A 40386-nucleotide genomic window follows, 5' to 3' on the forward strand; every position below is an offset into this window, starting at 1 on the left:
CCCGGCGCCGAGGCCCTGATCGACGACGAACGCGGCACCGCCTGGCGCGCGCCGTCGCCTTGTGTCGTGACGCTGGATCTCGGCAAGACCAGATCGCTGGCCGGCTTCATCCTGACGCCGGCCTGGGACCGAACGCAGGGCGCGGGCGCGCCGGCCGGCTATCGTGTGGTGACCAGCGCCGACGGCGCCGCCTGGACGCCGGCGGGCGAGGGCGAATTCGCCAACATCGCGGCCAGCCTGGCCCCTCAGCGGGTGGTGTTCGATCGCCGGGAGGGACGGTATCTGCGCCTGGAGGTGACGAGGACGGCGGGTGGCGAGGCGCAGGTCGCGTTCGCCGAACTGGACGTGATCACCGTCCGCGGCTGATCGTCGCTTCGTCCGATCCTGGACGACGTCAGAGCGCCCGGCCTGACTGCATCAGGCCGGGCGCTCCAGATCTTTGTTTTGATTTTTTTACGCGAACCGGTGTCCGCTTCGCTCGAAAACGCGAGCGTGAAAAGCGCAAGACCGCGCCGTCCAGGGACGGCGCGGTCCGCGCGGGTTAGAAGTTGTACTGCAGGCTGATGTTCACCGCCCGGCCCAGCGGGTCATAGAGGCCGGTATAGGTGTTGGGGTTGTTGCTGGTCCCGTCGACGAAGTTCGAGGGCACGACCGGCGGCGACTTGTCGAACAGGTTGGTGATCGCAATCCGCGCCGTCATGTCCTTGACCACCATCACCGAGCCGGCCAGGTCGAAGTAGTTGTAGGCCTTCATCTTGGTCAGGATCTTGTAGCCTTGGGGACCGCCGCCGCCGTTGATGGCGTTGTCGGTGCTGTTGGCCGTCAGGTCGGTCGAGCCGATATAGCGCCAGTTCAGCGAGATGTTGCTGTTGCGCCACGGCGTGCTCCAGGTGGCCCGGAAGTTGTGGGCCCATTTCGGCGCGGGGGCGTAGCAGGTCGGCTGGCCGTAGTAGCCCGCGCAGTCCGAAGCCGGCGTGGTCGGCGAGTCCTGGCCCATGCTGTTGATCATCAGCGTGCCGACCATGTTCAGGTCCATGCGGCCGTACTTGCCGATGTCGAAGTTGTAGCCGACCTGAACGTCGTTGGCCTTGTAGTTGAGGATGTTGGTGTTCTCGGTGCCGCCGGAGATGAAGCCGGTGGTCTGCGAGGTCCCGTCGAGGCGGCCGGTGGTCGGGTCGCGCTTGACGAAGCGGCAGTAGTACTGGAGGCCGGTGGTCAGGCAGTTGGACAGGGCCACGTTGGCGTCGATGTAGCCGATGAAGTCCTTGATCTTGATGTCGACGTGATCGATCGAGATCATCAGGCCGGGCACGAACGACGGCGTGTAGACCAGGCCCAGGGTCTGGGTGATGGCCTTCTCAGGCAAGAGGTTGAGGTTGCCGCCGCCCGCGTAGCGGCGACAGCCGTTCGGTCCGCAATCGGCGATGGACTTGTTGGCGTACTGCGCGGCCGTGACGCCGGTGTTGGCGCACTGGGCCGCCGTCGCCGCGCCGGGCAGGGCGAGCGAGGACGCCGAGCAGGGGTCGACGCCGTTGTAGCTGAAGTTCCGCGGCGAATAGAGCTCGGAGATGTTGGGCGCGCGAGCGGCGGAGTTGTAGCTGAACCGCACCAGCAGGTCGCTGACCGGGCGATAGAGGCCCTCGACCTTGGAGGTGTAGAGCTCCTTCTTCTGGTTGTCGTACTTGGACGCCCGGATGCCGGTGTTGAACACCAGGCTCTTGACGAAGGGCAGGTCGTTGGCGATCGGCAGCTGGGCCTCGCCGTACAGCTCCTTGACGCCGTAGTGGCCGCCGGTGGTGCTGAACCAGCCTTCGTAGTCGACGGTGGCCTGGTCGGCCTGGACCTTCAGGCTTTCGCGGCGGTACTCGGCGCCCAGGGCGACGGCGACGCCTTCCTTGGCCCACGGGCTCTTGATCCCGTATTGGCCCAGGTCGCCGGTGATGTTGGCCGTCACGTCCCGTTGCTCGACGACGTTCGTCCAGCGGTAGTTGTCGTAGACGTAGGGATAGACCTTGGGGTCGATCTTGTTGGCCTGGAAGATGTTGGCGGCGACGCAGTTGGTGTCGGTCTTGTCGACCACCGACTGGCAGGTCGGCGCGCCGTTGACATTGACGACGTTCACGCTGCGGGCGAAGCGGTCGGGGTTGATCTCGTTGCGGTCGGACAGCGTGTTCTCGACGCGTGAGGCGATGAAGTTGACGTCATAGTGCCAGCCGTCGAACAGGTCGCCCTTCAGGCCGCCGCTGAAGCGGTAGTCGGCGTTCACGATGCGGTTCTGGACGGGGATGCTGCCGGGGCCTTGCTGCAGCAGGTAGTAGTCGGCGCTGACTGTGCTGGCCGTGCCGGCCGAGGCGCCGCACAGGCTCTGGGCCTGGCTGGCGGACAGGAACGGGTTGTTGCAGTTGATGCTGAGGGTCTGGCCGTAGGCGCCGGACTGCTGCTCGATCGAGACGTCGCGCATCACCAGCAGGTTGGCGTAGGCCTCGAGCGCGTCGTTGAAGTGATAGTTGGCGAATAGGCCGCCGGTGAACCGCTTGTCGGAGCGGATGAAGTTCCAGTCCTTGCGGGTGTTGCTGGCGTAGTCGGCGGCGTTGGCCGTCGACACGAAGCTCTGGGTGCCGTCCTTGTTGATGAAGTAGCCGTTGCCGGCGTTGGGGCCGCTGCCAATGTCGAGGCGGCCGAACGGCGTGTAGCTGGTGTTGACCGAGCAGGTCAGCGCCGTGGTGCTGGCCACCACGCGGCAGGACGAATAGTCGCGCGCGCTCCACTTCACCGGCTTTTGGTCGCGATAGTCCGCGAAGACGCTGATGTTGCCGTTGTCGTCAGCGAAGTTCTTGCCCGCCGCGAAGTTGATGTCCCAGCGGCCGCCGTCGGTCACGTGCTTGGAGGGCAGCGGGAAGTTCGGATATTTCGAGATCAGCCCGCGCATGGCGGTGTCGTCGTTGGTGTGCTGGAAGAAGCTGTAGGACCCGTTGACCTGCACGCCGTCGAACTTCTTGTTCAGCACGAAGTTGACCACGCCCGCCACGGCGTCCGAGCCGTAGGTCGACGAGGCGCCGCCGGACAGGACGTCGACGCGCGAGATCAGGGCCACAGGCACGATGTTAAGGTCGATCGCCTGGACGGGCAGCAGGCGCTCGCCGTCCAACAGCACCAGGGTGCGCTGGTTGCCCAGCCGGCGCAGGTTCACCTTGGCCTGGCCGCCGTTGTCGAAGCCGGCGCCGAACTGGTTGTTGTCTGCGCGGACCTGCGGCAGGCGGTTGAGCGCGTCCTCGATGTTCAGCACGCCCTGGAACTGCAGTTCCTGCTTGTCCATGGTGACGATCGGCGCGGCGGACTGAACGTTCGGCCGGCGGATGCGCGTGCCGGTGACGATGATCGCGTCGACGGTGTCGCCCTTGTCCGCCTTGGTCTCGGCCTGCTGGGCCTGCGCGGCCTGTGAGAAGGCCAGGGCCGACACGGCGATGGTCGCCATGAGCCCCGCTTTGAACCGACCAGATCCGACCATCATCTTGATAAACCCCTATAGGCGCGGGTGAATTCCCGGCGTCCCCTAAGGGTCAAGACGGACGCCCGGCGAGGTTCCTTGGGCGCTTGACAAAAATATGTGACTTTCACGACAAATCGCCGAGCGCGGTCGTGACGAAGCGGGCCAAGGTGCATGCTTCAGGGCAGGGACGAGAAAAAGGGATGGCGATCGTGTTCTTGACTCGGCGCCGCTCCGGGCCGTCCCCTATCTGGCGCAGCTTGGCCAGAGTTCCCCGATGATTGACCAGATCGTGTCCAGATCCTCCGCATCGTCCGCTCGACCATTTCCCGACCGCTCGGGGCGTGACGCGCCATGAGGTCCGACCGGGAGCACATCGTCAGGTGGGTCGCCGAGGAGATCATGCCGCACGAGGCGGGCGTGCGCGCCTGGCTGCGGCGCGCGCGCACGCCGTCCGACGAGATCGACGACCTGATCCAGGAAGCCTACGCCAAGCTCGTGGGTCTGGGCAGCGTCGACCAAATCGAGAGCCCCGACGGCTATTTCTTCCAGATCGTCCGCAACCTGCTCACGGACAAGTTACGGCGCGCCAAGGTGGTTCGCATCGAAGCGGTTACGGAAATCGATCTGCTGTCCGTCTGTTCGGATGAGCCCTCGCCCGAGCAGGCCGCGGCTGCGTGTCGCGAACTGTCCAGGGTGCGGGCCCTGATCCAAGCTTTGCCGGAGCGTTGCCGGCGGGTGTTCGAACTGCGAAAGGTCCTGGGCGTGCCGCAGCGTGAAATCGCCCAGAGGCTGGGCATCAGCGAGAGCGCCGTCGAGAACGAGGCGGTCAAGGGCATGCGCCTGATCATGCGCGCGCTCGAGGAAGAGGGCGCCGAGGTGCGCGGCGACCGGATGAGAAAGACGAATGATCGATCGCGAAAAGGCTGAGGATATCGAGGCGGAAGCCGCCCGATGGGTCTGGCGACGGGATCGCGACGGCCGCACGCCCGAACTGGAAGCCCGCGTCGATGCCTGGCTGGCGGGGGACGTGCGCCGCCATGGCGCCTTGCTCAAGGCCGAGGCGACCTGGAGCCTCCTGGACCGGGCGCGGCACACGGCCCCGCGGCCCGCCGTCCGGCCGGTGCGATCGGCCTCGCGCCGCGCCTGGCTGGCCGGGACCGGGGGCGCGATCGCGGCGGCGATGGTCGGCGCCGGCGTCCTGGTCCTGCGCGAGGATCGGTTCCGGACCGGCGTCGGCGAGGTTCGCCGGGTGCCGCTGGAAGACGGCTCGGCCGTGGCGATCAACACCGCTTCCCAGGTCGAGGTGGCCTTCCGGCGCGAGCAGCGGACCGTCCGCCTGCGGACGGGCGAGGCCTGGTTCCAGGTCGCTCGCGACGTCCAGCGGCCGTTCGTGGTCGAGGCCGGGGCGGTGCGCGTGCGGGCGGTCGGCACCGCCTTTTCCGTCCGCCGACGGCTCGACGGCGCCGACGTGCTGGTCACCGAGGGCGTGGTCGAAGTCTGGGCGGAGGGCTCGACCCGGGCGCCCGCGCGGCTGAAAGCCGGGCAGGGCGCCTTCGTCGCCAACGGCGTCGGCCTCCGCGAGGCCACGCCGGCGGCGGTCGACCGCAAGCTGGAGTGGCGCTACGGCAAGATCGACCTGGCCGGCGAAACCCTGCGGGACGCGGTCGCCGACTTCAACCGCTATAACGATCGCAAGTTGGTCATCGCCGACCCGACGATCGCCGACGAACGCTTCTACGGCGTCTTCAACACCGGCGGCCCGGAGGCTTTCGCGACGGCGGTCGGCGCCAGCCTCGGGGTCGAGGTCGAGGTTCGCGGCGACGAGATCGTCCTGGGCGGGAGGCGCGCGTCGTAATCCTGGCGCCCCCTTCCAAGGCCTCCCCCGGCGCGGCCGGATCCTCGCCTTCGCCAGGGCCGGGGAAGCGGTCTTGGCGCGGACGTGGGTGCGGCGCCCTTCTGATGACGATGATGCTGGCCCTGACCCAGCCCGCCATGGCCGCCGTGAAGACCTTCAGGATCAAGGCCCAGGACGCCGGACCGGCCGTGGCCGAATTCGCCCGCCAGGCGGACATCCAGCTGCTGCTGTCCGCCGGCGCCGCACGGGGCCGGCGGACCAACGCCCTGGACGGGGCCTTCGATGTCGCCGACGGGTTGGAGCGGCTCCTGAAGGGCACGGGCCTGCGGGCGCGGCGAATCGCGCCCGGGATCTATGCGCTCACCCTGGAGTCCAAGCCGTCGCCGCCGCCTAGGGTCGTCGTGATGTCGCGGGCGGCGCCTCTGGAAGTCGCCGGGCCGGCCTCGCTGGACGCGCTGGTGGTGACGGGCACCCGCATCCGCCGGGCCAATACGACCGCCGCGGCGCCGGTCACGACGCTCTCCCGCGCGGACCTGCAGCTGGGCGGCGTCCTCAATCTGGAAGAGGCGATCAATCGCCTTCCCGAGGCGCGCGCCGACTCGACCCAGTTCACCAACGGATCGGACGCCGACGGACGGGCCCGGATCAACCTGCGTAATCTGGGTCAGCAGCGGACCCTGATCCTGCTGGGCGGCGAGCGCCTGGCGCCCGTCCAGGCGGTCGACCTCAACATCATTCCCGCCGCCCTGGTCCGGCGTGTCGACATCCTGACCGGCGGGGCCTCGACCACTTACGGCTCCGACGCGGTGGCCGGCGTGGTCAACCTCATGCTGGACCGCGACCTGGACGGCGTTCGGATCGACGGCGGCTACAGCGTCTACCAGCACACCAACGACAACCTCGCGACGCGCGGCGTGGCCTCGGGCTTTCCTAACGTGAAGACCCCGCCACGGCGGGTGATGGACGGCGCTCGCGAGGACCTGACCCTCGCCGCCGGAACGCGTTTCGCCGGCGGGCGTGGCGACATCCTGGTGTTCGGCGCCTATCGCAGCCAGGACCCGGTGCAATGGAAGGATCGCGACTTCTCCGCCTGCCGGGTCATCGCGACGGACGACAACAGCGCGCCGTCCTGCGCGGTCAGCACGCTGTACACGCACCACGGCCGGTTCCAGCCGATCACCGGCCCGTCGGCGGGACAGGTCTTCTACGCCACGGAAGGCGGCGCGTTCGCTCCCGGCGAGGACGGCGGCCTCTACGCCGCCAACACCCGCGAGACCTTCAACTTCATGCGATCGGACGAACGCCGCTCGGCCGGGATGTTCGTCAATTTCAAGGTGGCCGAGACGGCGGAACTGCGCGCCAGCCTGCTCTACATGAAGGACGCGACCTACAGTCAGTTCTACCCCTACATCAACACCGCGGACGTTCCGGCAGGCGGTTTCCGGGTCAATTGCAACAACCCGTTCCTGTCGACCAGCCAAGCCGCGCTGCTCTGCGGCTCGGCCGCCGGGACGGATCAGATGATCTCGACCCGGTACACCGGCATCATGAGCGGTCCCGGCGGCCGGCCGCTGCGCGCCGAGGCGATCAACCAGGACTACCGGATCAGCGTGGGCCTGCGCGGCGAGGCGCTGGACCATTGGCGCTACGATCTGACGGCGATCCGCTCGACGGTCTTCAGCTCGCTGTCCGACAGCAACGAGATCGACCCCGCCCGGTTGGCCAGGGCCCTGAACGTCGTGACGGTCGCCGGAACCCCGACCTGCGCGGCCGCCCTGAGCGGCGTCGACCCGGCCTGCGTACCGGCGAACGTCTTCAGGCCCGGCGCCCTGGATCCGCGCTTCTACGCCTACGCCTATCGCGACTACGTGTGGGCCAATCACTACGGCCAGACCGACCTGGTCGCTAACCTGTCGGGGGACCTGACCGGATATGGCGCGAAGAGCCCCTGGAGCGATCGCGGCCTCGCCGTGGCCCTCGGCGCGGAATACCGGGCCGACTCCCTGAAGCAGAAGATCGACGCCGAGGCGCTGGCGTTCGAGCAGTTGAGCCCGCCGCTGCGCGGGCGGCAATCGGTCTATGAGGTCTATGGCGAACTGCAGGCGCCGATCACCGAGGGGCGGCCCGGCGTCGAGCGGCTGGAGATCACCGCCGGCCTCCGTTATTCGAAGTACAACACCGGCGACGGCCTGCTGCCGACCTGGAAGTACGAGCTGCAGTATCAGCCCACGCGGGACTGGCTGGCCCGGGCCAGCTTCAACCGCGCCGCGCGGGCGCCCAACATCTCCGAGCTCTATACGGGGTCGACCTATGGCGTGATCGGCCTGTCGGATCCCTGCTCCGGCCCGTCCCCCGCCGCGACGCTCGCGGCGTGCCAGCACACCGGGGTGACCGCCGCGCAATATGGGCGAATTCCGGACTGCCCGGACCAGCTGTGCCAGACCTACGGCGGCAACGGGAACGCCGGCCTTCGCCCGGAGAACGCCAGGACCCGGACGATCGGCCTGGTCTATACGCCGCGCGCCCTGCCGGGGCTGAGCCTGTCGGCCGACTACTACCGCATCGCGGTGAAGGGCTATATCGGGCCGATCCTCGCCGACAGCGTGTTCCAGAACTGCCTGAGCACCGGCGAGGACTATTACTGCCGGTTCGTGCATCGCGCCGCCGACACCGGCGCCTTGTTCGGGAGCCAGGGCGCGGGCGGCTATATCGCGACCGGGGCCCAGAACACCTCGCGGCTGATCAACGAAGGCGTGGACGTCCAGGCCAGCTACGGGATGTCGCTGGGCGAGCTGGGCCGCCTCGGCCTGGACCTGTCGGGCGTGCGGCTGATCACGACCGGCGGCAAGAGCGCGCCGGACGATCCGCTACGCAACTGCGCCGGCTATTTCGGCCCGCCCCATTGTTATGCGCCGCAGCCGCTGTGGCGGCATAACCTCGGCGCGACCTGGCGACCGCCATGGCGCGAGGCGGTCGTGTCCCTGACCTGGCGCCACATCGGCCCGACGCGGCTGGCCGCCAACAGCGCCGATCCCGCGCTCAGCGAGGGCGCGACGCCCTACGCCTATCGGCCGTTCACCCGGATCCAGGCCTACGACTATTTCGATCTCGGGGCGTCGATGCGGCTGCGCCCGGGCCTGACGATCCGCCTGGTGGCCAACAACCTGTTCGACCTGACCCCGCCGGTCGTCCCGTCGACCTTCGTGGACGGCACGACCAACAATCCCAACACCTACACCGGGACCTACGACCCGCTGGGGCGCAACCTGCAGCTCGCCTTCAGTCTGGACTTCTAGCCGTCGTCGTCCCTCCCCGACCTGTTCAATCCCCTTTTCCGAGTGCTCACCGTGACGCGTCATCGATCCATGCTTTCCATCCTCGTCGCCGCGATCGGCCTTGCCGCGTCCATGGGCGTCGCCCAGGCAGGCGGCGCCGTTCCCGCCGGTTTCGCCGCGCCTCCGCTTCCCGCGCCCGGCGTCAACACCGTCGCCGAGGTCGAGCCGCGCGTGCCGCGGCCGCCGGGCGAGCCCTGCGTCGCGCCGCTGTTCGGTCCCAGGCAGTTCGAAGGCGTGGACCCGGTCGCCTTCGCCTATGCGCCGCCGGCGGCCTGCCGCGGCCCGTGGGCCAAGGTCGTGCTGGAGGCCGATTTCGACGTCACCGCCGGCCGGCAGTTCGACCGCACCGCCATCATCCACCTGGGCGGGGTGAACCTCTACTACGGCACCACGATGGAGCCGCGCCGGGCCATCGCGCCCACCTGGCACGTGGAGCGCGACGTCACCGACTACGCCGCCCTGCTGGCCCAGCCGGGCGCCGGCGAGGTGCTGATCGCCAATGTCGTCAACGAGACCTACACCGGGCGCCTGACGGCGCGCGCGCGCCTGCTGTTCTATCCCGCCTCGGCCTCGGCGCCCGCGCCGGCCGCGCCCCAGGTCGTACAGTCGATTTCCGACGGCCTGGCCAAGCTCACCAAGGATCAGGATCGCCTGACCAAGACCGTGGTGCTGCCGACCAATGTCGAGCGCCTGGCCCTGGACGTCGTCGCCCAAGGGCAGGCCGACGACGAGTTCTGGTACGACTGCGTGCCCGACGCCCTGGCCTCGGACAAGGAGGGCCGATGCGGGGGCGGGGCCTTCCGGCAGGTCGAGGTGTTCGTCGACGGCCAGCGCGCCGGCCTGGCCTCGCTGTTCCCCTGGATCTTCACGGGCGGGATCAATCCGTATCTGTGGTTCCCCGCGCCCGCGCCCGAGACCTTGAACTTCACGCCGTCCAGGATCGACCTGACGCCGTTCGCCGGCCTGGTGAACGACGGCCGGCCGCATCGCATCGAGGTCACAGTCCCCGGGGTGCGCAACTACTACCTGGTCACCGCCAGCCTGCTGGCCTGGCGCGACGCCGGGGCGAGTTCGACCTCGGGACGGCTGCTGCGCAACACCCTGGCGGCGCCGCGCGCGACGACGGATACGCGCCGGCTCCGAACCGACAAGCAGGGCCTGAACGGGCGGATCGACACGCGCCTCACCCAGGGCGGAGAGGTGGCGGGCGTCCTGCGGACCTCCCACGGCGAAGTCGCCACCACGGTGCGCTACGCCATGTCGTTCTCCAATCGCCAGGACTACGTCTCCGACGACAAGGTCCAGATCGGGCGCATGCGGCAGTCGACGCGCCTGCGGGTCGACACGCGGCGTAAAGACGCATCCGGGACCTCGACGCGCCGGGAAGTTTCGTCCTATCCGTTCAGCAGCGTCACCCAGGAGACGGTCACGGCCGACGGGACCGACCAGACCGCCGCCGTCGACCTGACCCTGGCCCGCACCGAGCGCGAGGTCGCTTCGGACGGCCGGGTCTGGACCCGCGCGCTCAGCCACCGCGTCGCGCCCACCGCGCGGGGGCAATTCAACCGCGCGGCCCGGCGCTTCCAGAACGCTTCGGGGGCGTCGGTGCAGCAGTACCGGCTCGAGGACAGCGCCATCGGCTGCTACGGCCGCACCGTCGTCGTGAAGGACAACGCCGTGGTCACGGCGCGGGACGGGTGCTGACCCGGTCGGACAAGGCGCCCACGTCCGACCCAAGGTCAGGGTGACGACCAGTCAAGGCGGTGCGTGGTCCTCGTCCTTCGACGGGCTCAGGACGAGGACCATTTACAGGTTTTCGGCCCCCCGCGGTCGGGCGGGGCGTCGCGATCCGGGATTCAATCCTGGCGTGCTCAAATATCTTATCTCTTAAAAGTGGTTTTCGAGCCTGTACGGGTTGATAAGTTCGTCGTCTACGGGATTTGAAAGTAAAGATGGTTAATTTCATCGTATAAACTATCTATGCCCCGTGCAGATAAATATGCAATATTTGTTACTAACCCCGGTGTATTTACTTAACGATCCATTAAGACCTTAAATGTCCTCCGAAGAGGCTCGACCTCTTCTTTCAATCTCGGTCGAAAAATGCGGCGCGGGGTAGATCTGGAGGAGAGATAGGTCAAATGAATATTCTGCATGACTTTATTCGTGAAGAAGAAGGCGCGGCCGCGGCCGAGTACGCCCTGATCCTGGCGATCATCGGCAGCGCCATCGCGGTGGCCGCCGTCCTGCTGGGCACCAACATTGGCGTGGCGATCACCGACGCGGCCAATTGCGTGGCCAATCCGTCGGCCGCCACCTGCTGACGGCCAGCCGTTGATCTTCGGCGGCGCGGCCCAAACCGCCGCGCCGCCGGTTCCGGACGACGGGCCGACACAGAGCTTGTCGCCTTCCTGGGGAGGGGTTGCCCCCAATGCAGACGAGAACCATCATTTCCCTGGCCGGCGCCGTGACGCTGGGCCTGGGTGCGGTGCTGGCCGCGCGAGTCTATATGGGCTCCGCGCAAGAGGTCGGACCAACCGTGCGCACAAGCGCCTCGGCGCCCGTCGTGGTCGCCGCCCAGCCGCTGACACGCGGCTTCAAGCTGCAGCCGGCCGTCCTGAAAGTGGTCCGCTATCCGGCCGACTCCGTGCCGCCGGGCGCCTTCGCCACCATCGAGGCCGCCGCGGCCGCCCAGGGCGGCGCGCGCATCGTGCTCAAGGACATCGCCGCCAACGAACCGATCCTGCCGGACCGGATCTCGGGTCCCGGCGGCCGGGCCAATCTTTCCGGCGCGCTGACCGAGGGCATGCGGGCGGTGTCGCTGCGCGCCAACGACGTGGCCGGTGTCGGCGGCTTCGTGCTGCCGGGCGACCGGGTCGACGTGCTGCTGACCCGCAGCCGGGACAACAATCAGCCCGAAAGCAGCCTGACCCAGGTGCTGGCCGAGAACGTCCGCGTCGTCGGCGTCGACCAGTCCGACAACCAGTCGGCGGACAAGCCGGTGGTGGTCAAGGCCATCACGGTGGAGGTCACCCCCGACCAGGCCCAGGCCATCACCCTGGCCCAGGCGGTCGGCGCGGTCTCGCTGGTGCTGCGGCAGATCTCCGACCAGGCGCCGCTGACCCGCCAGGTCACCACCCTGGCCGACCTGTCGCACGGCCGGGCGCTGGGCGTCGCGCCCGCCGCCCCTGTCCGCGCCAGCGTCCGGGCCAGAGCGTCCGTCGTTCGCGCCGCGGCGCCCGTCGCGCCGCGCACCACCGAGGTGCGGGTCACCCGCGGGGTCGTCACCACCGGTTACGAGGTGGGGCTATGACCCGGGTCCCGCTCGCGCCTTTCCCCTTCCGTCCGCGCCGGCCCGCGCCGCGCCCCATCGGACCCTCGTCGATGAACCGCAAGATCGTATTGCTGCGCGGGGCCGCCCTGGCCGTCGCCCTGCTGACCGCCGCCGCGGCGGCCCCGCCCTTGGCCCAGGCCCAACCCGCGGCCGTCTCCGCCTCCGCCCTGCGCAAGGTCGAGATCACCGTGCCGGTGGGCAAGGCCCAGGTGCTGGAGTTGCCCGCCCCCTATGTCGACCTGATGATCTCCAATCCGGAGACCGCCGACGTCCTGCCCCTGACCAGCACCTCGGTCTATGTGGTGGGCAAGAAGCTGGGCTCGGCCACGCTCACCGCCTACGGCCCGGGCCGCCAGCTGGTGGCGGCCGCCAACGTGGTGATCTCGGCCGACGTCGACAGCCTGCGCCAAAGGCTGCACGACACCATGCCCGACGAGGAGGGCCTGGTGGTCGGCGCCAGCAACCAGTCGGTCGTGCTGTCGGGACCCATCAGCAGCGGGGCCGCCGCCGGCCGCGCCGCGGCCCTGGCCGAAAGCTTCGCGCCCGGCCAGGTGGTCAACATGATGTCGGTGCAGGGCACCCAACAGGTCACCCTGTCGGTGCGCATCGTCGAGATGGAGCGGTCCACGGCCAAGGCCCTGCGGCTGAACGTCGCCACGGCTGACCCGGCCGCGCCCGGCTACCACAACTTCGAGATCGGCACCGGCGACACCGGCGTGGTCAGCAGCGTGCTCGACAGCTTCGGCCTGCTGAAGTTCCCGCTGCGCGCGGGCGACGTGGACCTGAACGTGCTGTTCGACGCCCTGGAGACCAAGGGCTTGGTCAAGACCCTGGCCGAGCCGAACCTGACGGCGATGTCGGGCGACACGGCCAGCTTCCTGGCCGGCGGCGAGTTCCCGGTCCCCGTGGCCCAGAACCAGAGCGGCGGCCTGACGACGATCACCGTCGAGTTCAAGCAGTTCGGCATCGGCCTGGCCTTCACCCCGACGGTGCTGCAGGACGGCATGATCAACCTCGTGGTCAATCCCGAGGTCTCCAGCATCGATCCCAACAGCTCGTTCGTCAGCAACGGCCTGCGCATCCCGGGCATCAAGGTCCGCCGCGCCAAGACCACGGTCGAGCTGCGCGACGCGGAGTCGTTCACGATCGCGGGCCTGATCCGCGACGACTACCAGAACCAGGTGCGTCAGTTCCCGATGCTGGGCGACCTGCCGGTGCTGGGCGCGCTGTTCCGCTCGACGAGCTACCAGCGCAACCAGACCGAGCTGGTGATCATCGTCACGCCGCATCTGGTCAAGCCGACCCGCGGACGGACGGCGACCCCGGCGGACGGCTTCACGCCGCCGTCCGACACCGAGCTTTTCCTGCTGGGCCGCGGCCAGTCGAGCCAGGGCGCCTTGTCGCCCGAGGATCGCGTGCTGCTGACCGGCGCCGCCGCTAAGGGAGGGGTCGATGGACCCTATGGCCATGTGCTGCACTAGGATGATCCCTCTGGCGGTCCTGGCCGCCGTCACCGCCCTGGCCGGCTGCGCCGACGCGCGGCGCGACCTCTCGCCCGGCTTCGGGGCGACCGTGCGGGCCAATCTCGCCGCCCAGATCGCCGATCCCGAGGCCCGTTACGATCGGGTCCGGGAACCCGGCGGCGACGGCGTCCGCGCCGTCCTGGCGGCCGGCCGCTACGGCAAGAACCAGGTCGTCCAGCCGGCCCAGGCGGCCACCTCCAGCATCGAGTCCAAGGGAGGGGCGAAGGGCCCAGGCTCCGCCAACTGACATGTCCCTCGCGCAACGTTTCCTTCATGACCAGTCCGGCGCGGTGGCGGCCCTCACGGGGGTCGCCCTGGTCGGCCTGGTGGCGATCGGCGGCCTGGCCTACGACGTCAGCCGCGCCTACGCCCTGCGGGCCGAGCTGGAGAGCGCGGTCGACGCGGCCGCCCTGGCCGGGGCCAGCCAGCTGGACGGAACCACCGGGGCCATGGGCCGCGCCCAGACCGCCGCCATGGGCAGCCTGGTCAGCAACCGCGAGGCCCTGGCCGACGCCTTCGAGGGCAATGTCGCGATCAGCGCCGGCGACATCGCCTTCCTCAGCGGCCACGATCCCGACGTCGCGGCGACCAGCGACGCCAACGCCAGCTTCATCCGCATCAGCCTGACGCCCCGCTCCCTGGGCCTGGTGTTCGGGGCGATGACCGGCGTCGGCGGGTTCAACGCCACGGCCCGCGCGGTGGCCGGCTACGGCACGGCCATCTGCAAGGTGCCGCCGCTGCTGCTGTGCAATCCCAACGAGGCCACCAGCCTGACGTTCGACGGCGACGCCTATGTCGGCAAGAGCGTCCTGCTGACCCCGCCGCCGGGCGGCAACGGGGCCTGGGGTCCCGGTAACTTCGGCTTCCTGTCGGTGGGTTCGGGCGCGGCCGACGTCAAGAACGCCATGGGGCGCAGCCCGCCGCTGACCGAATGCTTCGGCACGACCGCCCAGACCCAGACTGGCAACATCGCCTCGGCCGACGACTGGTTCAATGTCCGCTTCGACATCTACAAGTCGTCGGCGGCCGGCAACAAGAGCGACCCGCTGTTCCTGCCGGCCATGAACACCATGATCGGCTCCAAGACGGCGGCGGGAAACGGCGCCTGCACGCCCTCGGTGTCGGCCCCCAGCAATTCCTGCGCCAGCGCCGCTGCCCTCAGCGGCGGCATGGGCTTCCCGCTCGACTGCGACCAGACGAGCGTGCTGGGCAGCGGCGTCTGGAACGCGGCCCAGTACTTCGCCACCAACCATTCGGGGATCAATCCGACCACCTACACGCCCCAGGTCCCGGCCGGATCGACCGGGACCGGCTGGGCGGCCTACGGTCCCGCGCCCGCCGCCGGCGGGACCAGCCCGACCCGCTACCAGGTCTACAAGTGGGAGCTGGCGATGCTGGACGGCTCGATCGCCAAGCCGGCCGGCGCCTTCACGGACGGCCAGACGGCGAGCAGCGGGTCGCACGATTACGCCGCGCCCCAGTGCAACAAGACCGGCGCCCAGGTCGCGCCCGATCGCCGCACGATCTCGGCGGTGATCGCCAACTGCCACGCCGACAATGTCCATGGCAGCTCGACCGTGCACATCATCGCCTATGTCGACCTGTTCCTGACCGCCCCGGCCGTCAACAACTCGATCTATGGCGAGGTCATCGGGGCCACCACCGACGTCTCGGCGGTCGGCGCCGAGACCAAGCTCTATTCGGTGCGGCTCTATGACTAGGCCCCTGGCCCTTCAGTTCCGCCGGCTGCTGGCCGGCTGCGGCGGTTCTGCGGCGGTGGAGTTCGCGCTCATCCTGCCGTTCATGACGCTGCTGTGCTTTGCCTTCGTCGGCGCGGGACGATTGTTCTGGAACTATCACATCGCCGTCTCGGCCGTGCGCGACGCCGCCCGCTACGCCGCCCGCCTGCCGATGACCTGCGGGGGCCTGACCACCGCGGGCGACGCCGCCAAGGTCCAGAACCTGGCCCGCACCGGCACCAGCGACGGCAGCGGATCGCCCCTGATCGCCAACTGGACCAGCAACGCCAGCATCGTCGTCACCGTGTCCTGCGTCAGCAACGCCGGCGCCGCCTACAGCGGTCGCTACGAGGACATGACCGGCGTGCCGATCGTCCAGGTCAGCGCCTCGCCGCCCTATATCGACTCCTTCGGTCCCCTCACCGGGGTGTCGCTGACCGGGTTCACGGTCAGCGCCCAACAGGCGTGGACCGAATGACAATCCGGGTTCCCCTTTTGCGCCGACTGGCCCGCGAGGAGCGGGGCGCGGCGGCCGCCGAGTTCGGCCTGATCTGCCTGGTCTTCGTCTCGATGCTGCTGGCCGTCATCGACATGGGCCGCCTGGCCTGGACCATCAACTCGGCCAAGGCCGCCACCCGGGAGGGCGTGCGCCTGGCCGTCGTCAGCCCGATAGTCTCCAGCTACATGGCGGGCTACGACGGCCTGAGCCAGAACATGGCCGGCGGCAGCACCGTCCCTGACATGGCCTTCCGCTGCTCCGGGGCCAGCTCGACCTGCACTCAGATCGTCGGCAGCGGCGGAACCACCGGCTTCGACGCCGCGACCTTCGCGGCCGTGCTGGCCAAGATGCAGTCCTACGATCCCGACATCACCGCCGCCAACGTCGTGATCACCTATCGCCATGTCGGCCTGGGCAAGGTGGGAAACCCCTACGCCCCGGACATGGAGCCCCTGGTGACGGTCAGCCTCACCGGCATGACCTTCCAGAGCGCCGCGCTCCAGGTGGTGGGCGTGGCGCCGTTCACCCTGCCGAACATGGCCTCGACCCTCAGCGGAGAAAGCCTGACATGAGCCTGCTCCCCTTCAACCGGATCAAGCCCCCCGTGGCGGAGCCGGCCGCGCCGCAAAGGCCGTGCGCGTGGCGGGTGGGACTGTGCCTGCCGGGACTGGGCGCCGATCCGCCCGTGGCGATGCTGTCGGCCATGTTTCCGGCCGTCACCTTTCGCGGGCTGGACACGCCCTGGCCCGAGCGGGCCGCCCAGACCTTCGACCTGCTGATCGTCGGCCTGGATGCGGCCGATCCGGCCGGGATCGACCGCCTGACCGCGCGCCTGTCGACCTGCGTCGGCCGGATCGAGGTGCTGGTGGTGATGCGGGACGCCGACGTCGAGCTGACCCGGCGCCTGATCCATCAGGGCGCGGCCGACGTGCTGCCGGCCCCCGTCACCGACACGGCCCTGGCCATCGCCCTGGAGCGGATCTTCTGCCGCCTGGACACCGGTCGCGCCCAGCGCCGCAGCGGCGAGATCATCACCCTGCTCAAGGCCGGCGGCGGGGTCGGCGCCACCTCGCTGGCGGTGCAGACCGCCGTGCGCCTGGCCGCCAACCCGGGCTCGGGAGGGGTCTGCGTGGCGGACCTTGACCTGCAGATGGGAGCGGCGGCGCTCTATCTCGACATTCCCGACCCGGTCACCCTGGCCCAAGTCCTGGCGGCGGGCGGGGCGGTCGAGGAAATGTCCTTCGCCTCGGCCCTGAAGGCGCACCGCAGCGGGGTCAGCGTGCTGGCCGCGCCGAACGAGCTGATGCCGGTCGAGAGCCTGAACCCCGCGCTGGTCGACGGGCTGACGGCGGCCCTGCGCCGCGACTTCGAGATCACCCTGGTCGATCCGCCCACCGTCTGGACGGCCTGGACCAACCGCCTGCTGCGCCAGTCGCAGCGCATCCTGCTGGTCACCCGGCTGTCGGTGCCGCACGTGCACCTGGTTCGCCGGCAGCTGCACATGCTGTCGGCCCAGCGGCTGGACGACGTGCCGGTCACCCTGATCTGCAACCAGGTCGAGGCCGAAAGCGCCAGCGGCCTGTCGCTGAAGGCCGCCCAGCAGGCGATCGGCCGGCCCTTCGATCTAGTCATCCCCGAGGATCGCCGGCTGATGCACCAGGCCATCGACCAGGGCGTCTCGCTGGCCTCGGTGCGGCGCGGCAGCAAGATCGAGGCGGCGATCGGCCGCCTGGCGGAAATGTTGGCGCCGACGGGGGTCATGGCCGCCGTCGGAATGGAGAGATAGTCATGCTCTGGGGCGACGAAACCCGACACATCGAGGCCACGGCCGTGGCCGCCGCCTATCCGCAGGGCGCGCCGATCGACGACGCCCTGGGGCTGAAGGTCCGGCTGCACCAGCGGCTGATCGACCTGCTCAATCTGAGCCTGCTGGACCGCACGCCGCGCGACGCCCTGCGCCAGGACATCCGCGGCGCGGTCATCGGCCTGCTGATGGAGGAAAAGCGCCTGCTGACCCCCAGCCAGACCGACCAGCTGGTGGAGGAGATTCTCGACGAACTGCTGGGCCTGGGCCCGTTGGAACCGTTGCTCAAGGACGAAACCGTCACCGACATCCTGATCAACACCCACGAGGTGGTCTATGTGGAGCGGGCCGGCCGCCTGCAGCGCACCAATGTCCGCTTCCAGGACACCCGACACCTAGTGCGGATCATCAACAAGATCGTCGCCGCCGTGGGCCGCCGGGTCGACGAGAGCCAGCCGATGGTCGACGCCCGCCTGGCCGACGGCTCGCGGGTCAACGCCATCATCCCGCCGCTGGCGGTGGACGGGCCCCTGGTCTCGATCCGCAAGTTCGCCCGCACCCCGCTGGCCATGGACCGCCTGGTCGAGCTGGGCAGCATCTCGCGGGAGATGGCCCTGGTGCTCGAAGCCGTGGTCAAGGCCCGCCGCAACGTGCTGATCTCCGGCGGCACCGGCTCGGGCAAGACCACCTTGCTCAACGCCCTGTCGGCCTATGTCGACGACCACGAGCGGATCATCACCATCGAGGACTCCGCCGAGCTGCAGCTGCAGCAGTCGCATGTCGGCCGCCTGGAGACCCGCCCGGCCAACATCGAAGGGCAGGGCGAGGTGCAGCAGCGCGAGCTGGTCCGCAACGCCCTGCGCATGCGCCCCGACCGCATCATCGTCGGCGAAGTTCGCTCCGGCGAGGCCTTCGACATGCTGCAGGCGATGAACACTGGCCACGACGGCTCGATGACCACCGTCCACGCCAACACCCCCCGCGACGCCCTCTCGCGCGTCGAGCAGATGGTCGGCATGGCCGGGCTGGACATCCCCGCCCGCTCGATCCGCGGCCAGATCGCCTCGGCGATCCACGTCGTGATCCAGGCCGAGCGCATGGAGGACGGCACGCGCCGCATCGTGTCGGTGGCCGAGATCTCGGGCATGGAGGAGGACGTCATCTGCATGCAGGAGATCTTCCGCTTCCGGCGCGTAGGGCGCGGGAGCGACGGGCGGGTGCTGGGCCAGTACGAAGCCACCGGCGTGCGGCCCCGGTTCATGGAGGCGCTGGCCGCCCGCGGCATCAGCCTGTCCAGCGACCTGTTCGCCCTGGGCCGGGTCTCGGCGTGACGCGATGGACAGCTTCCTTTTCCCCATGGCGCTGGTCCTGGCCTTCGTGGCCGTGGCCATGGCCGGCCAGACCCTGATCGGCCTGTTCCTCGGCGCGCGCGACCAGACCCGCCGCGTCAATCGCCGCCTGACGCTGATGGCGGGCGGACTATCGCAGGAGCAGGTCTACCAGACCCTGGTGCGCAAGCCGCGCGACAGCTGGATCGGCCGCACGCCCTACGCCGCCCTGCACGCGCGGGCCACGCTCTATTGCCGCCAGGCCGGACTGTCGGCCGGGCCGGTGCAGGTGCTGGGCGTGGCCGCTGGCGCGGCGGCCACGCTCTGGCTGCTGGCGATGATCTTCCTGCGCGGCTCGCCGATCGCGTCGCCCTTTCCGCAGGTCCTGATGGCCGGCTTCGGCGCGACGGGCCTGTGCTTCGCGGTCACGGCGATGTGGATCGCGCGTCGCCGCGCCGCGCGCCTGGCCAAGCTGGAAGAGCAGCTGCCCCTGGCGCTGGACGTCATGATCCGCGCGCTGCGCGCCGGCCATCCGGTGATCTCGGCGGTCAATCTGGTGACCCAGGAGATGCCCGATCCGATCGGCAGCGAGTTCGGTCTGGTGATGGACGAGACCACCTATGGCGGCGAGTTCCGGGACGCCCTGCGCAACCTGGCCCGCCGCACGGGCTCTGCCGACATCGCGTTCTTCGCCGTCAGCATCGCCATACAGACCGAGACCGGCGGTAATCTGGCCGAGATCCTGGCCGGCCTGGCCGCCGTGATCCGGGGCCGGGCCTCGCTGAACAAGCGCATCCGCGCCTTGTCCAGCGAGGGGCGGATGTCGGCGCTGATCCTGTCCCTGCTGCCGCTGGTCTGCGTCTCGGCGGTCAGTCTGTTCCACCCGGAATTCTACACCAGCAAGTTTTCCGATCCGGCCTTCTGGCCGATCGTCGGGGGCATCGTGCTGCTCTACGGCGTCGGTCAGCTGATGATCCGCCGCATCGTCACCTTCAGATATTGAGGACGCCATGGACGACATGCTGAGCATCGGGCTGCAGGTCGGGGTCTTCCTGGCCGTCGTCATGGGCGCCCTGGCCGTGGTGTGGCGCGTCGAGCAGGACGCCCTGATCCGCCGCCGGATGAGGGACGGGCCGGCCGTGGCGCGGGGCGCGCCCGACGAGGCGCTGCTCAAGACCGCCCAGCCGGCCAATCCCCTGCTGTCCTGGGTGCAGAACCGTCTGCCGGCGCCCAAGAAGGATCAGCCGTCGCGGCTGGCCCGCACCCTGGCCGAGGCCGGCTTTCCCGCGCCGTCCGCGCCCGCCTGGTACGCCCTGATCCGCGTGGCCTCGGCCCTGGGTCTGCCGCTCCTGCTGCTCGTGTCGCAGAAGCTGTCCTCGGCGCCGATCACCGGGCTGCAGCTGATCGTCGCCGCCCTGGTGCTCTGCGGCCTAGGCCTGGTCGTGCCGGCGATCGCCGTGGACATGCGCGCCGTCGGCCGGCGAGAGCGGCTGGAGAACCAGTTTCCCGACGCCCTGGACCTGATGGTGGTCTGCATCGAGGCGGGTCTGGGCTTCGACGCGGCCTTCGTGCGGGTGGCGCAGGAAATCGCCGCCTCGCATCGCGACATCGCCTTCGAGTTCGGCCGCGTCTCGCAGGAGCTGCGCGCCGGGCGATCCCGCCCCGACGCCCTGCGGCGGATGAGCGACCGGGTCAATGTCGATGCGCTCCGCGCCTTCGCCGCCCTGATGATCCAGACCGACAGCCTGGGCGCCAGCGTCGGCCAGACCCTGCGCACCTATTCCGCCGAGATGCGCGAGCGCCGGTTCCTGCGCGGCGAGGAGAAGGCCATGCGCATCCCGGTGCTGCTGACCCTGCCGCTGGTGGCCTGCATCCTGCCGGTGATCGTCACCGCCCTGCTGCTGCCGGCCGGCCTGGACGTGGCCCACAACCTACTTCCCGCCCTCAAGAGGCACTGACCATGCGACCTTTGCTGCTGACGACCGTCTGTTGCGCGCTGCTTCCCGGCCTTTGCGGCTGCGTGGTCTGGCGCGGGGTGGCCAGCCTGGTCCGGCCGACTCCTCAGGTCGCCGAGGTCAGGCCCGCGCCGGCTCCCGGCCTGGTTCCGCCCGACCCGGCCGCGGTGGTCGACCGGCTGTACGCCCGCGCCGCCGACGCCATCCGCGCCCGCGACTACGCCCTGGCGCTGGAGGTGCTGCAGATCGCCGCGGCCCGCACGCCGGCCGACGCGCGGGTGCTCAACGCCCAGGCGGTGGTCTACGACAAGCTGGGACGGTTCGATCTCAGCGCCCGCTACTACGCCCGCGCCCTGGCGGCCGATCCCGGCTCGACGATCGTCGCGCACAACATGGCCTATTCGGCCCGGCTGAGCGGACGGGCGGGGCCTGACAATGGACCGCTGCTGGCGGGCGGCTCGCCCGCCGCCGCCACGCCGGCCGGCCGCGCGACCTCGGGGGGAACGCCGTGACGACCCGAGCCCTGTTCGCCGCCGCCGCCGGCTGCATCCTGCTGCTGGCCGCCACGCCCGGCGCCGCGGCCGGCGGCTGGGGGCGGGCCAAGCCCGCCGCCTTGCCCGCCGCCCCGCCCGTCGTCGATACGGCGACACGCGAGGCGACGGCGTCTGCGGTCGAGACCGCCCTGGCGGAGGGGCGCCTCGTCGACGCCTCCAGCCTGCTGGGCCGGGCCCTGGCCAGCGAAGGCCGGGACCCGCGCCTGCTGACCCTGCTGGGCGAGACGAGTCTGGCGCGGGGCGACGCCCCGGCCGCCTTGGCGACCTTCGCCCAAGTGGCCGCCGACGCTCCCTCGAGCCCTCGGGCGCGGCAGGGCGAGGGGCTGGCCTTGTCGGTCCTGGGGCGTTCGGACGGGGCGCTCCAGGCCTTGCGGACGGCCGTGGCGGGCGATCCCCGCCTCTGGCGCGCCTGGAACGGCCTGGGTCGGGAATATGACCGCCGTCACGATTGGGCGGCGGCCGAGGACGCCTATGCGCACGCCCTGGACGCCTCCGGTCGCGACGCCCTGGCGCTCAACAATCGCGGCTATTCCCAGCTCCTGCAGGGACGGCTGGCGGAGGCCTCGGTCGACCTGATCGCGGCGCTGGAGAAGAAGCCCGACCTGGCCGCCGCCCGCAACAATCTGCGGCTGGTCCTGGCGCTGAAGGGAGACTACGCCCGGGCTTCGGCGCGGGGAGCCGGCGGCGACGATCCCGCCGCCCTGCTCAACAACGCCGGCTTCGCCGCCTTGCTGCGGGGCGACTACGACGCGTCGGTCGCCCTGTTCGATCAGGCCAGCAAGGCGCGCGACACCTACTATTCCAAGGCGGGCGAGAACCGCCGCCTGGCGCTGAGCCTCAAGGCCCAGGACCAGCGTCAGGAGGCCAGCCATGGAAACTGACTATGGGCGCCTGCTCTGGGCGGGGGCCTATGCCGCCTTGCTGCTGGCCGCGGCCGGCAGCGACGTCTGGAGCCGCAGGATCCCGAACTGGTCCGTGCTGGCCATCGCCGGCCTGTTCCTGATCGGGCTGCCGTTCGGCTGGCCGGTCGCCTCCTGGGGCGCGTGCCTGGCCGCCACGGCCCTGGCGCTGGCGATCGGGTTTCCCCTGTTCGCCGTCCGGCGAATGGGGGCGGGCGACGTCAAGCTGCTGGCCGCCGCGGCCCTGTTCACCGGCCTGGACCACATGCTGCTGCTGCTGGTGGCGACCGCCGTGGCCGGCGGCGCCCTGGCGCTGGTGGCCCTGACGGCGCGTCCCTACGCCACGGCCCTGGCCGCGGCCGGCTGGCCGCAAACGCGTCCCGGCGTGCCCTACGGCGTGGCCATCGTGGTCGGCGCGCTTTATGCCGGCTGGAACGCGGGCCTGTTCACCGTCACCCAGCATCTGGTTCATATCGATCCCAGCCAAATGGACCTGGTCCAGTGAGATAAATATATTGTCTTTATCTGTGCGTATTGCTTCAGATGAATTTCTCCCGCAATACGCGATATTTCGCATCTGTATTACAATATTTAACTACCCAATCCGGGGTACGATTGCGGCGACGAAATAATATCAAATGCTGATAGGGAGCGATCAGGGCGTATCGGGCATTTATATACGAAAAGATGCAAACCTGTTTACACAACTAATGATTTGCATCTGGAAGTACTTGAGATGATCCGACGAGCCGTGAACGCGCATAACAGCGTGGGGTGCCGCAGATGGGATTGATCAAGATGATCGAGGTCGTGGATTCTGAAGTTGGACGCGGCGTCTTCGAGGCGCACGTGGCCAACGCCATCCTCAACCTGGTGAACTTCGGCGTCATCGTCGCCGACAGCGAAGGCTGCGTGTACGCCGCCAACGACCTAGCCTGGAGCTATGTCCAGCACGGCGACGGCTTGGGCGAGAAGGGCGGCCTGCTGAAAGCCGAGAACGACTTCGAGGCCGACGGGCTTCGCAGCCGGATCGCCGCGGCGGTCCGCCAGGGACGACCGGGCGCCATGCTGATCCACCGCTCGCGCAGCCAGAAGCCGCTGGTCCTACTGATCGAGCCCTTCACCACCGACGACAGCAATTTCCGCTGCGCCCTGATCACCGTGCGTGAGGTGGGGCGGTCTTCCGCCCACGCGGTCGAGCGGGCTCGGATGATGTTCAATTTCTCGCCCGCCGAGGCTGAGATCGTGTCCCGGGTCGCCCAGGGGCGTGAACCGGCCGAGATCGCCGCGGAGCGCGGCGTCAGCATCAATACTCTGCGCGTTCAAATGGCCTCGGCCATGGTCAAAGTCGGCGTCCATCGTCAAGCTGAGCTGGTGTCGGTGCTTTCATCGGCCGACGTGCTGGAGTGACGGGTAAATTTCTGTGATTATTTTCCAAAATAACCAAACTGTATTATTGGTCGCTGTTGAATAGATGCTAATATTACTATGTCGCCAGGCAAACCTCCCGGTGTAGTCTGAATGCGATATGACCGGCTCGTCGATGTGGTCCGCAACATCATCGGCGAACTTCAGCGGCGCGCTCCGCCCGCCGAGCGTCGGATCGAGGTTCAGCACCCCCACCGCCTCGATCCGACGCCGGTCGATACCGCCGGCGACCGGGAGTCGCCGCGCGAGCTTGCCCCGACCCTCTCCTTTCCACGGCATTCCCCCGGAAATGGTCGTATAGTGAAAATGTACTATAATAACTTTTCTAGTAAGTTGTATTTATCGAATATTCAATTGCGACACGCTGTCATTCTTATTAGATAATTTGTTTACCATGCTTTAGGGTGCGCTGCTTAACCCTCACGCCCGATGATCCTCCCATCATCTCTCTTTTGGGGCTTGCAATGCGCACGAAGCTTTTCATGGCCGCCATGGCCTTCCTCGGTCTCGCCTCCAGCGCGGTCGCCGCGCCCAACACCTACGAGCTTCGCCTTGAGGGCCATGTGCCGGTCATCTGCAGGGTCGACCTGCAGGCCAGCGGCGCCTCGGCCGATCACGCCACTGACCTGGGCAGGATGACCGAGTTCTGCAACAGCGCCGCCGGCTATGACGTCTGGCTGTCGCACGCCCAGGGCCTGAGCGGCGCCGCGGTCTATGTCGACGGCCAGAAGATCCCGCTGTCGGCCTCCGGCCAGACCCTGATCAGCCATTCGTCGACCGCCGCCTCGCGGTCGCACGCGCTGCGCCTGGATCCCGGCGCCGACGCGGGCCGGGTCGGCGACCTGTCGCTGCGCATTTCCGCCCTCTGAGGCGTCGCGGCCTTCCTCGGCCGCCGTCCACGCCGCTGCCCATGGACAGGAAGAACCCCGCCGGACCTGGTCCGGCGGGGCTTTCAATTTGACGATCGACGCCCCGGGAACGAACTACATGCAAGCCACGGGCGTCGTCGCTGTCGGCACGGCGAGAGGGGTCACCGTGACGGTCAGGATGTCCTGATAGTTGGGCGCGGGGACCTTGCCCGCGCCGCCTTCCAGCAGGGTAGGAGTGACGGCCAGGTACTGGCCGCTCAGGCCGGCCCGCTGGCATGTCACCGTGTTGAAGGTCGGCGAGGCGGTGGTCTTGGTCTGGCCCAGGAAGTCCAGCTGGTAGGGAATGCGCTGGTTGGCCGTGGCCAGGTTGCCGCCGGGATAGGTCATCTGGAACTGGTTGGCCGAGGTCAGGGCCACCGAATAGGGCCCCGAGCTGGCCACCCGCACATTGCCCGTCCGCTGCTTGACCGAGTTCGAGGTCGAGGGCAGGGCGGCGGTCGTCAGCCCGCCGATCTCGCCGAAGTCGAGGGCGGGACCGACGAAGCTGGCCTGCAGGGCGCTGAGCACGTTGATCCGGATGTCCAGAGAGTTGGGAATCACGCCGGACTCGTCGGCCGTCCCGCCCGTGCGCTTGCAGAAGTATTTCTGGTCGACAAACAGGTCGGTGGTCCCCGCCGCCAGGTCCGCGCCGCTGGGCACGGTGATCGTCACGACGAAGGTCTGCACGTCGGGCTGGCCGACGCCGCCGAAGTTCAGCTCGATCTCGTTGGGATTGACGTTGTTGGGGTCCAGCACGTGGCCGGGCGGGTTCTCCAGGATCTGGCCGCCGGTCGAGGTCTGGACGACGGCCAGGCTGGCGGGGGTGTCGGGACGGCGCAGGTAGATGAAGTCGACCTCCTGCGTCTTCCTGCCGCCCACGGCCGGCGGTCGCCGGGCCGTGACGGTCACGGTCTGGACCGTCGTGCCGCTGGGGTTGAACGGGTCGAACGTGCCCGACAGCACCACGGGGTCGAAGGTCACGCACTGGGCCTGGACGGCGTGGGCCGTCAGCGAGGCCGCGCCGGCGGCGAGCCCCAGGATCAGCATGCTGATGCCGCGTTTCATGTCAGCCTCCCGAGGCGCTGGGCTTGAGGTCGCCGGCCTTGACGAAACCCTCCGCGCTGGCGGGAACGTCGAGGAAATAGACGGTGGGGGGCGTGGTCCCCATCTCGATCCGCCAGCGACCCGGCCGCAGGCCCGAGGCGCCGAAGCGGCCGATGCGATTGGTGAACAGCACGACCGCCGGCTGGTCGGGCTTGGCCGCTTCCGTGGCGGCGCCCGAGACCAGGGCCAGGGGCTGGCCGTCGCCGTCCAGCAGCCGGCCGATCGCCGTGATCGAATAGTCCGACCCCACCACCAGCCGGTAGCCCGACCGGTAGGGCGGGAACATCCGGAACGAGCCCGAGCCGAGGTCATAGCCGGCCGGCGCGTTGGGCGCGTCCACCGTGATGGTCCGTTCGGCATAGGCGCTGAGGTTGGTCTCCAGCGCCGTGCCCAGGGCCCCGGTGTTGGCGGTGTAGCCGAACGGCGTCGGGTTCACGATGATGTCGGCGCCCTTCAGGCTCTTGTGGCCCTCGACGATCGCGAAGCTGTCGTAGATCGGACGGCCCACCGAGACCGCGCCGTCGGCGAAGCCCAGGGAGGTGCCGACCCGCAGCGAGGTGCGGCCATTGTCGGGGCCGTCGAACGCCGTGAAGTGCGACAGGCCCAGCTCCGCCCGGTTGGCGATGTAGTTGAAGCTGCCGTTGAACGCCGAGTCGGTGGGCGAGCGCGAAACCTCGCCATAGGCGTTGTACGAGCCCACGCCCTGGCCGTGCAGGGTCTGGTAGACCAGCCGCGCGCGATCGTCGCGGCCGTCGTACTCGGCCCTGAGGCTGGAATTGTCCGAGAACTGCCAGGACAGCGAGAGGAACGCGGTGGTCTCGCGCCGTCCGGGCACGTCGTCGTACATCAGGTTGGCGGTCAGGGCGAGGTTCGAGGTCAGGCGGTACCCCATGCCGGCCCGGTAGGAGCTGGAGTCGGGGAAACCGTCGCGGCCATGCGAATAGCGGCCGTCGAAGCTGGCGTAGATCGCGTCGCTGAAGGCGTGCGCATAGCCGAGCCCCAGTTCGTAGTCGTAGCGGTTGTCGGGGATGAACGTCCCCACCGGCCCGAACTCGCGGCTGCGGCTCTCGAACGACAGGTTCAGGGAGTCGGCGCGGCCGCCGGCGAACTGGAACAGGCGCTGCAGGGTGACCGTCGTCGCATAGCCCGAGCCGTAGCCGTCGATGTGCGACAGGGCGAAATCGACGCCCAGCGTGCCCACCGGCAGGCCGAACAGGCCCTCGAATCCGGCCATGACAGTGTTCTCGTCGCCCTGGCCGTTGACCCCCAGGGTCACCCGGTCGGTGACGCCTCGCCGGTAGAAGCCGCTGAAGGTCCAGTTCTGGGTGTAGTCGGGCCCGTCGGCCAACAGCGGCGCCTTGACGCCGGCGTAGGCGCCGAACTCCGACAGGCCCGGATCGAGCTGGGCGCGGTCGAAGAAGACGTTGAACTGCAGGGTCTCGCGCCGTCCGGTGTCGTCCTCGACCACCAGGCGCACGTCGTTGGAGCCCTGGGCGAACGGGAAGTCGCGCACGTTGTAGCGGCCCGGATCCAGGTGCAGCCGACGGGTCAGCTGGTTGTTGAGGATCACGCTGACGTCCGAGGGGCGCGCCAGGGTGAAGCTCTCCCGGCCGCGGGGCCGGGCGATCGTCTGCGGCGCCAGCACGCTGTAGGAGCGGAAGACCGAGACCCCCGCGATGTCCGGGGCCGACTGGAAGCCGCGGCTGGTGGCCTGCAGGTCGCCGAAGGTCCAGCGGGCGGTGTGCTTGAGGTCGTCATAGACCACGCGGGTGCCCAGGCGCTGGTAGTCGTTGCGCCCGCCCGGCTGCCAGACGGCCTCGTTCTCCAGCACCAGGCCGCTCAGGCGGATGGCGCTGTCGAGCAGGAAGGTCGGATCGCCCAGCCCGTTGTCGATCCCCTGCTCCACATAGTCGACCGAGCCGCGGACGTTCAGATAGCCGCTGAAGCCCGCCGGCGGGGTGAAGCTGCCCATGCTGGCGTGGTCCATGGGCGTGACCTGCAGGCTGCGCACGGCCTTCAGCTCGGGCGGGATGTTGATCCGCAGCTCCAGGGCCTTGGGGTCGTAGGTCATCTGCAACTGGGCGTGGGTGACGGCGTCGGGCCCGACCAGGGCGCGGCCGTTGAAGGCCGAGCGCAGGGCGGCCACCGAGGCGGCGTCCAGCAGCGGGGCCAGCAGGCCCAGCAACCGCTCGGACGGCATCGACAGCTGGCCGTCGGCCGAGATCGTCAGCGGCATGTCGCCCAGATAGAAGTCGCCGTCCTTCAGTGGAACCGTCAGGTTCACGTCGCGGCCCGTGGGGTTCAGCCGGCGCAGGGCGTCGGCGGAGGCGGCCGCGTTGCTCGGCGGCGCGCCGGTCGGTTCCTGCGCGAGCGCGAGGTAGGGGATCGGGTCGGCTAGGGCAGCGACCGGAGTCGCGGCGGCGACCAGGCAGCCGGCCAGCAGCCAGCGCCTGTAGGCGCGCGTCCTAGCGCCCTTCGTCGGACGAGAATTGAGCCTCAAGGGAGCCTCCTGCCGCCGCCGTCAGGGGCAGCTCGATGGGAACGGCGATCCGCCGCGTTTGACCGGGGGCGACCAGGCCGAAGCCGATCGTCTGCTGGATCTCGGGGCCGGGGAGGGTTCTCTGGAAGACGACCTTTCCCCCCGCGTCCTTCTCCGTGATCTTCAGTCGTCCGCGGGACAGGTAGCCGTGGGTGTTGGAGGAGTCGGCGATGTAGACGATCGGGATCGGCTTGCCGTCGGCGTCCGCGCCGATCTCGGCCTTCGACAGCACCAGGGCCGGCTTGCCGCCGGTGGGTGCGACGCTGGCCAGGACCTGGAAGTTGTACAGGATCTGGATCGCCGACTGGCCCTCGGGCAGCTTCACCGGCATCTGGGCGACGGTGACGTAGTAGTGCTTGCTCTGGGCTAGGGCCGGGTCGCCGACCCACTGGATCCGGAACGACTGGGTTTCGCCGGGCTGGATCACCGCCTGGGGCGGAAAGATCAGCAGGTCGTTGGTCTGGGTGTCGCCCGGATGGGCGCCCTTGTCGTCGAAGGTCAGCTCCTCGGCGCGCAGCTCCACTGGCAGCGGATTGGCGAAGGTGTTCTGCACGGTCACGATCTGTGACATGCCGCGCCCGGTGGGCTTGAGGTCGATGACGACCGGCTGGACGGTCATGGCCAGGGCGGCGCCGCCCAGCAAGGGCGTCCCCGTTCCGGCCACGCCGGCCAGCGCCAGGCTGGCGGCGGCGACCGCTCCCAGCCAACGCTTGCGATGATTGTTAGAACGCAACATTAGGGGTCCGCTCCTTGTTGTGGTTCAGTTCGAGGCTTCGATTTCGACGACCAACGTTCCCGCGTAGTCGCCGGCGACCATCGGCGCGCCCCCGCCGGTGATGTTGAGGGTCAGGTTCATCAGCCCGGCCGCGCCGTTGGCGGTCTGCAGGCTGATGGGGGTGGTGGAACTGCTGGGGCCGGTGGCGGTCAGTCCCGCCCAGTCGGCCGACAACTGAAAGCCCAGGCTGTCACGGAAGCCGGGGGCCGGGGCCGGTCCGGCGGTGCGCGCCAGGCCGGCGCCGTCGGTGCGCACCACCAGGCGGTGGGCCGAGTTGCAGACCACCGGAAAGCCCAGGCTGATCACCGCGTCGCGCGGCTGGGCGGTCTGCGGATCGATGAACTGGGTGAAACGCACCACGCCCTGCGCGCCCTGGGCGGTGAAGCTGGCGTTGGTCCCGGAGGCGGCCGAGGGCGGCGACAGCACGCAGGCGCTGGGCGCGCGGCCGAACAGGTCCAGCCAATTGCTGGCCCGATCGCCGGTCGAGGCGGTCTGGGCCTGGGCCGAGGCGGCCGCGCCGAGCGCGGCGCCCAGCATGAGGACGAGGGCGGTTTTCATTGGGGTTCCACCGTCAGCCTGAGGGTGTCGCGATAGACGCCCGACACCAGCGGCGCATTGGTCTGCAGGTTCGTGGCCCCGGGCTGGATATCCAGCCGCAGGACGATGTCGCCGACGACCGGCTGGTCGACCGCCTGGGCGCTGTCGACCAGCCGCCGGGCGCTGGCGTCGGCCTGGAAGGTGTTGGTGACTGGTCCCCAGATCAGGGTGGCGGTGTAGGGCACCGCGTCGCTGAAGCCTGTCGGGGCGGGGGTCAGCCCCAGTTCCGAGCGCCACAGGCCGTTGTTCTGGCTCTCCAGGACGATCTGGTGGGCGTAGTTGCAGACAGCCGCGAAGGTCACCTGGGCCGAGGCCGCGCGGGTCGACAGAGTGACCGGATCGGTCAGGGCGTCGACCTCGAGGCTGGAGCCGTTCAGGGTCCTGAAATTGACCAGCTTGCCCGAGTTCAAGGTGGGGGTGGCCAGGGTGCAGACCTTCGGGACCCGGCCGCGCACCACCATGTCGCGGGTATTGTCGTCGGTCTGGGCCTTGGCCAGCTGTCCGACCAGCAGCACGGTGAGGACCGAGGCCGTGGCCAGGGTCGCGGCGGCGAGGGATTTGGTGTTGCGCATGACCGTCCTCCTTCAACTGGCCGCGGCCAGGGTGACGACGACGGCGCCCTGGTAGGTGTCGTCCGCGACCGGGCGCAGGGCCGGGCCGCCGGCGGTGGCGAAACCCGACAGGCTGATCGTGATGTCGGCGCTGCCGGCCGTTTCGCGGATCTGCGAGGCGCCGGCGTTGGCGGCGGCGCCGGTCGAGTAGCTGGCGTCGACCGGCGTCCAGCCCGAGGCCGTGGCCGTGTAGTCGACCCCGCGCGAGAAACCGGTCGGCGGCGTGGTGACGAAGGCCTGGGCGGTCATCGGCGTGGCCGCGATCGTCAGCTGGCTGCGCGAACTGCACTGGGTTCCGGTCAGCACCTTGGGCGGCGCCGACAGGTCGGGGCGCAGCAGGCCCGTGGCGGTGTCGATCAGCACGCCCACGTCGAACAGATTGTCGCCGTCGCTGAGCGTTCCGAGGGTGCAGACGTTGTTGGGCACCGTGGCGGTGATCTGGATCGGTCCGGCGGAGTCCGAGGGGCCGACGGTCTGGGCGTGGGCCGCGACGACCAGGGCCAGGAGGGCCGGCGGCGCGAGGAGGAGGGACAGGGCGCGATGCATGGCTCAGCTCCCCGAGGCGGTCAGGCCCGCGTCGGGGCCAAGGGTGATGGTGACCAGGGCCAGGTAGGCGCCCGGCTGCAGCAGGTCGTCGGTGGCGGCGGCGAAGTCCGAGACCACCAGCGTCAGGTCGGTCGCCTTCGGCGCGGCGCTGGTCGAGCTGACGCCGTCGCCAGCGGTGTTGGTGGCGCTGGTGCGGACGGTGGCGGCCGTCGCGCCCCAGGCGCTGATCGAGCAGGTGTAGTTGACCGCTCCGGTGAAGCCGGCCTGGGCGGCGCCGCTGGTCACCGCCAGCGGCGAGGCGCTGATGGCCAGGGCCGCGCCGCCATAGTTGCAGAAGGTTCCGGGCAGCTGGATCGTCTGGGCGGCGATCGGCGCCAGCCGTCCGACTCGAGTTCCCGAGGCCTCGGAGATCTGGCCCAGCGCCAGGCCGGCCGGGTTCGGCTCGCCCAGCACGCAGACCTGGCTGACCCGGGCGTCCAGTCCGACGCCGCCCCGGGCCGGGTCCTGGGCCCTGGCCGATGCGGCGGTGAACGACGCGGCGAGGGCCAGGGCGGTCGCCGCGAGTCCGACGGTTCGATGCTGGATCATGACGACCTCCTTGCGAGCGCGCGGTTCAGGTGGCGGGGGACAGCGTGACGATCACCGAGCCGGCGTAGGCGCCCGCCACCAGCCGGCCGCCGGTCGGCGTGGTCGGGTCGGCGAAGCTGACGACGATGTCGCTGGCGAAGACGCCCGTGGTGCTGCCCGCGCCGCCGCCGCCGGTCAGGGTGCTGTCGCTGGCCGAGACCGCCCCGCCGGCCGGCGAGGCCATGGCGGTGGCCGTGTAGTCGACGCGGCGGTCGAAGCCGGTGGGCGCGGCGTCGGTGAAGCTGGTGTTGAGGATCGGCAGGGCTTCGACGGCCATGCTGGCCGACACCCCGTTGCACCAGCCGTTGAGGGTGGCGGTCCGGCTGGTCAGCTTGGCGCCATCGAGCTTGCCGATGGCCGCGGTGTCGCCGGTCAGCAGAGACAGTTCGCCCAGGTTCAGCACCACGTCGCCGGTCACGAACAGGCAGCGATTGGCCACCGTGCCGTTGACCTGCACCGTGCCCGTCGCCGTCTGGGCCAGGGCCGCGCCGGCGCCGAAGGCGAGCGCGAGGCTCGCCGCGGCGACGGACAGGATGATCGGATGTCGCATGATCGTGCTCCTGTCGCCGGCCCGGTCAGACCGGCTCGATGGTGATGGAGATGACGCTCGAATAGTTGCCGGCCATCAGCAGCGCGCCGGGCGCGGTGTTCAGGGCGTAGGCCTTGACCGTCAGGTTGTTGGCGGTGTTGGCCAGGCTGTCGGACAGCGACTGGACGGTGGCGGCGGGCAGGGCCGCGGCGGTGACATAGCTGACCGTTTGGGTCGAGCCGGAGGCCAGGGCGGCGTCGAGCGCGGCGGTGTAGTCGATGACGTTGGCGTAGCCGGTCGGGGCGGTGGCGGTCGGGGCCAGGGCCAGGCGGGTCGAGCTCAGCGTCACCTTGGGCGCGGCGCTGTTGCAGTTGACCCGGAACTGGGTCGAGCCGCCGGGGTTGGCGTTGGTCGAGCCGGCCAGGGTGGGGGACAGCGCGCCGTCCGTGCCCGCCAGTTCGCCCAGCGGGATCGAGCCGGTGAAGGTGGAGCCGCTGCCGCCAGTGATCACCACGCACTTGGCCGCGACGCTGCCGGTGACATTGACCGTGCCGGTGACCGTCTGGGCCATGACGGCCGGGGCGGCGGCGAGGCCCAGGAGGGCGGCGCCGATCAGGATCGTCTTGTTCATCTCGTTTCACTCCCAAATGTTCCGCCGGCGAACCGGCCTTGGTTCTGCGGGGCGACGCCCCAACCCCCTGAAGGACGACCGAACTCGCCGGGGGAGCGGGTCCGGAAGGGCGTCATGGCGAGACGCTGAGCGTCACCGTCAGCGAGTCGGCGTAGGTGTTGGCGGCGGCTAGGATCTGGGCGCCGGCGTAGGCGGCGCGGCGGACTCGCAAGTAGGAGCCGGCGACGTCGTAGGAGGCGCCGTTCAGGCGCAGCCCCTGGCCGGCCGTGGCCGGTCCCTTGAAGGTGCAGGCCGCGCCGGCGCTGGTCGTCAGGTCGCCGGTGTCGCAGGTGGCGCTGACCGGGGTGACCCCGGCGTCGCCGACCAGGTTCAGGTCGACCAGATAGGGCGCGAGGTTGGTGTAGCCGGTCGGCGGCGAGACGCTGGAGGCCAGCAGGCCGCCGTTCTGCGAAATCACCGCCGCCCGGAACGGCACGGTGCATTCCAGCGTGAACGGAAAGTCGGCCGAGAAGGCGTTGTTGACCTCGCCCACGTCGGTCGAGCCGTTGGGGGCCATGCCCGGCGCGAAGCCGCAGCGGCCGCCGACCGAGGCGGTGACCGGGATGGACAGCACGATGTTGGGGGGCGATCCGCCGGCATAGGCCGTGACCTGGGCGCGAGCCGGCTGAGCGCCGGCGGCGAAGACGGCCAGCGCGACCAGGCCGCCGCCGAGCAGCCATTCCAGCAGTCGGGGCTTGCGTTCCGAACGCAGGGCTCGGGAAACCATTGTGCTTTTGCCTGCCATCGCCCAGCCCTTGTTTAATTAACAAGTTCTTAATGCTTGGGTGACGATTGCAGAGAACTGGTGGTGTGAAATCCCCTAGCTTGGGTATAGGCAATAGTTTCGCCTAAATAGGGAATTCGTCTCTTGGGTTATTGGTTACAATGACTTTAATAATACAAATATTCTATATCAATGCGGCGTTGAGAGGCATGTGCATTTAGCGTGCGTCAAACCGACGCTATTATGTATTCATTAATCTTAGGTTGTGGAATTAATTGCCTAATATGCGTTTAAGTAAGGAACGCACGGACCCGGAAACAAGGGTCCAGCTAGATGCCGGCGCCAAAGACCGGCGGGTAGGGAGAAGGGCTCAGGGCATGGACGGCACGCATTCGCTCGCCGGGATACGCGATATCGAGGCCATAAGATTTTGCCTCGATGAGGACGAGGTCGCCCGGATCGTGGTTGACCCGCATGGATTGCTCCTCTGGCGGTCGAGGGCCGCGGCGATCCTGCTGCACGGGGACTGTCCGCTGGTCGATCGGGCCGGCAAGCTGGGCGGCGTCGACCGCCGCACCCAGCAGTTCCTGAACGAGCGGCTGGACGAGGCCTTCGCGGGCGAAGAGATCTGCCAGTTCATCGAAACCGATCAAGGCCGCCGGTTCCTGCTGCGCATGCGCCCGGTCGACGAGGACGGCGAGCGGGCCGTGGTGATCACGCTCAAGGATTTCGAGGCGCCGGTCCATATCCCGCGGCTCGAGCGGCTGTTCGGTCTCAGCGCCATGGAGGCGCGGATCCTGCAGCTGATCATCGAGGGCGCCAGCGCCGAGCGGATCGCCGACAGCAAGGCCATCTCGATCCTGACCGTGCGGACCCACATCAAGCACATCCACAGCAAGATGGACGTCCGCTCCAAGGAGGAGATCCTGGCGGTGATCGTCAAGATCTTCGCTTGAGGTCCGGCGGGATGGGAGTTGCCGATCGGGCCGCGAACCGCCAAATGAGGGCGCACGACCTTTCGGACCCGCATCATGACCACGCCGATCGACGACCGTCTCGCCGCCGCCGCCTTCCATAGGCTGGTCGAGCACCTGCGCCTGCGGACCGACGTCCAGAACGTCGACCTGATGGGCGTGGCCGGCTTCTGCCGCAACTGCCTGGGCGACTGGATCAGCGAGGCCTCGGAGGGCCGGCTGAGCCGGGACCAGGCCCGCGAGGCGATCTATGGCATGCCGCAGTCCGAGTGGAAGGCGCGCCACCAGGGGCCGGCGACGCCCGAGCAGCTGGCGCGCATGGAGGCCAGCGTGGCGCTCAACGATCAGTTGCGCGCCGAGCGGGAAGCCCGGCTGGACGAGGCGCTGGACGAAAGCTTCCCCGCCAGCGATCCGCCAGCCATGACCGAGCCGGGCCGCTAGAGTTCTCAAAGCACAGCCAGCTTCCTGGCCTTCACCTTCACCCGGATCACCCGGTGGTTGGACGACATGTAGAGATGGCCGTCGGCGGCCAGCTCGCAGTTGGAGATCACGTCGTCGGCCCGGATGATCCCGATCCGCCGGCCGGCCGGCGTGAAGATCGAGATCCCGTCCTGGCTCGAGGCCCACAGGTTGCCGGCCCGGTCGACCTTCAGGCCGTCGCCGCCGTCGATGCCGGTCGCGGCGCGGTCGACGAACTGTCGGCGGGCGGTCGGCGCGCCCTTGGCGTCCAGATCCCAGGCCACCCAGCCGGACTTGCGGTCGGTGGCGTACAGCGTCCGGCCGTCGGGCGACAGGCCGATGCCGTTGGGCTCGACGGTCCGGTCGATCATCGTCAGGCTGTTGTCGGTCCCCAGGCGATAGACGCCGGCATAGTCGGTCTGGCGGTAAGGCGAGCGCCAGTCGCCCTTCAGGCCCCAGGGCGGATCGGTGAAATAGATCGCGCCATCGCGGGCCAGGACCAGGTCGTTGGGGCTGTTGAGGCGCTTGCCCTCGAAACGGGCGGCCAGCACCGTCTTCTTCCGGGTCTTCAGATCGATGAACGAGACGCAGCGGTTGCCGCTGTCGCCGACCACCAGCCCGCCGCGCGCCAGGATCAGGCCGTTCGAGCCGGCCTCGCGCAGGCTGTCGGTCTCCGGGCCGGCATAGCCCGAGGGCGACAGCCAGACCACGCCGCCAACGGCCGGCGACCAGCGCAGGATCTTGTTGGCCGGCACGTCGGAGACCAGCAGGAAGCCGTCCTTGCCGCCCACCCAGACCGGTCCCTCGCTCCAGGTGAAGCCGTCCAGCACCTGCTCGACCGGCGCGTCGGCGTCGACCAGGGCGTCCAGGGCCGGGTCCAACCGCTCGACCTTGCCGACCACGGGATAGGACGGCGTCGCCGCCCTTGCGAGGCCGGGCGCCGCGGCGAGGGCCAGGAACGAGGCCGCCAGGCCGCGGCGGGTCATCGGGAAGGCCGGGTTCACGAGGCGGGACTCCTGTCGTCCTGGGTTTCGACTGGCGGATCGTCGATCTTGTCCTTGTGCCCCGCGTTGAGCCGCCGCGCCACCAGGGCCCCGGCGATGAACAGCGCGCCGACCGCCAGGAACGAGGCGGCGCGGACCACGCCGTCCAGGGTGGCCATGTCGAACAGCAGCACCTTGGCGGCGGTGGCCAGCACCACCACCAGGCCCAGCCAGCGCAGGGCGGCGTCCTTGCGGGCCGAGGCGCGGAACAGCACGACCAAGCCGAACACCGCCCACACCGCCGAGAAGGTCCAGGTCTCCAGCCCGCCGCGATCCAGGCCATGGCGCATGTCGACGCCCTGGAAGGCGAAGCGGGTCAGCAGGGTGACGAAGGCGAACAGCACGCCCACCGCCACGCACAGGGCGGTGCGGGCGAAGGCCGGCTCGTTCCGGCGCAGCAGCAGGGTGGCCGCCGCGCCGGCCAGATAGAGCGCCAGGATCAGGGCGACGTGCCAGATCGAGGTCGTCGGCCCGTCGAACGGTCCCCACCAGGGACTGGCCAGCCAGCCGAAGATCAGGCCCGCCCAGGCCAGGGCCGTCCAGCCGACGGCGGGCGCGGCGGCCTTCAGCCAGGCGGCGTCGGGGGCGTCCAGGCGCGGGCTGCGGAAGGCCCGGGCGGTCGCCAGCCCGACAAGGGCGTAGGCGCAGGCCTCGGCGGGGCCGACCATGTCGGCGGCGATCGTCGTCCCGTGGAACACCCAGCGCATCACCAGCAGGACGAAGGTCAGGACCAGGCCGGCGCTGACGCACAGAGCCGCTCGCGCCAGGGTCTCGCCGCCGCGCTTGAGGCCGGCGGCCAGGGCCGCGGCGGCGACGTACAGGGTCAGGACCACGGCGGTGTGGATCGGCGAGGTCGGCGGCGCGTCCAGCATCCCCCACCACGGATTGGCGACCAGGCCGAACACCAGCGCCGTCACGCCCAGGGCGATCCAGCCGACGACGGGCGCGGCGGCCCTCAGCCAGGCGGCGCGCGGCCGATCCAGGCGTCGGCTGAGGAAGGCGCGGGCGGTTCCGAGGGCCAGCAGCGCATAGGCGAACAGCTCGACCCGGCCCACCGCCGCCTCGTTCAACGCCAGGCCGTGGAAGGCCGCGCGAAGGCCCAGCATGGCCAGGACGAACCCCAGCCCGACGCCGACGCAGAGGGCGGCGCGGGACAGGGCCCGGCCGCCGCGGTCGAGGCTGAAGGCCGCGGCCGCCGCGCCGAGATAGAGGGCGAAGACCAGGGCGAGGTGCGGCCACGAGGCCGGCGGCGCGTCGTACGCGCCCCACCAGGGATTGGCGACCAGGGCGAACACCAGGCTGGCCAAGGCCAGGGCGGCCCAGCCCGCGACCGGCGCGGCGGCGTGCAGCCAGGCCGTCCGCTCGCCCTCCAGGCGGCGGTCGAGGAAGGCCCGGGCGGCCAGCAGGCCGAGCAGGGCGTAGGCGCAAAGCTCGGCCAGGCCGACCGGCGCGTCGTGCAGGGCCGCGCCGTGGAAGGCGTGGCGGACGGTCGTGACCGCCCACAGCAGGGCGAAGACGGCGGCCGCGACGATCCAGCTCCGCGTCCATCCGTCCTTCGCGTCGGCCCGGCGACGGGCCGTGGCCGCCAGCAGCAGGGCCGGGGCCAGGAAGTCGAGGATCAGGTCGTTGAGCACCGGCGGACCCAGCGGCGGGTCGCCCAGTCCCCACCACGGATGCAGGATCAGGCCAGCGGTCAGCAGGCCGTAGGCGGTCCCGACGGTCGTGACGACGATCTGCCGCCAGCGGGCGATGACGCCGTCGTCGGGACGTCCGCGCGCCGCCAGCAGCAGGCCGGCGGCCAGCACCAGGGCGGTGCGCAGCGAGGCCTCCAGCAGCGGATTGGCCTGGGCGGCGGCCGGCGCCATCCGGGCCAGGACCGCGTGCAGCATCAGGAAGACGCCGGTCAGCAGGACCAGCAGGGCGGCGGTCGACAGGGCCTCGCCCTCGGTCCTGTGATCGACCCCCGGCTTGCTCGTGCGGCGTGGGCCGACGATCCACGACGCGGCCAGCAGGGCGAGCGCCGCCACGAGGGTGACGCCGCCCAACAAGGGCAAGGACAGCGCGCCGGACGAGGCGTCGGCCACGAAGCCGGGGCGCAGCATCGTCGCCAGGGCGACCAGGCCTCCGGCCACGGCCGTGGCGGCCAGTCCGCGCCAGGCCAGGCGGCTGGCCGCGCCGGCCAGCAGCAGGGCGACCAGCGCCTGGGCGGCGGGTTCGAGATGGGCCGGGACCGAGGCGTGGACGGTCAGGAACAGCAGTTCGGCGGCGGCGGCGATCCACAGGCCCAGCCCCACGTCGCGTTGCGGGGTCTCGACTCGCCGCGACAGGGCCGCGGCGCCGGCGGCCAGCAGCAGGCTCGTCAGGCCAGCCACCAGGCGTCCGGGCGCGGCGGGGGCGGCGGTCTCGAGCAGCGGCCAGGCCAGGTTGGCCAGCAGGGCCGCTCCCAGGCCGGCGACGGCCAGCAGGACCGTGCGGACCGGCGCCGTCGCCCGCCATCCGGCGGCGAGGCCGGAGGCGGCGATCATGGCGACCAGGGTGAACGCCCGCCAGGTCAGCCAGGACCCGCCGGGACCGTCATGGAAGCGCAGGCCGACCAGCAGGCCCAGCGCCATGACGCCGACCGGGGCGGCGAAGGCCGGGGCCGGAACCAGCCCCAGGGCCGCCAGGGTCGCGGCGGCCAGGATCAGCAGGCCGCCGAACACCGTGGCCAGCAGGCCGGGATCATGGCCGCTGGTGACCCACAGTCCGGACGCGGCCAGGCTGACGGCGACCAGGGCGCCCAGCGGCAGGCGGAGGAACAGGTCGGTTCCGGCGGCCTTCAGGGTCAGGTCGTTGGCGCCCCGTCGCCGCCACAGCACCGCCAGCGCCGGTCCGGCCAGGGCCAGGGCCAGCAGCATCGCGGCGTCCTCGTCCCTGCGCCGCAGCAGGGCCGCCAGGGTCCAGATCAGCAGGCCGGCCAGCGTCACCACCCCGGCGCGGGGCCAGCGGCGCAGGGCGTTGACCGCCGCGCCGGTGGCGCCGAGCAGGGCGAGATAGGCTTCCAGCGCGACGGGAGACCAGGCGACCACGCCGCCGGTCATGTAGGGCGCGAGGAAGGCGCCGAACAGTGCGAGCAGGGCCAGGGCCTCGCCATGCAGCCAGGACAGCGCCAGCAGGCCCGCCGAGACGGCGACGGCCAGCACCGCCGCCAGGGGCAGGGGAATGAGGCCATACAGCGAACAGGCGGCCCAGACCGCGCCGTACAGGGTGACCGCGCCCGCCCCGGCCGAGGCGGCGGCGGCCAGGCCATGACGGCCGCCGGGGGCGTTCTTCTGGCGGCGGATCCACTCGCTGGCCGCGACCATCAGCAGGCCCAGCACGGCGGCGCAGGCGACGCGCAGGGCCGGGGTGAAGACCCCGCGCTGGGCGGCGTAGACCACCAGCAGCAGGCCGCCCAGGGCCAGGCCGCCGCCCCCCAGCCAGGCCAGGCCGTTCTCGGCCAGCCAGGTCGAGGCCGCGGTCCAGGTGACGCGAGGCGGCGGACGCGATGGGCGAGGCGGCGGACGCGGCGCCAAGGGCGGCGGCTCCGGGCGAGGCCGAACCACCGACGGGGCGGGCGCCGTTTCGGCGACCCGGGCGGGCCTGTAGGGCGGTGGTGAAGGCGCGAGCGGCTCCGGCTTGGGGTCGTCGCCCGCGAGGATCTGCTCGACGAGCGGGGAGGGTCTCAGCCTGGCCGGTTCGGGTTCGGGCTGGGGTTCGGGCCTGGGCGCGGTTCGCGGTTCCGGCGCCGGCCTGGGTTCGGGCGGGGCGCCACGCGCGGCTTGCGGCGGGCTGACGGCCGGCGGGGCGGTCGCCAGGGCGCGCACCTGCTTTTCGAGCGTTTTCAAGCGCTGGCCCTGGCGGAAGATCCAGATCGCCAGCCCGATGATGATCAGCCAGGTCAAACGCACGCCCCCGGAACCCGAGCCCCCGCTCGTCAAGCTCAAGTTGTGCAACATCCGCTCGCCTGGCGCCAGCCGTCCGCGGGCTCCGCCCCCTCCGGCCCTCCGGGCCACCTCCCCCAGAGGGGGAGGATCTATGAGCGCCGCGCCAGATGCTCCCCCCTTGGGGGAGCTGTCGCGAAGCGACTGAGGGGGTCGCGCGCACGGCCTGGCCGCCACGCGCTTTCGCTGCGATGGGATGGGGAGGGTGCGAAGCGCCCGGGCCTCGCCCGGAGTAGCTTTGATGTGTTGTACCGTTTCGACGAAGTCAGGCGCTTCGCGTGGAGCCGTTATCCGGAAGCCTTCGGATCGCGGATTTTTAACCCGCTCCGATGGAGGCCCCCGACGGGCGGGGCGTTGGCGCGCCCCGGACCGCCTGGGCGATTTCAGCCCAGGCCTGCTGGCTCGTTCCATCTATCCCCGGCGCCGGAGTTTCGTCGCGACCGAGGCGAACCTGCTCCGAACCGACCTGGGACGTCCCCGAAGGAACACGACGGACAAGCCTTCCCGCTCGTCCACCCCCGAAGGCCGCATCGGTCGCCGTACGTGCGCCCTCCCCATGCCTTCAGGTGCAAGCA

At 70.0% G+C, this 40386-nt stretch carries 37 protein-coding genes (1 of these 37 cut by a window edge); 23 read left to right on the plus strand and 14 right to left on the minus strand.

Features of this window, described 5'->3' with window-relative positions; all coding sequences use genetic code 11:
• Nucleotides 1–366 carry the 3' portion of an alpha-L-fucosidase gene (locus tag BM066_RS11270; protein WP_089927705.1) on the plus strand. 1704 nt of this gene lie to the left of the window's left edge, so the window shows 366 of its 2070 coding nt (coding positions 1705–2070); the start codon falls outside the window, past its left edge; the stop codon is at nucleotides 364–366.
• Nucleotides 367–541: 175 nt separating this feature from the next.
• On the opposite strand, the gene BM066_RS11275 is transcribed toward BM066_RS11270, so the two are convergent.
• Entirely contained in the window at nucleotides 542–3475 is a 2934-nt protein-coding gene (locus tag BM066_RS11275; RefSeq protein ID WP_089927709.1) for a TonB-dependent receptor plug domain-containing protein, read from the minus strand.
• 414 nt (nucleotides 3476–3889) lie between these two features.
• Between BM066_RS11275 and BM066_RS11280 the strand changes: the two genes are divergently transcribed.
• The 20 genes from BM066_RS11280 to BM066_RS11375 all read left to right on the plus strand — a co-directional run bounded on the left by BM066_RS11280 (nucleotide 3890) and on the right by BM066_RS11375 (nucleotide 24612).
• The gene (locus BM066_RS11280) at nucleotides 3890–4417 is read left to right on the plus strand and encodes an RNA polymerase sigma factor (protein WP_255367557.1); all 528 of its coding nucleotides are present in this window, start codon (nucleotides 3890–3892) and stop codon (nucleotides 4415–4417) included.
• Nucleotides 4395–5345, plus strand: a complete 951-nt coding sequence (locus tag BM066_RS11285; RefSeq protein ID WP_089927716.1) for a FecR family protein — start codon at nucleotides 4395–4397, stop codon at nucleotides 5343–5345. The genes BM066_RS11280 and BM066_RS11285 overlap by 23 nt, the downstream gene beginning before the upstream one ends.
• A gap of 104 nt (nucleotides 5346–5449) precedes the next feature.
• Nucleotides 5450–8641 (plus strand): TonB-dependent receptor, encoded by a 3192-nt coding sequence (locus BM066_RS11290; RefSeq protein ID WP_089927721.1) that lies wholly within the window; start codon nucleotides 5450–5452, stop codon nucleotides 8639–8641.
• A gap of 69 nt (nucleotides 8642–8710) precedes the next feature.
• The gene (locus BM066_RS11295) at nucleotides 8711–10384 is read left to right on the plus strand and encodes a peptide-N4-asparagine amidase (RefSeq protein ID WP_089927725.1); all 1674 of its coding nucleotides are present in this window, start codon (nucleotides 8711–8713) and stop codon (nucleotides 10382–10384) included.
• A 437-nt stretch (nucleotides 10385–10821) separates the two neighbouring features.
• Entirely contained in the window at nucleotides 10822–11004 is a 183-nt protein-coding gene (locus tag BM066_RS11300) for a Flp family type IVb pilin (protein ID WP_089927730.1), read from the plus strand.
• Nucleotides 11005–11111: 107 nt separating this feature from the next.
• Nucleotides 11112–11993: a Flp pilus assembly protein CpaB gene (gene cpaB, locus BM066_RS11305; RefSeq protein WP_089927735.1), complete on the plus strand. Its 882-nt coding sequence runs from the start codon at nucleotides 11112–11114 to the stop codon at nucleotides 11991–11993.
• A gap of 71 nt (nucleotides 11994–12064) precedes the next feature.
• Nucleotides 12065–13495 carry a type II and III secretion system protein family protein gene (locus BM066_RS11310; protein ID WP_143093712.1) on the plus strand — a complete coding sequence of 477 codons (1431 nt, stop codon included), beginning with the start codon at nucleotides 12065–12067 and terminating at the stop codon, nucleotides 13493–13495.
• Complete coding sequence (locus BM066_RS11315; protein ID WP_143093713.1) at nucleotides 13467–13784, plus strand: hypothetical protein; 318 nt, start codon at nucleotides 13467–13469, stop codon at nucleotides 13782–13784. The genes BM066_RS11310 and BM066_RS11315 overlap by 29 nt, the downstream gene beginning before the upstream one ends.
• A 1-nt stretch (nucleotide 13785) precedes the next feature.
• Nucleotides 13786–15258, plus strand: coding sequence for a pilus assembly protein TadG-related protein (locus BM066_RS11320; protein ID WP_089927748.1), 1473 nt, complete (start codon nucleotides 13786–13788; stop codon nucleotides 15256–15258).
• Complete coding sequence (locus tag BM066_RS11325) at nucleotides 15251–15754, plus strand: TadE/TadG family type IV pilus assembly protein (protein WP_177218437.1); 504 nt, start codon at nucleotides 15251–15253, stop codon at nucleotides 15752–15754. The genes BM066_RS11320 and BM066_RS11325 overlap by 8 nt, the downstream gene beginning before the upstream one ends.
• Before the next feature lie 17 nt (nucleotides 15755–15771).
• Nucleotides 15772–16347, plus strand: a complete 576-nt coding sequence (locus BM066_RS11330; RefSeq protein WP_177218438.1) for a TadE family protein — start codon at nucleotides 15772–15774, stop codon at nucleotides 16345–16347.
• Nucleotides 16344–17561: an AAA family ATPase gene (locus tag BM066_RS11335; RefSeq protein ID WP_089927754.1), complete on the plus strand. Its 1218-nt coding sequence runs from the start codon at nucleotides 16344–16346 to the stop codon at nucleotides 17559–17561. The genes BM066_RS11330 and BM066_RS11335 overlap by 4 nt, the downstream gene beginning before the upstream one ends.
• Before the next feature lie 2 nt (nucleotides 17562–17563).
• Nucleotides 17564–18910, plus strand: coding sequence for a CpaF family protein (locus BM066_RS11340; protein WP_089927758.1), 1347 nt, complete (start codon nucleotides 17564–17566; stop codon nucleotides 18908–18910).
• Nucleotides 18911–18914: 4 nt separating this feature from the next.
• Nucleotides 18915–19910 carry a type II secretion system F family protein gene (locus BM066_RS11345; RefSeq protein WP_089927761.1) on the plus strand — a complete coding sequence of 332 codons (996 nt, stop codon included), beginning with the start codon at nucleotides 18915–18917 and terminating at the stop codon, nucleotides 19908–19910.
• A 7-nt stretch (nucleotides 19911–19917) separates the two neighbouring features.
• Nucleotides 19918–20865, plus strand: a complete 948-nt coding sequence (locus BM066_RS11350; RefSeq protein WP_089927764.1) for a type II secretion system F family protein — start codon at nucleotides 19918–19920, stop codon at nucleotides 20863–20865.
• A 2-nt stretch (nucleotides 20866–20867) separates the two neighbouring features.
• A complete protein-coding gene (locus BM066_RS11355) occupies nucleotides 20868–21374 on the plus strand; it encodes a tetratricopeptide repeat protein (RefSeq protein WP_143093714.1) in 507 nt (168 codons plus the stop codon).
• Nucleotides 21371–22297 (plus strand): tetratricopeptide repeat protein, encoded by a 927-nt coding sequence (locus BM066_RS11360; RefSeq protein WP_089927770.1) that lies wholly within the window; start codon nucleotides 21371–21373, stop codon nucleotides 22295–22297. The genes BM066_RS11355 and BM066_RS11360 overlap by 4 nt, the downstream gene beginning before the upstream one ends.
• Nucleotides 22287–22820, plus strand: coding sequence for an A24 family peptidase (locus BM066_RS11365; protein ID WP_089927774.1), 534 nt, complete (start codon nucleotides 22287–22289; stop codon nucleotides 22818–22820). The genes BM066_RS11360 and BM066_RS11365 overlap by 11 nt, the downstream gene beginning before the upstream one ends.
• A gap of 278 nt (nucleotides 22821–23098) precedes the next feature.
• Nucleotides 23099–23725 carry a helix-turn-helix transcriptional regulator gene (locus tag BM066_RS11370; RefSeq protein WP_089927777.1) on the plus strand — a complete coding sequence of 209 codons (627 nt, stop codon included), beginning with the start codon at nucleotides 23099–23101 and terminating at the stop codon, nucleotides 23723–23725.
• A gap of 482 nt (nucleotides 23726–24207) precedes the next feature.
• Nucleotides 24208–24612: a hypothetical protein gene (locus BM066_RS11375; protein ID WP_089927781.1), complete on the plus strand. Its 405-nt coding sequence runs from the start codon at nucleotides 24208–24210 to the stop codon at nucleotides 24610–24612.
• A gap of 114 nt (nucleotides 24613–24726) precedes the next feature.
• Here the strand turns inward: BM066_RS11375 and BM066_RS11380 are convergent, their stop codons facing one another.
• The 11 genes from BM066_RS11380 to BM066_RS26425 all read right to left on the minus strand — a co-directional run bounded on the left by BM066_RS11380 (nucleotide 24727) and on the right by BM066_RS26425 (nucleotide 33849).
• Nucleotides 24727–25716, minus strand: coding sequence for a hypothetical protein (locus BM066_RS11380; protein WP_089927784.1), 990 nt, complete (start codon nucleotides 25714–25716; stop codon nucleotides 24727–24729).
• 1 nt (nucleotide 25717) lies between these two features.
• Entirely contained in the window at nucleotides 25718–28255 is a 2538-nt protein-coding gene (locus BM066_RS11385) for a fimbria/pilus outer membrane usher protein (protein ID WP_089927788.1), read from the minus strand.
• A complete protein-coding gene (locus tag BM066_RS11390; RefSeq protein ID WP_089927791.1) occupies nucleotides 28221–29030 on the minus strand; it encodes a fimbria/pilus periplasmic chaperone in 810 nt (269 codons plus the stop codon). Before BM066_RS11390 ends, BM066_RS11385 begins: the two co-directional genes overlap by 35 nt.
• A 24-nt stretch (nucleotides 29031–29054) precedes the next feature.
• Nucleotides 29055–29627 (minus strand): hypothetical protein, encoded by a 573-nt coding sequence (locus tag BM066_RS11395; RefSeq protein WP_089927793.1) that lies wholly within the window; start codon nucleotides 29625–29627, stop codon nucleotides 29055–29057.
• Nucleotides 29624–30238, minus strand: a complete 615-nt coding sequence (locus tag BM066_RS11400; protein ID WP_089927796.1) for a hypothetical protein — start codon at nucleotides 30236–30238, stop codon at nucleotides 29624–29626. Before BM066_RS11400 ends, BM066_RS11395 begins: the two co-directional genes overlap by 4 nt.
• A gap of 12 nt (nucleotides 30239–30250) precedes the next feature.
• Nucleotides 30251–30823, minus strand: a complete 573-nt coding sequence (locus tag BM066_RS11405) for a hypothetical protein (protein ID WP_089927800.1) — start codon at nucleotides 30821–30823, stop codon at nucleotides 30251–30253.
• A gap of 3 nt (nucleotides 30824–30826) precedes the next feature.
• Entirely contained in the window at nucleotides 30827–31411 is a 585-nt protein-coding gene (locus tag BM066_RS11410) for a hypothetical protein (protein ID WP_089927803.1), read from the minus strand.
• A gap of 25 nt (nucleotides 31412–31436) precedes the next feature.
• Nucleotides 31437–32000: a hypothetical protein gene (locus BM066_RS11415; RefSeq protein WP_089927806.1), complete on the minus strand. Its 564-nt coding sequence runs from the start codon at nucleotides 31998–32000 to the stop codon at nucleotides 31437–31439.
• Between the two features lie 25 nt (nucleotides 32001–32025).
• Nucleotides 32026–32610, minus strand: a complete 585-nt coding sequence (locus BM066_RS11420) for a hypothetical protein (protein WP_089927809.1) — start codon at nucleotides 32608–32610, stop codon at nucleotides 32026–32028.
• Nucleotides 32611–32722: 112 nt separating this feature from the next.
• Entirely contained in the window at nucleotides 32723–33376 is a 654-nt protein-coding gene (locus tag BM066_RS11425) for a hypothetical protein (protein ID WP_089927814.1), read from the minus strand.
• A 326-nt stretch (nucleotides 33377–33702) separates the two neighbouring features.
• Entirely contained in the window at nucleotides 33703–33849 is a 147-nt protein-coding gene (locus BM066_RS26425) for a hypothetical protein (protein ID WP_177218439.1), read from the minus strand.
• Between the two features lie 3 nt (nucleotides 33850–33852).
• Here BM066_RS26425 and BM066_RS11430 point away from each other — a divergent pair, with 3 nt between their 5' ends.
• Both BM066_RS11430 and BM066_RS11435 read left to right on the plus strand, forming a co-directional pair.
• On the plus strand, nucleotides 33853–34329 hold the full coding sequence (locus BM066_RS11430) for a helix-turn-helix transcriptional regulator (RefSeq protein ID WP_177218440.1): 477 nt from the start codon (nucleotides 33853–33855) through the stop codon (nucleotides 34327–34329).
• A 75-nt stretch (nucleotides 34330–34404) separates the two neighbouring features.
• Nucleotides 34405–34788, plus strand: a complete 384-nt coding sequence (locus BM066_RS11435; RefSeq protein WP_089927820.1) for a DUF1244 domain-containing protein — start codon at nucleotides 34405–34407, stop codon at nucleotides 34786–34788.
• A 5-nt stretch (nucleotides 34789–34793) separates the two neighbouring features.
• Here BM066_RS11435 and BM066_RS11440 read toward each other — a convergent pair whose 3' ends face one another.
• Together BM066_RS11440 and BM066_RS11445 are read right to left on the minus strand one after the other, a co-directional pair.
• Nucleotides 34794–35810, minus strand: coding sequence for an SMP-30/gluconolactonase/LRE family protein (locus BM066_RS11440; protein ID WP_089927824.1), 1017 nt, complete (start codon nucleotides 35808–35810; stop codon nucleotides 34794–34796).
• A complete protein-coding gene (locus BM066_RS11445) occupies nucleotides 35807–39772 on the minus strand; it encodes a DUF2339 domain-containing protein (protein ID WP_143093715.1) in 3966 nt (1321 codons plus the stop codon). The genes BM066_RS11440 and BM066_RS11445 overlap by 4 nt, the downstream gene beginning before the upstream one ends.
• Nucleotides 39773–40386 lie beyond the last annotated feature (614 nt).

The sequence above is a fragment of the Caulobacter sp. UNC279MFTsu5.1 genome (assembly GCF_900114015.1).
In the GTDB taxonomy this organism is placed as follows: Bacteria; Pseudomonadota; Alphaproteobacteria; order Caulobacterales; family Caulobacteraceae; genus Caulobacter.

Bases quoted from the DNA above. Each gene is read 5' to 3' on its own strand.
- BM066_RS11275 (WP_089927709.1), bottom strand. From the start codon at position 3,475: ATGGCGACCATCGCCGTGTCGGCCCTGGCCTTCTCACAGGCCGCGCAG.
- BM066_RS11280 (WP_255367557.1), top strand. From the start codon at position 3,890: ATGCCGCACGAGGCGGGCGTGCGCGCCTGGCTGCGGCGCGCGCGCACG.
- BM066_RS11285 (WP_089927716.1), top strand. From the start codon at position 4,395: ATGATCGATCGCGAAAAGGCTGAGGATATCGAGGCGGAAGCCGCCCGA.
- BM066_RS11290 (WP_089927721.1), top strand. From the start codon at position 5,450: ATGACGATGATGCTGGCCCTGACCCAGCCCGCCATGGCCGCCGTGAAG.
- BM066_RS11295 (WP_089927725.1), top strand. From the start codon at position 8,711: ATGCTTTCCATCCTCGTCGCCGCGATCGGCCTTGCCGCGTCCATGGGC.
- BM066_RS11300 (WP_089927730.1), top strand. From the start codon at position 10,822: ATGAATATTCTGCATGACTTTATTCGTGAAGAAGAAGGCGCGGCCGCG.
- cpaB (WP_089927735.1), top strand. From the start codon at position 11,112: ATGCAGACGAGAACCATCATTTCCCTGGCCGGCGCCGTGACGCTGGGC.
- BM066_RS11310 (WP_143093712.1), top strand. From the start codon at position 12,065: ATGAACCGCAAGATCGTATTGCTGCGCGGGGCCGCCCTGGCCGTCGCC.
- BM066_RS11315 (WP_143093713.1), top strand. From the start codon at position 13,467: ATGGACCCTATGGCCATGTGCTGCACTAGGATGATCCCTCTGGCGGTC.
- BM066_RS11320 (WP_089927748.1), top strand. From the start codon at position 13,786: ATGTCCCTCGCGCAACGTTTCCTTCATGACCAGTCCGGCGCGGTGGCG.
- BM066_RS11325 (WP_177218437.1), top strand. From the start codon at position 15,251: ATGACTAGGCCCCTGGCCCTTCAGTTCCGCCGGCTGCTGGCCGGCTGC.
- BM066_RS11335 (WP_089927754.1), top strand. From the start codon at position 16,344: ATGAGCCTGCTCCCCTTCAACCGGATCAAGCCCCCCGTGGCGGAGCCG.
- BM066_RS11340 (WP_089927758.1), top strand. From the start codon at position 17,564: ATGCTCTGGGGCGACGAAACCCGACACATCGAGGCCACGGCCGTGGCC.
- BM066_RS11345 (WP_089927761.1), top strand. From the start codon at position 18,915: ATGGACAGCTTCCTTTTCCCCATGGCGCTGGTCCTGGCCTTCGTGGCC.
- BM066_RS11350 (WP_089927764.1), top strand. From the start codon at position 19,918: ATGGACGACATGCTGAGCATCGGGCTGCAGGTCGGGGTCTTCCTGGCC.
- BM066_RS11355 (WP_143093714.1), top strand. From the start codon at position 20,868: ATGCGACCTTTGCTGCTGACGACCGTCTGTTGCGCGCTGCTTCCCGGC.
- BM066_RS11365 (WP_089927774.1), top strand. From the start codon at position 22,287: ATGGAAACTGACTATGGGCGCCTGCTCTGGGCGGGGGCCTATGCCGCC.
- BM066_RS11370 (WP_089927777.1), top strand. From the start codon at position 23,099: ATGGGATTGATCAAGATGATCGAGGTCGTGGATTCTGAAGTTGGACGC.
- BM066_RS11375 (WP_089927781.1), top strand. From the start codon at position 24,208: ATGCGCACGAAGCTTTTCATGGCCGCCATGGCCTTCCTCGGTCTCGCC.
- BM066_RS11380 (WP_089927784.1), bottom strand. From the start codon at position 25,716: ATGAAACGCGGCATCAGCATGCTGATCCTGGGGCTCGCCGCCGGCGCG.
- BM066_RS11390 (WP_089927791.1), bottom strand. From the start codon at position 29,030: ATGTTGCGTTCTAACAATCATCGCAAGCGTTGGCTGGGAGCGGTCGCC.
- BM066_RS11395 (WP_089927793.1), bottom strand. From the start codon at position 29,627: ATGAAAACCGCCCTCGTCCTCATGCTGGGCGCCGCGCTCGGCGCGGCC.
- BM066_RS11400 (WP_089927796.1), bottom strand. From the start codon at position 30,238: ATGCGCAACACCAAATCCCTCGCCGCCGCGACCCTGGCCACGGCCTCG.
- BM066_RS11405 (WP_089927800.1), bottom strand. From the start codon at position 30,823: ATGCATCGCGCCCTGTCCCTCCTCCTCGCGCCGCCGGCCCTCCTGGCC.
- BM066_RS11410 (WP_089927803.1), bottom strand. From the start codon at position 31,411: ATGATCCAGCATCGAACCGTCGGACTCGCGGCGACCGCCCTGGCCCTC.
- BM066_RS11415 (WP_089927806.1), bottom strand. From the start codon at position 32,000: ATGCGACATCCGATCATCCTGTCCGTCGCCGCGGCGAGCCTCGCGCTC.
- BM066_RS11420 (WP_089927809.1), bottom strand. From the start codon at position 32,610: ATGAACAAGACGATCCTGATCGGCGCCGCCCTCCTGGGCCTCGCCGCC.
- BM066_RS11425 (WP_089927814.1), bottom strand. From the start codon at position 33,376: ATGGTTTCCCGAGCCCTGCGTTCGGAACGCAAGCCCCGACTGCTGGAA.
- BM066_RS26425 (WP_177218439.1), bottom strand. From the start codon at position 33,849: ATGCGGGTCAACCACGATCCGGGCGACCTCGTCCTCATCGAGGCAAAA.
- BM066_RS11435 (WP_089927820.1), top strand. From the start codon at position 34,405: ATGACCACGCCGATCGACGACCGTCTCGCCGCCGCCGCCTTCCATAGG.